General features: G+C 37.2%; 57 protein-coding genes (2 of these 57 cut by a window edge). 34 read left to right on the top strand and 23 right to left on the bottom strand.

Features of this window, described 5'->3' with window-relative positions; genetic code table 11:
- From C7B89_RS16155 to C7B89_RS16110, 10 genes are all read left to right on the top strand, one after another.
- On the top strand, positions 1-238 hold the final stretch of the coding sequence (locus tag C7B89_RS16155; protein WP_004227157.1) for a pyruvate, water dikinase regulatory protein. It extends 575 nt beyond the left edge of the window; the window shows 238 of its 813 coding nt (coding positions 576-813); its start codon lies beyond the left edge, outside the window; its stop codon occupies positions 236-238.
- 206 nt (positions 239-444) lie between these two features.
- The gene (gene dnaG, locus C7B89_RS16150) at positions 445-2,277 is read left to right on the top strand and encodes a DNA primase (RefSeq protein WP_081011013.1); all 1,833 of its coding nucleotides are present in this window, start codon (positions 445-447) and stop codon (positions 2,275-2,277) included.
- 32 nt (positions 2,278-2,309) lie between these two features.
- Positions 2,310-3,437: an RNA polymerase sigma factor RpoD gene (rpoD, locus tag C7B89_RS16145; RefSeq protein WP_004227165.1), complete on the top strand. Its 1,128-nt coding sequence runs from the start codon at positions 2,310-2,312 to the stop codon at positions 3,435-3,437.
- Positions 3,438-3,682: 245 nt separating this feature from the next.
- Complete coding sequence (locus tag C7B89_RS16140; protein ID WP_004227167.1) at positions 3,683-4,249, top strand: hypothetical protein; 567 nt, start codon at positions 3,683-3,685, stop codon at positions 4,247-4,249.
- Between the two features lie 462 nt (positions 4,250-4,711).
- Positions 4,712-5,074, top strand: coding sequence for a cytochrome c550 (gene cccA / locus C7B89_RS16135; protein ID WP_016993532.1), 363 nt, complete (start codon positions 4,712-4,714; stop codon positions 5,072-5,074).
- Positions 5,075-5,238: 164 nt separating this feature from the next.
- Positions 5,239-5,931: a tRNA (adenine(22)-N(1))-methyltransferase gene (locus C7B89_RS16130; RefSeq protein WP_048392198.1), complete on the top strand. Its 693-nt coding sequence runs from the start codon at positions 5,239-5,241 to the stop codon at positions 5,929-5,931.
- 1 nt (position 5,932) lies between these two features.
- Positions 5,933-7,054: a Nif3-like dinuclear metal center hexameric protein gene (locus C7B89_RS16125; RefSeq protein ID WP_048392199.1), complete on the top strand. Its 1,122-nt coding sequence runs from the start codon at positions 5,933-5,935 to the stop codon at positions 7,052-7,054.
- A 14-nt stretch (positions 7,055-7,068) separates the two neighbouring features.
- Positions 7,069-7,293 (top strand): hypothetical protein, encoded by a 225-nt coding sequence (locus tag C7B89_RS16120; RefSeq protein ID WP_048392200.1) that lies wholly within the window; start codon positions 7,069-7,071, stop codon positions 7,291-7,293.
- Positions 7,294-7,405: 112 nt separating this feature from the next.
- Positions 7,406-7,654 carry a DUF2164 domain-containing protein gene (locus tag C7B89_RS16115; RefSeq protein WP_048392201.1) on the top strand — a complete coding sequence of 83 codons (249 nt, stop codon included), beginning with the start codon at positions 7,406-7,408 and terminating at the stop codon, positions 7,652-7,654.
- A gap of 214 nt (positions 7,655-7,868) precedes the next feature.
- Positions 7,869-8,408: an NADPH-dependent FMN reductase gene (locus C7B89_RS16110; protein WP_048392202.1), complete on the top strand. Its 540-nt coding sequence runs from the start codon at positions 7,869-7,871 to the stop codon at positions 8,406-8,408.
- A 65-nt stretch (positions 8,409-8,473) separates the two neighbouring features.
- Here the strand turns inward: C7B89_RS16110 and C7B89_RS16105 are convergent, their stop codons facing one another.
- Complete coding sequence (locus C7B89_RS16105; RefSeq protein ID WP_054550103.1) at positions 8,474-8,653, bottom strand: hypothetical protein; 180 nt, start codon at positions 8,651-8,653, stop codon at positions 8,474-8,476.
- A gap of 261 nt (positions 8,654-8,914) precedes the next feature.
- Here C7B89_RS16105 and C7B89_RS16100 point away from each other — a divergent pair, with 261 nt between their 5' ends.
- Positions 8,915-9,541, top strand: coding sequence for a hypothetical protein (locus tag C7B89_RS16100; protein WP_048392204.1), 627 nt, complete (start codon positions 8,915-8,917; stop codon positions 9,539-9,541).
- Positions 9,542-9,614: 73 nt separating this feature from the next.
- Here C7B89_RS16100 and C7B89_RS16095 read toward each other — a convergent pair whose 3' ends face one another.
- The 3 genes from C7B89_RS16095 to C7B89_RS16085 all read right to left on the bottom strand — a co-directional run bounded on the left by C7B89_RS16095 (position 9,615) and on the right by C7B89_RS16085 (position 12,878).
- On the bottom strand, positions 9,615-10,151 hold the full coding sequence (locus C7B89_RS16095; RefSeq protein ID WP_048392205.1) for a tubby C-terminal domain-like protein: 537 nt from the start codon (positions 10,149-10,151) through the stop codon (positions 9,615-9,617).
- Positions 10,152-10,305: 154 nt separating this feature from the next.
- A complete protein-coding gene (locus tag C7B89_RS16090; protein WP_016993523.1) occupies positions 10,306-11,565 on the bottom strand; it encodes a dicarboxylate/amino acid:cation symporter in 1,260 nt (419 codons plus the stop codon).
- Positions 11,566-11,828: 263 nt separating this feature from the next.
- Positions 11,829-12,878 carry a TRAP transporter substrate-binding protein gene (locus C7B89_RS16085; protein WP_115674101.1) on the bottom strand — a complete coding sequence of 350 codons (1,050 nt, stop codon included), beginning with the start codon at positions 12,876-12,878 and terminating at the stop codon, positions 11,829-11,831.
- A 111-nt stretch (positions 12,879-12,989) separates the two neighbouring features.
- Between C7B89_RS16085 and C7B89_RS16080 the strand changes: the two genes are divergently transcribed.
- Entirely contained in the window at positions 12,990-14,570 is a 1,581-nt protein-coding gene (locus C7B89_RS16080; RefSeq protein WP_048392208.1) for an ATP-binding protein, read from the top strand.
- 18 nt (positions 14,571-14,588) lie between these two features.
- The gene (locus C7B89_RS16075; protein ID WP_016993520.1) at positions 14,589-15,290 is read left to right on the top strand and encodes a response regulator; all 702 of its coding nucleotides are present in this window, start codon (positions 14,589-14,591) and stop codon (positions 15,288-15,290) included.
- A gap of 47 nt (positions 15,291-15,337) precedes the next feature.
- On the opposite strand, the gene C7B89_RS16070 is transcribed toward C7B89_RS16075, so the two are convergent.
- The 4 genes from C7B89_RS16070 to C7B89_RS16055 form a co-directional block, all read right to left on the bottom strand.
- Positions 15,338-16,306: a 4-hydroxy-3-methylbut-2-enyl diphosphate reductase gene (locus tag C7B89_RS16070; RefSeq protein WP_048392210.1), complete on the bottom strand. Its 969-nt coding sequence runs from the start codon at positions 16,304-16,306 to the stop codon at positions 15,338-15,340.
- Positions 16,307-16,382: 76 nt separating this feature from the next.
- Positions 16,383-16,877, bottom strand: a complete 495-nt coding sequence (gene vrrA / locus C7B89_RS16065; protein WP_004227219.1) for a VrrA/YqfQ family protein — start codon at positions 16,875-16,877, stop codon at positions 16,383-16,385.
- Between the two features lie 161 nt (positions 16,878-17,038).
- Positions 17,039-17,746, bottom strand: coding sequence for a response regulator transcription factor (locus tag C7B89_RS16060; protein WP_004227221.1), 708 nt, complete (start codon positions 17,744-17,746; stop codon positions 17,039-17,041).
- Positions 17,739-20,444 (bottom strand): sensor histidine kinase, encoded by a 2,706-nt coding sequence (locus C7B89_RS16055; protein WP_115674100.1) that lies wholly within the window; start codon positions 20,442-20,444, stop codon positions 17,739-17,741. Before C7B89_RS16055 ends, C7B89_RS16060 begins: the two co-directional genes overlap by 8 nt.
- Before the next feature lie 373 nt (positions 20,445-20,817).
- Here C7B89_RS16055 and kdpA point away from each other — a divergent pair, with 373 nt between their 5' ends.
- The 3 genes from kdpA to kdpC are packed head-to-tail and all read left to right on the top strand — an operon-like array spanning position 20,818 to position 25,247.
- On the top strand, positions 20,818-22,512 hold the full coding sequence (gene kdpA / locus C7B89_RS16050) for a potassium-transporting ATPase subunit KdpA (RefSeq protein WP_115674099.1): 1,695 nt from the start codon (positions 20,818-20,820) through the stop codon (positions 22,510-22,512).
- A 15-nt stretch (positions 22,513-22,527) separates the two neighbouring features.
- Complete coding sequence (kdpB, locus tag C7B89_RS16045; protein ID WP_115674098.1) at positions 22,528-24,591, top strand: potassium-transporting ATPase subunit KdpB; 2,064 nt, start codon at positions 22,528-22,530, stop codon at positions 24,589-24,591.
- A gap of 11 nt (positions 24,592-24,602) precedes the next feature.
- Positions 24,603-25,247, top strand: a complete 645-nt coding sequence (gene kdpC, locus C7B89_RS16040) for a potassium-transporting ATPase subunit KdpC (RefSeq protein WP_115674097.1) — start codon at positions 24,603-24,605, stop codon at positions 25,245-25,247.
- A 50-nt stretch (positions 25,248-25,297) separates the two neighbouring features.
- Here the strand turns inward: kdpC and C7B89_RS16035 are convergent, their stop codons facing one another.
- On the bottom strand, positions 25,298-26,353 hold the full coding sequence (locus C7B89_RS16035) for a 2,3-butanediol dehydrogenase (protein ID WP_048392215.1): 1,056 nt from the start codon (positions 26,351-26,353) through the stop codon (positions 25,298-25,300).
- 293 nt (positions 26,354-26,646) lie between these two features.
- On the opposite strand from C7B89_RS16035, the gene C7B89_RS16030 reads away from it, so the two are divergent.
- Positions 26,647-27,948 (top strand): DEAD/DEAH box helicase, encoded by a 1,302-nt coding sequence (locus C7B89_RS16030; RefSeq protein ID WP_048392216.1) that lies wholly within the window; start codon positions 26,647-26,649, stop codon positions 27,946-27,948.
- 12 nt (positions 27,949-27,960) lie between these two features.
- Positions 27,961-28,854, top strand: coding sequence for a deoxyribonuclease IV (locus C7B89_RS16025; RefSeq protein ID WP_048392217.1), 894 nt, complete (start codon positions 27,961-27,963; stop codon positions 28,852-28,854).
- Between the two features lie 44 nt (positions 28,855-28,898).
- Here C7B89_RS16025 and C7B89_RS16020 read toward each other — a convergent pair whose 3' ends face one another.
- Positions 28,899-29,135: a Nif11 family protein gene (locus C7B89_RS16020; RefSeq protein ID WP_004227236.1), complete on the bottom strand. Its 237-nt coding sequence runs from the start codon at positions 29,133-29,135 to the stop codon at positions 28,899-28,901.
- Between the two features lie 165 nt (positions 29,136-29,300).
- On the opposite strand from C7B89_RS16020, the gene C7B89_RS16015 reads away from it, so the two are divergent.
- Genes C7B89_RS16015 through C7B89_RS16005 form a run of 3 tightly spaced genes read left to right on the top strand, consistent with a single transcriptional unit; the run spans position 29,301 to position 31,349 of the window.
- Entirely contained in the window at positions 29,301-30,047 is a 747-nt protein-coding gene (locus C7B89_RS16015; protein ID WP_048392218.1) for a metal ABC transporter ATP-binding protein, read from the top strand.
- Between the two features lie 13 nt (positions 30,048-30,060).
- Positions 30,061-30,924, top strand: coding sequence for a metal ABC transporter permease (locus C7B89_RS16010; protein ID WP_115674096.1), 864 nt, complete (start codon positions 30,061-30,063; stop codon positions 30,922-30,924).
- A complete protein-coding gene (locus C7B89_RS16005; protein WP_048392220.1) occupies positions 30,921-31,349 on the top strand; it encodes a Fur family transcriptional regulator in 429 nt (142 codons plus the stop codon). Before C7B89_RS16010 ends, C7B89_RS16005 begins: the two co-directional genes overlap by 4 nt.
- Positions 31,350-31,413: 64 nt before the next feature.
- Here the strand turns inward: C7B89_RS16005 and C7B89_RS16000 are convergent, their stop codons facing one another.
- Both C7B89_RS16000 and serC read right to left on the bottom strand, forming a co-directional pair.
- Positions 31,414-31,797, bottom strand: coding sequence for a hypothetical protein (locus C7B89_RS16000; protein ID WP_048392221.1), 384 nt, complete (start codon positions 31,795-31,797; stop codon positions 31,414-31,416).
- Positions 31,798-32,076: 279 nt separating this feature from the next.
- Positions 32,077-33,165: a 3-phosphoserine/phosphohydroxythreonine transaminase gene (gene serC / locus C7B89_RS15995; RefSeq protein ID WP_054548539.1), complete on the bottom strand. Its 1,089-nt coding sequence runs from the start codon at positions 33,163-33,165 to the stop codon at positions 32,077-32,079.
- Positions 33,166-33,560: 395 nt separating this feature from the next.
- On the opposite strand from serC, the gene C7B89_RS15990 reads away from it, so the two are divergent.
- From C7B89_RS15990 to C7B89_RS15965, 6 genes are all read left to right on the top strand, one after another.
- A complete protein-coding gene (locus tag C7B89_RS15990; protein WP_115674095.1) occupies positions 33,561-34,097 on the top strand; it encodes a hydrolase in 537 nt (178 codons plus the stop codon).
- Positions 34,098-34,372: 275 nt separating this feature from the next.
- The gene (locus C7B89_RS15985) at positions 34,373-35,431 is read left to right on the top strand and encodes a hypothetical protein (RefSeq protein WP_244205694.1); all 1,059 of its coding nucleotides are present in this window, start codon (positions 34,373-34,375) and stop codon (positions 35,429-35,431) included.
- On the top strand, positions 35,412-36,269 hold the full coding sequence (locus C7B89_RS15980) for a diguanylate cyclase domain-containing protein (protein ID WP_054548536.1): 858 nt from the start codon (positions 35,412-35,414) through the stop codon (positions 36,267-36,269). Before C7B89_RS15985 ends, C7B89_RS15980 begins: the two co-directional genes overlap by 20 nt.
- The gene (locus tag C7B89_RS15975; RefSeq protein WP_115674093.1) at positions 36,259-37,704 is read left to right on the top strand and encodes a DUF2334 domain-containing protein; all 1,446 of its coding nucleotides are present in this window, start codon (positions 36,259-36,261) and stop codon (positions 37,702-37,704) included. The genes C7B89_RS15980 and C7B89_RS15975 overlap by 11 nt, the downstream gene beginning before the upstream one ends.
- The gene (locus tag C7B89_RS15970; protein WP_048392227.1) at positions 37,697-38,968 is read left to right on the top strand and encodes a glycosyltransferase family 2 protein; all 1,272 of its coding nucleotides are present in this window, start codon (positions 37,697-37,699) and stop codon (positions 38,966-38,968) included. Before C7B89_RS15975 ends, C7B89_RS15970 begins: the two co-directional genes overlap by 8 nt.
- On the top strand, positions 38,968-41,010 hold the full coding sequence (locus C7B89_RS15965; protein ID WP_115674092.1) for a cellulose biosynthesis cyclic di-GMP-binding regulatory protein BcsB: 2,043 nt from the start codon (positions 38,968-38,970) through the stop codon (positions 41,008-41,010). Before C7B89_RS15970 ends, C7B89_RS15965 begins: the two co-directional genes overlap by 1 nt.
- 32 nt (positions 41,011-41,042) lie before the next feature.
- Here C7B89_RS15965 and C7B89_RS15960 read toward each other — a convergent pair whose 3' ends face one another.
- Positions 41,043-41,552 carry a PCYCGC motif-containing (lipo)protein gene (locus C7B89_RS15960; RefSeq protein ID WP_048392228.1) on the bottom strand — a complete coding sequence of 170 codons (510 nt, stop codon included), beginning with the start codon at positions 41,550-41,552 and terminating at the stop codon, positions 41,043-41,045.
- 79 nt (positions 41,553-41,631) lie between these two features.
- Complete coding sequence (locus tag C7B89_RS15955) at positions 41,632-43,926, bottom strand: YhgE/Pip domain-containing protein (RefSeq protein WP_115674091.1); 2,295 nt, start codon at positions 43,924-43,926, stop codon at positions 41,632-41,634.
- Positions 43,927-44,121: 195 nt separating this feature from the next.
- Here C7B89_RS15955 and C7B89_RS15950 point away from each other — a divergent pair, with 195 nt between their 5' ends.
- The 5 genes from C7B89_RS15950 to cyoE all read left to right on the top strand — a co-directional run bounded on the left by C7B89_RS15950 (position 44,122) and on the right by cyoE (position 48,054).
- Positions 44,122-44,601, top strand: a complete 480-nt coding sequence (locus tag C7B89_RS15950; RefSeq protein WP_048392230.1) for a thioredoxin family protein — start codon at positions 44,122-44,124, stop codon at positions 44,599-44,601.
- A 100-nt stretch (positions 44,602-44,701) separates the two neighbouring features.
- Positions 44,702-45,403: a tetratricopeptide repeat protein gene (locus tag C7B89_RS15945; protein ID WP_048392231.1), complete on the top strand. Its 702-nt coding sequence runs from the start codon at positions 44,702-44,704 to the stop codon at positions 45,401-45,403.
- Positions 45,404-45,540: 137 nt separating this feature from the next.
- The gene (locus C7B89_RS15940) at positions 45,541-46,098 is read left to right on the top strand and encodes a hypothetical protein (RefSeq protein ID WP_066036433.1); all 558 of its coding nucleotides are present in this window, start codon (positions 45,541-45,543) and stop codon (positions 46,096-46,098) included.
- 38 nt (positions 46,099-46,136) lie between these two features.
- A complete protein-coding gene (locus C7B89_RS15935; protein ID WP_066036432.1) occupies positions 46,137-46,790 on the top strand; it encodes an alpha/beta hydrolase in 654 nt (217 codons plus the stop codon).
- 313 nt (positions 46,791-47,103) lie between these two features.
- Positions 47,104-48,054: a heme o synthase gene (gene cyoE / locus C7B89_RS15930; RefSeq protein WP_115674090.1), complete on the top strand. Its 951-nt coding sequence runs from the start codon at positions 47,104-47,106 to the stop codon at positions 48,052-48,054.
- A gap of 69 nt (positions 48,055-48,123) precedes the next feature.
- Here cyoE and C7B89_RS15925 read toward each other — a convergent pair whose 3' ends face one another.
- The 6 genes from C7B89_RS15925 to C7B89_RS15900 all read right to left on the bottom strand — a co-directional run bounded on the left by C7B89_RS15925 (position 48,124) and on the right by C7B89_RS15900 (position 52,611).
- The gene (locus tag C7B89_RS15925) at positions 48,124-48,858 is read right to left on the bottom strand and encodes a metallophosphoesterase (protein WP_066036430.1); all 735 of its coding nucleotides are present in this window, start codon (positions 48,856-48,858) and stop codon (positions 48,124-48,126) included.
- Positions 48,859-49,118: 260 nt separating this feature from the next.
- Complete coding sequence (locus tag C7B89_RS15920) at positions 49,119-49,568, bottom strand: helix-turn-helix transcriptional regulator (protein WP_009370152.1); 450 nt, start codon at positions 49,566-49,568, stop codon at positions 49,119-49,121.
- Between the two features lie 138 nt (positions 49,569-49,706).
- Positions 49,707-50,111 (bottom strand): hypothetical protein, encoded by a 405-nt coding sequence (locus tag C7B89_RS15915; RefSeq protein WP_004227282.1) that lies wholly within the window; start codon positions 50,109-50,111, stop codon positions 49,707-49,709.
- 90 nt (positions 50,112-50,201) lie between these two features.
- Positions 50,202-51,536, bottom strand: a complete 1,335-nt coding sequence (locus C7B89_RS15910; RefSeq protein WP_103118437.1) for a hemolysin family protein — start codon at positions 51,534-51,536, stop codon at positions 50,202-50,204.
- A gap of 32 nt (positions 51,537-51,568) precedes the next feature.
- Positions 51,569-51,910, bottom strand: a complete 342-nt coding sequence (locus C7B89_RS15905) for a MerR family transcriptional regulator (protein WP_233732834.1) — start codon at positions 51,908-51,910, stop codon at positions 51,569-51,571.
- 215 nt (positions 51,911-52,125) lie between these two features.
- Positions 52,126-52,611 carry a hypothetical protein gene (locus C7B89_RS15900; RefSeq protein WP_244205700.1) on the bottom strand — a complete coding sequence of 162 codons (486 nt, stop codon included), beginning with the start codon at positions 52,609-52,611 and terminating at the stop codon, positions 52,126-52,128.
- Positions 52,612-52,809: 198 nt separating this feature from the next.
- Here C7B89_RS15900 and C7B89_RS23445 point away from each other — a divergent pair, with 198 nt between their 5' ends.
- Both C7B89_RS23445 and C7B89_RS15885 read left to right on the top strand, forming a co-directional pair.
- On the top strand, positions 52,810-52,938 hold the full coding sequence (locus C7B89_RS23445; protein WP_255349862.1) for a hypothetical protein: 129 nt from the start codon (positions 52,810-52,812) through the stop codon (positions 52,936-52,938).
- A 757-nt stretch (positions 52,939-53,695) separates the two neighbouring features.
- Positions 53,696-55,783 (top strand): methyl-accepting chemotaxis protein, encoded by a 2,088-nt coding sequence (locus C7B89_RS15885; protein ID WP_115674088.1) that lies wholly within the window; start codon positions 53,696-53,698, stop codon positions 55,781-55,783.
- Between the two features lie 60 nt (positions 55,784-55,843).
- On the opposite strand, the gene C7B89_RS15880 is transcribed toward C7B89_RS15885, so the two are convergent.
- The 3 genes from C7B89_RS15880 to C7B89_RS15870 form a co-directional block, all read right to left on the bottom strand.
- Positions 55,844-56,416, bottom strand: a complete 573-nt coding sequence (locus tag C7B89_RS15880; RefSeq protein ID WP_048392241.1) for a 5' nucleotidase, NT5C type — start codon at positions 56,414-56,416, stop codon at positions 55,844-55,846.
- A gap of 12 nt (positions 56,417-56,428) precedes the next feature.
- The gene (gene ispG / locus C7B89_RS15875) at positions 56,429-57,544 is read right to left on the bottom strand and encodes a flavodoxin-dependent (E)-4-hydroxy-3-methylbut-2-enyl-diphosphate synthase (RefSeq protein WP_004230987.1); all 1,116 of its coding nucleotides are present in this window, start codon (positions 57,542-57,544) and stop codon (positions 56,429-56,431) included.
- Positions 57,545-57,640: 96 nt separating this feature from the next.
- A protein-coding gene (locus C7B89_RS15870) for a hypothetical protein (RefSeq protein WP_004230996.1) crosses the window boundary here: on the bottom strand, positions 57,641-57,671 show its final stretch. Its footprint extends 314 nt past the window's final position; only the last 31 of its 345 coding nucleotides appear in the window; its start codon lies off the right edge, out of view; it ends in the stop codon at positions 57,641-57,643.

Genomic DNA, 57,671 nt, shown 5'->3' with positions numbered 1-57,671 from the left:
AAAATGCTTTGGATTGATTATTTCCCCTGAGAAGTTAAACTCAATTCGGAAAGAAAGATTAATGTCTCTCGGCTTGAATGATGATGCTATCTATGCACAGCATGAAAGAATTCTTGATGAGATTCAGCATTTTGAAAAAATTGTCGGTAGAATAGGTTGTCAAGTTATCGATGTGACAAATAAAGCTGTTGAAGAGACAGCAAATACGATTATCGAACATATTTTGACCTGTAAATAAGGATAGAATTTTAAACCACCTCGGTTAGCAGAGGCGGTTTTTTTGAGTGGATTTTGAAAATGGTATAGATAAAAACTAATTTTTGTTTTATAATAATAAAATTGTGGTAAAAATATTTATAAGAGAAAAATCCTAATTTTTTGTCGAGAAATAAAGGAATTTTAAAACGAATAGCGAATTGTGTTTCTAGAACGCAAATATTAAAGATGGTGATGGATTTGGCAGGGAAGATTCCAGAAGAAGTAATTGAGCAGATTCGCACACAATCAGATATCGTTGATGTTATTAGTGAATACATGCAGCTTACTAAGCGTGGGCGAAATTGGTTTGGTCTCTGTCCATTTCATGGAGAGCAAACACCGTCTTTTTCTGTATCTACAGACAAGCAAATTTTTCATTGCTTTGGTTGTGGTGCAGGGGGCAATGCCATTACTTTTGTAATGGATATTGAAGGCATTTCTTTTCCTGATGCAGTTGTGAAACTTGGGGAACGTGTTGGCATACACTTAGATGTTGAGCCAAGTTTCCCTGGAGGAACGAAAAAGATATCTAAAGCGGAAGAAAGGATGAAAGAAGCACACGCTTTTGCAGCAGATTTTTTTCATCATTTACTGTTGAATACAGAAGATGGTGAAGAACCTTTAAATTATTTGCTAGAAAGAGGATTTACAAGGGAACTTATCGAATCTAATAACATTGGTTGGTCTCTCCCAAGCTTTGATGCATTAACAATATTGCTTGAAAGAAAAGGTTATAACTTACAAGAAATTGCCGAAAGTGGCTTAATCATCAAAAGAGAGGGAGAAGAGCGTTATTTTGATCGTTTTAGAGGACGTATCATGTTTCCTATTCGAGATGAGAATGGTAAAATTATTGCCTTCTCAGGACGTATCCTTTCATCCAATGGTGAGGAAGCAAAATATTTAAATAGTCCAGAATCACCAATTTTCCAAAAAAGTGAAGTGCTGTATAACCTAGATAAAGCACGAACTTCTATCAGAAAAAATCGTCAAGTAGTATTGATGGAAGGATTTATGGACGTTTTAGCAGCCAACTCTGTAGGTGTCATGAATGTTGTTGCGACAATGGGTACTTCGTTAACAAATCAGCATATCACAAAGCTAAAGCGCTTAGTAGAGCAAATTACGATTTGCTATGATGGTGATAATGCTGGATTTGATGCAGCGAAACGAGCGGCGCAGCTACTGCATACAGAGCGAATGAAAGTTGATATTGCCGTGTTGCCAGAAAAATTAGATCCTGATGAATACATTCACACTTTAGGTGGACAAGCATTTAAGGAACAAATTTTGGAAAAACCTCATGCGTATATTGCTTTTATGATGATGCATGCTAGACGCAATAAGAACTTTCAATTTGAAAATGATACGCTTCAATATATTCAAGAAGTTCTTGAGCAGCTAGTGGGAAGATCTTCACCAGTTGAACGAGATTTGTATATACGACAGCTATCAAATGAAACAAACATCTCGGAAGAAGCCATTTATGCCCAATTCCGAAAACTGGAGGCTAATCAGGTACGTTCTGCTAAAGTAGAAATGCCTACACAGATACCTTCAATGCCAGTCACGCAACAACAAAAGCCTATGGACGCAGCCGAACGTGCCGAACGTTTATTACTGGCTCATATGCTTCATAATATAGATGTAGTGGACAGGGTATTACGTAGTGAGCAAAAAGAGCCATTTGTACGAGATGCCTATATGGCAGTTTTTGTTCGCTTAGTTGGATTTTATGAGGAGTATGGTCATCCTGATTATCAACGTTTTGTGGAAATTTTGGATGACGCTGAATTACGAAAAATTGTCATGGAAGCGGCTTTAGTTGAGCGAGATCCAGATCAAGCAGAGGCAGAGGTTATGGACTCTATCCGTCAGCTTCAAAAATATAGAATTGAGCAAGAAATTTATCAAAAGATGCATGAGTCAAAGGAAGCGGAGAAGATGCATGAGTATGCACGTGCACTTGAAATCGCCCAACAGATTATTCATTTAAGAAAATCGTTATCGGCGATTTAACCCGATTCGGTTGTTTAGAAGGAGGAAGGTTTATGGCGGACAAGTCAGAACGTTCAAAAGAGATAGAAGTAGAAATTACATTAGATGATGCAAAAAAATTCCTACAAGAAAAAGCAAAAACAGAGGGTGAAATTTCAATGAAAGAAATTTCAGAGAAACTAACACCTTATGAATTGGAAAACGAAGAAATTTTCCATTTTGCTGAGGATCTTGAAAAGCATAAAGATATTCAAATCATTGGAAAAGAAGAATTTGAAGAAGAAAGTCTAATGAAAGAAGAAGCGAACGAAGAAACTTTCGACTTAAATGATTTGAGTGTGCCACCAGGTGTTAAAATCAATGACCCTGTACGTATGTATTTAAAAGAAATCGGCCGAGTAGATTTATTATCTGCTGAGCAAGAAATTGCACTTGCTGAACGTATTGAGCAAGGGGACGAGGAAGCGCGTAAACGCCTTGCGGAAGCGAACTTACGTCTAGTTGTATCGATTGCAAAACGCTATGTTGGTCGTGGAATGCTATTCCTTGATTTAATTCAAGAAGGAAATATGGGTCTTATTAAGGCTGTTGAAAAATTCGATTATCGTAAAGGATTTAAGTTCTCGACTTACGCTACATGGTGGATTCGTCAGGCGATTACACGCGCAATCGCTGACCAAGCGCGTACGATTCGTATTCCTGTTCATATGGTCGAAACCATTAATAAATTAATACGTGTACAACGTCAACTTTTACAAGATTTAGGTCGTGAGCCTTCTCCAGAGGAAATTGGAGAAGAAATGGATTTAACACCTGAAAAAGTACGTGAAATTTTAAAAATTGCACAAGAACCAGTATCTCTTGAAACACCAATTGGAGAAGAAGATGATTCCCATTTAGGAGACTTTATCGAGGATTCAGAAGCACAATCTCCTTCCGACCATGCAGCCTATGAACTGTTAAAAGAACAATTAGAAGATGTACTAGATACGTTAACAGACCGTGAGGAAAACGTACTTCGTTTACGTTTTGGGTTAGACGATGGTCGCACACGTACATTAGAAGAGGTTGGGAAAGTCTTTGGCGTAACGCGTGAACGTATTCGTCAAATCGAGGCGAAAGCACTAAGAAAATTACGCCATCCTTCTCGTAGTAAACGTTTAAAAGACTTCTTAGAATAAAATTTAAAATAGCTGGAGCTATCCAAGTAGTGAGAAAATGACTAATTGGTATAGCTCCTTTTTTATAGAATTGAAAAGTCAACAAAAAGAAATTAGCCCTGCTATTCACCTATCGATGTTAGGCAATCATAGATAATTAGAATGAGGGAAATGCTAGATTTGCGACTTTATACAGATGTGTTTTCAAATAGTGTGAGATAAAATTGTAATACAACCATTATTAAGCAATGTTTGGAGCTAACACTATGACAAATCCTCGCAAAAAAATAATCCTTAATGAAATTTTGTTTTGGAAGCAAAATAAACTTTTACCTGAGCACTATTGTGACTTTTTAGCAGCTCTTTATACGGAGGGGGCTGACATAGAGGAGTTAGAACCAGTGCAACATCCTAAACAAGCGGTCTTGCCATCAGAAAAAAGAAAAATGATCCTATTGGTAGTGGGTCTATGTATCGCCATAATGGCTGTTTTGGCACTCTATTTTACAATGCAATCTTTAACATTGATTTTTACAGTAATCGTGGGAGTAGGTGCATGCATCTTATTTATTGCTGCGTGGCAAATGGCTCGAAAAAAACATCTACTAGCTCCCATTTTTCATGTACTAGCGGCCATCCTGTTATTTAGTATGTCGATCCGCATTTGTACTACATATTTTAGTGGAAATAATACGGTTTTATTTTGCTTGATTGCAGCAAATTGTGTCATTTGGCTTTTGTCAGGTATTAAAATGAAACTTCTATATTTCACAGTCTCAGGTGCTTTAGGATTAATAGCACTAGTTGGGTACTATATCATAAATTTATCCTGATTTAGCAAATGGTATTTCTATCGATGTACAAGGAACTCCATCTACTAAATCAGGTTAGAAACTTAATTGATCTTTAGTGTTTATATAAAACCATAATTTGTGACAATTTATCTATAATAGGGTCAGTATCATGTTAAAGTTTTTACCTCAGCAGATTCAAAATCTGTACGCTAATTAAAAACGTACAGATTTTTTAATTTTGGGTATATCAATGAGTGAAAAGGGTATGATAACAGCATAAATATAATGAAAAAGAAATTGTATAAAAGGATAAATTTGACCAATTTTGGATGTTGGCAAGACATATTTTATCCAATAGATACAGAAATGTCGAATTTGTTACAAACAAAGGAAAACTTAGCGAATAGGGCTTTTCGTTTCTTTGTTAATGAAGTACAATATTAGATGTTGACTGATTCTATATTATAATAGAAGTAGACTTAAAATGAGGAGGGGAAACTTATGAAAAACAATCCAGTCGTTCCTTACATCTTAATTCTGGCATTTGGTATTGGTCTTATTTTCTTCATGTCTTTACAAGGTGCAGATAACAAGAAAGAAATTGCTGCTGAACATGAGGGTGGTGGCGAAACTACTACAGAAACAACAGATGCAGAAGCTGATGGTTCAGCACTAGTACAATCTTGTATCGGTTGTCATGGTGGTGACTTAACTGGTAGTATGGGTCCAAATCTACATGGCTTAGATGAAGCACATATCGTAGAAGTTTTAACAAAGGGTATCGAAGGTACTCCAATGCAACCAAACATGAAAACTGAAGAGGAAGCAAAAGCAATCGCTGAATACATTTCTACTTTAGAATAGTAAAACTGACAAGTAGCTGTACTGAAATAGTACAGCTACTTTTTAGATTTAAGCATCATGAAGATGGGGTTGTCCACATAGAAATGTGAGACAACTCCATTTGTTTTTTTTCACGACATCATCCATACTATTAATGGACTCTATTGAAGATAGGCGGTATAAAAATGAACGCACAAAAACTTTCAAAGCGATTAGAAGCAGTAGCGAAATTTGTTCCTACAGGAGCAGTCATGGCGGATATTGGTAGTGACCATGCCTATCTACCATGCTATTTAATTCACAAAGGGACTGCCTCATATGCCATAGCAGGGGAAGTTGTAAAAGGACCCTATGAATCGGCGGTAGGACAAGTACAGAAGGAAAACTTAACTGAAAAAATTACAGTACGCCTTGCAGACGGTTTAGCAGCGATAGAAGAAGCTGACCATGTGGATACGGTGACAATAGCTGGCATGGGTGGACCATTAATTGTTTCCATTCTAGAGAAGCATCCAGAAAAGCTTCAAGGTGTCACACGTCTAATCCTACAGCCAAATATTCACGCCAAGGTTATCCGTGAGTGGGCTTTAGCACATCAATGGGCGATTCTTGATGAAGAGATTTTAGAGGAAGATGATAAAATCTATGAAATCCTTGTGTTACAAAGAGGGCAAATGGAGCTCTCTACAGCAGAGATTTTGTTTGGACCTAAGCTAAGCCTGCGTAAATCACCAGCATTTACGAAAAAATGGTTGCGTGAAAAAGACAATTGGCAACGTGTACTACAATCCATTGAAGGAGCAGAACAAACACCTGAAATTGAAGAAAAGCGTGCAGAGTTAACGGCTCTGATACATTTAGTAGAAGGAGTTTTGTAAGATGAAAACGGTAAATGGCCAAGAAGTTATTCAAGTGTTCGAAGCATGGTCGCCCAAAAAACTAGCTTGTATGGACAATGATCCAATTGGACTAGCGATAGGGACCCTCAACAAACCTGTAAGTAAAGTTTTGGTGACGTTAGATGTCAATGAAGCCGTGGCAAATGAGGCAATAGAAAAAGGCTGTGAGCTGATTATCGCACATCATCCACCAATCTTTAGACGCCTAGCGAATATCCGCACAGATCATCCAGCAGGGCGCTTATATGAAAAGCTCATTAAACACGATATTGCTGTATATGCCGCTCATACAAATTTAGATGTAGCCGAAGGTGGGGTAAATGATTTATTAGCAGATGCCCTACAGCTAAAAAACCGGTCAATATTAGAAGAAACGTATGCTGAGAATTTGTTGAAGCTGGCAGTCTTTATACCAACTGCTAATGCCCAAGCATTACGTGAGGCGCTTGCAAAAGCTGGGGCGGGTCGTATTGGCGACTATGAAGCATGTAGTTATACAACGACTGGAGAAGGTCGGTTCCGTGCATTAGCAGGAGCTAATCCGTTCGTTGGCTCTGTTGGTGAATTACATGTGGAGGAAGAAGTAAAGGTAGAAGTTGTTTTTCCTGAATCCATTAAAGGCCGCGTGTTAAAGGCCATGCTTACTAGTCATCCTTATGAGGAGCCTGCCTATGATGTGATACGTCTTGAGCAGCAAACAAATGTGATGGGATTAGGGCGTGTAGGTTACTTAACAAAGGACATGACGTTACAACAATTTGCTGAATTCGTTAAACAGCAACTAGATGTGCCAGCTGTGCGTGTAGTGGGTGATTTACAATCGAAGGTCAGCAAGGTTGCGCTTGTTGGTGGAGATGGTAATAAATATATCTATGCGGCAAAACGTGCAGGAGCTGATGTTTTCTTAACAGGCGATATGTACTTCCATACAGCTCAGGACGCACAAGCCATTGATCTGCAAATAGTAGATCCTGGTCATCATGTAGAAAAGGTAATGATTGCAGGAGTAGCAAAAAAAATGGCTGAACTATGTGAGGATAAAAAATATTTGGTTGAATTCATCCAATCAACGATCCATACAGAACCATTTTTATTTGTATAAGTGAGGGAACTAATATGGCTAATGAAAGACCAGCTGGTAATAAAGCAGGCAAGCTATGGATCATGATTGGTTTATTCATCGTTGTTTTTGGTATTGGTATGACGGTGATGACCAATATGGTCAATGATAAGAAAATCGATGCAATGACACAGCAATGTGAAGATGATGGTGGACAAGCAATTGTAGCAAAGGAGAAAAACTTTTTATCCACTAGCTACTCATTTGAATGTAAACAATGAGATGGGGCTGAACGCTAGCAGTACTAGTGTTTCAGCCTTTTTGAATGCAAGGAATCTATGAACAGTGATAAGATGTAGAGAAAATTGATTAACAGAAGTGGAGAGAGTTGTCTTGTTTATTCGTTTATCTAAAGATCAGCAGGAAATGATTCTTGCTGATATTCAACGTTTTTTTTATAATCAGCGTGATGAAGACATTAGTGAATTTGAAGCTGAACGTATGTTAGATTTTATCAAAGAGCATATTGCCCCCTATATTTATAATGCTGCCTTGTCAGATGCCAAGTATGTTGTGGAAAGACAATACGCCTCTATTGAAGAGGAATTAGAGGCATTGGAGCAGCCCATTAAAACAAAATAATCCTCTTTATCCCTCTAGATTAAATATTTGACAGGAAAGAATGGTTGATGATACCTTAATCTTGAATTAGAGATAATTCAATTCTAACTATTCAGAGCTAATTAACGGGTGATGAATAAAGGGATATTTTTCTGACCAAAATGGTTACGAGTGGCGAACACGTACGATAAACCGTGATGGAGTCACAAGAATGGATGATAAGAGGAGGCGTCATATGTTAAAAATCGGTATTATTTTAGGAAGTACGCGAGAAGGTCGTGTAAGCCCACAAGTTGGAGCTTGGGTAAAGGAAGTTGCGGAAAAACGTCGTGATGCGGAATATGAAATAATTGATATCGCTGAATTTAAATTACCATTTTTAGGGGAACCAGGTGGAGATACTTCTGGGGTAGCTGCATGGTCAGAAAAAGTAGCAGCTTGTGACGGCTTTGTATTTATTGTTGCGGAGTACAATCACTCCATTACAGGTGCATTAAAAAATGCATTAGATTATTTACGAGTTGAATGGAACAATAAAGCTGCTGGTATCGTCTCTTATGGTTCTGTTGGAGGTGCGCGTGCAGCAGAGCATCTACGAGGAATTCTTGGAGAATTGCTAGTTGCAGATGTTCGAGTACATCCAGCATTATCATTATTTACTGATTTTGAAAACGGCTCTGTCTTTAAACCAAAAGAGGTGCAAGCAGATTCAGTTCATCAAATGTTAGATCAGCTTGTGCCATGGTCAACTGCTTTGAAAACAATTCGATCCTAAACTTAAAGCTTTGATTCAGACGGCCGCTTTCAGAAAGCGGTCGTTTTTTGATGAGGTAAAATCCATTAATGTTTGATTTCTTCAAGGACTTTTTCCTTTAAATCATTCTCCATCGAAGATAGTTTTACTGTATTGGTGAGGCGCTCTTTTAGTTCTTTATCTGTCATAATGCCACGTTCCTCTAAGATTTGTACAAGCAGATTTAATGTCAGTATATTTTTAATATCCGCTGCTTTTGATGCCATTTAAAACCCTCCATAATGATAGAATTACTACTTCTTAAGTGTACTCCTTTTTGAGAAGCATGACACAGAAAGGACAAAACAAAGCAAATTTATTTCGCATCCCGGAATATATAGGGAAAAATAAGCGATACAAATTCCATTATGAAAAGTGGAGATACTGTATGGACACTGCATTTTAATATGAAAAGTATGTGCTGTTTCAAGCTAGAAAAGCGAATATTGTAGTAAAAGGGGACATACCTTCCTATCAGGAGGGATTCAATGGGTAAACGGTTTGGGCTTGTCATCGGACTGTTGGTAGTCATTATATCTATGTTGGTCCTATTTGATAGATTTGCAGGAGAAAAAAGGTCAGAAGCAAATAAAGAGGCTCAATCGCTTATAACAAATGAAGAGTTGAGTCTGGCTCGATTGAAGGATAAGCTACTTGAAAAGTATGTCGGCATTGACGTTAAAACGACGGAAGAAAAGGAATTAGTAATCCAAGTTGTAGGCGGAGAAGACTATTTCCAGTCAATTAAAAAAGATATGGAATCCATAGCAAAAAATGCTTTAAAAACGTCTCCCTTAAAGGACTATCCCATAGTTTTTGAAAGATGGGAGTTTACCTCCTTGCTTGATAACAACAAGATAATGGGGGATGATATGAACCTTTTGATGGAAGATTTAATTGCGGGCTTAGAAGCTTTTGACGTATATGAATATTTAGTTATTGAAAATCGAACAACCATTACCATACAAACAACGATAAAGGGCGCTACGCATGAGGCACTTGAGTTAGCTTTAAGGATGGAAGAAGCCATCAAGAAGATTGTACAAGCAAAAGCATCACAAAATGCTTCCTATGTTATTAACATATTAAATGCCCAACGAGAAAAAATAAATTAGCTGTGTAGAAAAATATCATAGGATTAAGGCATCGAGATTTTAATGCTCGATGCCTTTGACATGTTTAAAGCAGCTATGTAGTTGTTGCAAAGAGAGCTTGATAAAGAGTTGCTAGGAGTGCAACAAAGCGCATATCATCCGCATGGAAAAGCTTAAACTGTATACCTATCTGTACTAGCTCAGTCTCAATAGAGCTTGCACTCGCAATCTTTTCATCATTGCAATATAAATAAGCAGTAGAGGTAAAATCCTTTTCAAAACGAAATTCTAAATCGTCCATTGTAAATGAATAAGAGGATTCTAATAATTGCACTGTTTTCCGTTGAATGGGTATCAAGCTGCCATCAGGCATAACAATTTGATGGCTGACTCCTTTTGTTAACAGGGTAGATTGTACTTGAAAAAGTGGTGCACCTAAAGTAGTTCGTGTCTCATAACGGTACGGTAATGTTTGCTGTGCAGCTACCAGCAAGACAGCATTCAGTACTTTACCAGCAGAGGTACGCTCCATTTTTTGAAGTACACATACTGTTTCGTTCTGTTCATTCACGATTGGAATATCAGTGAAGCTTTTAAAGCCCTTCGGATAGGTAAGTGTAAAAGTTGTCATAAAGAAACCTCCAGTCATTATTTATACGAGTAGGTAGTCGATGAGGTTTCAAGAAACTAGCTCTACGGTGTTTTTTATCTACTTGCCTCTTTATAAATAAAAGAACAGGCTGCTGAAGTAGCAAATTATTTCCGCTTTCAGCAGCCTGTTCATTTTATGACATTTGGGTATGACCGGATAGAGCACGCTTTTCCTGCTCTGTATCAAATTCTTTTTCCATTTTTGACACGACCACTGTTGCTACACCATTACCAATTAGATTTGTAACTGCACGTGCTTCTGACATGAAACGATCTACGCCGATTAAAAGGGCAATCCCCTCTACTGGGATCATCGGGAATGCTGCTAATGTTGCTGCAAGTGTAATAAAGCCAGAGCCTGTTACACCAGCTGCCCCTTTAGAAGTAAGCATTAAGATGGCTAATAGCGTAATTTGATGCCAAACATCTAAATCCACACCATAGGCTTGCGCAATAAAGATAGCAGCCATTGATAAGTAAATGGATGTTCCATCTAAGTTAAATGAATAGCCTGTAGGAATCACCAGCCCAACCACTTGCTTTGAACAACCATAGTTTTCAAGCTTACGCATCATGGAAGGTAATGCAGATTCAGATGAAGATGTTCCGATAACGATAAAGATTTCATCTTTAATGTACTTGATAAATTTAAAAATACTAAAGCCAAAGTAATGGGTAATCAATCCAATGATCACAACAATAAAAATGAACATTGTAATGTAAACAGATAGCATTAAAAATCCTAAGTTTCCTAATGATTTAAGTCCAAAATTTCCGATTGTATAACTCATGGCACCAAACGCACCAATAGGAGAAATTTTCATCACCATGTTAACGATTTTAAAGAAAATATCTGCAACTTGCTCGAAAAATTTAATAACAGGTTTAGCTGGTTCTCCAATCGCCGCCGCAGCTAGTCCAAATAAAACAGCTGAGAACAAGACTGGTAATAATTCACCATTTGCTAAAGCACCAACTACATTTTCAGGAATAATTTGCATAATAAATGCACCTAAACCATGCTCTGCCGCCGCTGCTTCTGTATATTGTGAAACATCAGCACCGCTTGCTGCATCTGTATTAAAACCTTTACCTGGTTGAACAATATTGACAACGATTAAGCCAATTGCAAGGGCAAAAGTTGAAACAATTTCAAAATAAATTAAAGCTTTTCCACCAATTTTACCAACCTTTTTGACATCCCCCATGCTACCAATGCCGATTACGACTGTTAAGAAGATAATTGGTGCTATTAACATTTTAATAAGTTTAATAAATATATCCGCCAAGATTTTGAGCTTTGCTCCGAATTCTGGGAATGTTGCTCCGACGATAATCCCTAGTACAATGGCAATCAATACTTGTACTGTTAAGTTTTTAAAATTTATCCGCATATAGTTCTCCCCCTACAACATCTATGAATATTGTGTGAACGCTTTCATGTGGTTATCATAGCTGAAATTTTCCGACAATAGTGTTTATGACCGTAATGGTTGTATTGTTCATTTTGTTCATTCTGAGAGAAAGGGGTGTTAAGGCTAGTAATATCAAGGGTTTTAAGCTGTTTTATAGTAGTTGTGTGATTCGCGAATCTATTATAATACAATAGAAAAAATCCTTACGTTTTGTAAGGATTTTTCATTAATGAACAAAAGTATTAGGGATCAACGATTTTTTCAATCTCTGCTAAGATTTGATCGTTTTGAATATGGGCTCTATAAAAATCATAAACAGGTGCAAGTTGTTCCTTAAAGCGCTGTCTTTCTTGGGGACTCATTGTATACACATCAAAATCATCTAGCTGTTTCAGCTTGTCCATATCTTGTTCATTCATAAGTTCAGCCTGCTCAAATTGCCAATCGGTTGTTTCTTTCATAGCATCCAACAACTGATGCTGAATTTTGATAGGTAGAGAATTCCAAAAGGTTTCATTCATTAACACAGCATAGCCTAAAATCCCATGCTGAGTGATAGTCATATGCTTTTGTACTTTGTAAAAACCCTTTGAATAGATATTAGAAGCGGTATTTTCTTGTGCGTCTATTGCATGCTTCTCTAAATCCGAAAAGACCTCACTAAAAGAAATAGGTATAGGTGTTGCTTTGACCACTTCAAATTGCTTTTCTAATGTTTTACTTGGCATCGTACGCACTCGTAAGCCCTGTAAATCTTCAAAAGTATGAATAGGCTGCTCAACAGAGGTTAGATGCTTAAACCCATTGTACCAAAAGCCAAGCCCTTTAATATGGAACGGCTCTAGCTCATTAACCAATTGTTCACCAATAGAACCCGTTAGGACTTCCTTTACTTCCTCATTTGTATTAAATAGAAAGGGTAAATCAAGCACCTGCCAATTAGGAACATAAGCTGTCATTTTAGAAAAAGTAGGGATGATCATTTCCACTTCTCCCTTTTGCAATGCCTGAAATTCATTTTCATCATTAAATAAAGAGGAGTTGGAGTAAACATGTACTTTGACCTTCCCGTTTGTTTTTTCTTCTACTAGCTCAGCAAATTTGTTGGCAGCTTGGCCTTTAGGGGTATTTTCAGCGACGACATGACTTAAATGAATTGTTATCTGTGTGTCTAAACCCTTTTGCTCATCATCATAGGGAAGTGGCTTGGCGAATAGTAATCCTTGTTGATCACTGATAGTGAGGATTAACACAAGCACAGTTATAATCGTACCAATAATAAATTTTTTCATTGTATACACCCAATTAATTCGTATTTTCTGATGTTTTTGTTATTCTAACATATGGAGTAAGCTAAAATATAGTAGGAGGGAGGCGGTCAGTTGAAATTTCAGAAGTTATCCATGCAAAGAAAAATTATGTCTCTGACTTTTTTTATTCTCATGCTTTCCTTTAGCATTGGCGGTACTTTTTTATTAGGTTTTGTCATGAATGAGCAAAAGACCAAACTAAGTGATCAAGCACTCCTTGTAGCAAAAACCGTCTCTCAGCTTCCTGAAATAAAAACATATATTGCTAGTGAAAATTACTATGATGCCGTACAGCATATTAATCCTGTTGTAGAGGAAATCCGTGATATCAATGGGGCAAAATATATTGTTGTTCTTGATATGCAACGACGAAAATATTCCCATCCTAATAGCCAGGAACTTGGTCGAATATCTCAATCTGGAGATTTAAACGCCGCTTTTTCAGAGCATTACTATACGTCGATTGCACGTGGAGAACATGGTAATATGGTTCGTGCGTTTGTTCCGATTATGAACCATGAAGGACAACAAATAGGTGTTACAGTAGTAGGGTACAGTGTTCTTACGGTAGTGGAGTTACTGCAAACAATGCAAACCGAACTAATGGTTACTGTACTATTATCGTTACTATTTAGTGTATGGGGAGCACGAACATTGGGGCTTCATATGAAAAAGCAAATGTTTGGGTTAGAGCCGCATGAAATTGCCAAAATGTATGTAGAACGTACAGAAACGTTTAATGCCATGCACGAAGGCATCATTGCTATCGATAATGATTTGACCATTACGATTTTTAATGAAAAAGCCTGTGATATCTTAGGCGTTTATGAAAAACCCTCTACATTGATTGGACAGAAAATCTTTCATGTCTTGCCAGATACACGACTTCCTGAAATTTTAGAGCTGGATCAGCCGTTATTTAATCGTGAGCTGTATATTAATAATCATAGTATTATGAGTAATCGAATTCCGATACAGGTTAATGGCGAAACTGTTGGGGCAGTGGCCATGTTTAAAGACCGTACGGAAGTGAAAAAGCTTGCCGAAGAATTAACAGGCGTTAGAGCATTTGTCCAAGCCCTTCGTGTACAAACACATGAACATAAAAATAAACTGCATACGATAGCGGGTCTTTTACAGCTAGGTCATCATGAACAGGCACTTTCTTACTTAACACAAGTGAAGGAAGAGCATGATGAAATCACTAACTTTTTAAACGAACGAATAAAAAATGAAAATATTTCTGGGCTATTGCTCAGTAAAATTTCCTATGCGAAGGAACAAGGAATTCGATTGGAAATTGACCGTGAAAGCCGATTTACATCATTTCCAGCTAATTTGGATCATCATGATTTCGTCATTCTCTTTGGTAATTTGATAGAAAATGCGTTTGATGCATTAAAGGATGTACAGGTCGAGGAGAAGGTGATTCATGTTTCTGTGGATGAAGATGATGACGTATTAGCCATATTAGTAACCGATAATGGTGTTGGCATGACGGAAGAGGTCAAGCAGCACATTTTTGATAATGGTTATTCTACAAAAGAGAAAAACTACCGTGGAATAGGGTTATTTTTAATAAAGGAAATTGTCGAAAAAGGGCAGGGTGACATCGAAGTCATCAGTGAGCCTAACAAAGGAACAAGTTTTTTAATCACCTTTTATTATTCATAATGGGATGGAGGGCTAGCAGTGGCACAGATTAGAGTATTATTAATTGAGGATGATCCAATGGTACGAGAGGTAAATCGTCAATTTATTGAGAAGGTAGAGCATTTTCAAGTGGTTGGACAGGCACCTAATGGGTTAGAAGGCATTACGCAAATTTGCCAACTGAAGCCTGATTTAGTTTTTATGGATATTTTTATGCCAGAGCAAGATGGTATTACAAGCTTACGCAAAATACGTGAGCTCGATCTACCAGTAGATGTTATTACCGTGACAGCCGCAAATGATATGGAGACAGTGAAACAGATACTGCATCTAGGTGTTTTTGATTATATTATGAAGCCCTTTTCTTTTGAACGTGTTAAAGGGACACTTGACAATTATTTACGCTTTAACAAGCAAACTCAAACAGAACGAGAGCTCACACAGGGAGAATTAGATCAGTTATTTCATTATCGTGATGGACAAACTATGTTGGATCAATCTGTTACATTGAAATCCGAAAAAAATCTCCCAAAAGGTTTTAATCGTACAACACTTGAAAAAGTTGTGCACTTTTTACAATCGGTGGATGGTGCCTCAGCGGAAGAAGTAGCCAGTGGAATTGGCATTGCCCGCGTAACAGCTAGAAGATATTTAGATTACCTTGAAAAACAAGAGGAAATCACAATGGATGTCCATTATGGTGGCATTGGTCGTCCTATAAACTATTACTTTAGTAAATAAAGAAAATCCTGATTGTCATAATAACAATCAGGATTTTTTGTGATTAACTAATAGGGCATGATTTTATCAACAGGTGTTGGTGTCTTAATCTTTGGCAGAATTTTATCTAGTGTTACTGTACGCTTAATCTCGTGTGTAGATGGATCATTTTCATCAAATTGATCAAGGAAGTTAATAACCTCTTTTACAATTGGTGTTGGCGTAGAAGCACCTGCTGTTACAGCAACGATGTTGATACCTTTTAACCATTCTACTTTTAGCTCTGAAACATCTGCAATTCGATAGGATGGTGTTCCTGCAATTTCTACAGAAACTTGTGTTAAGCGGTTCGAGTTATTGGATTTAGGATCACCTACAACAATAAGTAAATCCGCTTCACCTGCTTGCTGTGCAACAGCCTCTTGACGTACTTGTGTAGCTAAACAGATCTCTTTGTGTACCTCTATATGTGGGAATTTTTCTTTTAAACTATCCATTAAATGGGCGACATCCCATTGGCTCATTGTCGTTTGATTTGTGACAAGTAATTTATCATTCGTTAATTGTAAAGCATCAATATCGTTAGAAGACTGTACTAAGTGGACATGATCCGGGGCAACGCCAATAGCACCCTCTGGTTCGGGATGTCCTTTTTTACCAATATAAATAATGTCATAGCCTTCTGCTGATTTTTCACGAATTAAATCGTGGGTAACTGTTACATCAGGACATGTAGCATCAATGGACACTAAGCCTTTTCGCTTCGCAATCTCACGAATTTCCGGTGAAACACCATGTGCTGTAAAAATGACAGTACCTGTTTCAACTTGTTCAATAATTTCTAGGCGGTTATCACCATCTAACGTGATGATACCATCCTCTTCAAACGCATCTGTGACGTGTTTATTATGCACAATCATCCCTAAGATGTAGATAGGTCTTGGTAATGTTTTATCAAGTGCGGCGTTACGAGCGATCACCATCGCATCCACAACACCGTAGCAATAGCCACGTGGATTAATTTTTAATACTTGCATGGTGGTTGTGACTCCTTTCAAGCTTACCTATCTACATTATAACGGACAGTGACAGTGAATACAAAGAAACGTTCATTTACATTGGTGGTTGGAAAATACGTGGTTTAGATGGAAGTGGCTCGGGAGGCGTAAATGATGCACTTTGCCTAGATGACCGTCTACTTCCAGCAGCCTTACTATCGCTTCCTGCTGCTTCTGTTGCTCCACCGCCAGCGGAAGGAAGTCCTTGGAATCCTTTATACAATTTTAAAAGTGATGGAATATTTTTCACCATCGGCATAGCTTGTTGGATATAAGGGGTATAGGTTTTGGCTGTATTAAATAAACTGTTGGCTTGCTGTAAAAATGAACCGACTTTCGAAGCTTCTTGCACAGGTGGCATCGGCATTTGCCCTCCAAATGAACCTATTCCATTAGCCATTGGAAAGCCGCCTGGAATTCGTGGTTGAACAGGGAAGCCTCCAGGCGGGAAAAAGGACTGTGGCGACATCTGTGGAGGTGTTTGCATGGGCATGGGCATTCTCATGCCACCCGGATACATTGGGTATGGATAAGGTGGTCGAAATACCATAATGATCTCCTTTCTACTTGTTTTTCATTGATGACATACCTGACTATAGCTATGATATGCAAAGGCTAATAGGAGGGTTCAATAAAGCTACATAAAAGCAAAATGTAATCTGGGATTTGTAAAGTAGAAGTCCAAATACAGCTAGACCTTAGGCTCCATATTCATTCATCCTCTTCATGATAGCGAAGCATTCGGTAGCCTACCCGTACATGTGTCTGAATAAGTTTGGGCTGTGCTGGATTAACTTCTATTTTTTTTCGAAGTGTAGCCATAAATACTCGTAAACTTGGAACATCTGATTGAAGAGCGTTTTGCCAGATTTCCTTTAAAATATAATTATGTGTTAGAACTTTCCCAACATTTTTGGATAAAACAATTAAAAGCTTATATTCAATCGGCGTCACATGTATTTCTTTTCCATTTACAAATACTGTATGATCAACATAATTAATTTGAAGATAACCATTTGTGAAAATGGGATTCTCTTTTTCAAGTGGTTGTTCATAGGCCATTCTTCTTAAGGCAACCCGAATTCTTGCTAATAATTCTTCCACACTAAATGGCTTTGTTACATAATCATCTGCACCTGCATCCAAAGCATTAATTTTATCATGTTCTTCACCACGAGCACTTACGACGATAATTGGTGTTTGATTCCAACTTCTAATTTTAGTGATTAGTTCTACGCCATCTATGTCTGGTAGACCTAAATCTAAAATAAAAACGTCAGGTTTTATGGTAAGAGCCTTTTGAAGAGCACTATTACCATCACGTGCAATGTCGAATTCATAATGGTTTGTCGCTAATGTCATTTTAATTAAATTGGCAATTGCTACATCGTCCTCAACTACTAGAATTCTTTTACTCATCAAATTTCATTACTCCTTTTTTCAGCGAAAAGTTAAAAATCGTTCCTTGCGGTTTATTATCTGAAACGTTTATGCTGCTACCATGTAATTTTAAAATTGTTTGACAGAGTGCTAAGCCTAAACCAAGACCACGTCTACTATCACTGCGTTGTACTTTTCCAGTTGTAAATGGCTCAAACAAGCTACTTTTTAAAGCGTCATCGATTCCAGGCCCATTGTCAGAAATACTAAAACTTACGAATCCATCTGATTCTTTCACTATGATCGTAATGGCACTACCTGGTGGGGTGTAAGTCAATGCATTATCGATGATATTAATGAAAACTTGTATGATGAGTCGAGCATCCATTAAAGCAAATAAAAACTCAGGTTTAATTTCATAAGATATTTTATGTGTATTGTTTTGACGAATAACATGGGACAGTGCCTCTTGAATAATATCTTCTACTAGTTCAATTTGCATTTCTAACGCAAATTGCCCATCCTCTAACTTAGATACAGCTAGTAAATTTTCAACCATTTGTACAAGCCATTTTGAATTTTTATAAATATCTTCATACAATTTATTTTTTTCAATCTCTGGTATTAGTGGTGCATTGTTGAGTAAGATATCTGCATTTCCAGAGATAGCAGTGAGTGGTGTCCTAAGGTCATGAGAGATTGCACGTAAAAGGTTAGCTCGCATCTGTTCCATTTCAGCTTCTCGCGCTACTTCCTCATTAAGTTTCTGTAAATACCATTTATCCAAAGCGAATGAAAAATCATTAATAATGGCGTGCAAAATATTGCGCTCAAATGCAGGCAATGGGGAGACTTTAGATAGGGCAATACCTATAACACCCTTCACATCTCCATTAGAAATAACAGGTATATAATAAGCGTTCACTTCAGGAAAGATGTCTGTAGATACACCTGCTACATGCCTATTATTTGTAACCCAACTAACAACACCACATTCATTTGGATTATCGAAAAGTACAGCTATTTTTTGATTTTCACTACTAGACATTGTTTCAGTACGAAAGAAAGATGATTTCTCAATTACCTGGTTACTTATTTCGAAAAATTGTACAGGCTTTTCTACTAATTTAACAATTTGAGACATGCCTTCAACTATTATTTTTTCAATAGACTTAGCATGTTGAAGCCTACGATTTGTTTCAAGGAGCACCTCCATTCGATAAGATTTACGAATGGCTATAATGGTTTGCTCCTTTATCTTTTTTGTTAAGCTACTCGTAATTACGCCAGAGATAAACATGATAAAAAATGTCATTGGATAGTCACGATGATAAGCATCAAATGAAAATCGAGGCTCTGTAAAAAAGTAATTAAAAAGTAAGACAGCAATAATGGAGTTAATAATACTCATCATCGATCCAGTTGACCAAATAGCAAGGATGAGGACCCCTAAAATGTAAATTGTAATGATGTTTGACTCGCTTATACCTATTGAATATAGATACAAGCCGACAATTGATATGAAGCAAAATACGATAAACATTTTGAACAAATCAAGCCATTCAAATGATAATTTATTACTTATACTAGGAAAATAAAATGGTTCATTTTCTTGATCTGGTACTATGTGTAGGGCTAAGTTCGGAACAAATTCATTCAGGCGGTCACTTATTTTTGTGCTTGGTCGCCACCATTTTTTCCTCATACTTGTTCGTCCGATAACAAGTTTCGTGACCCCACTAATTTGAGCATAATTAGCAAGGGCTGCTGCTACGTCGTCTTCTTGAACGATGACGACATGGCCGCCAAGCTGTTCCACAAGTTTAATGTGTTGTTGTAATCGTTCTGAATTTGCACTACTTCCTTCTTGCTCCTGCAGGTTTTGTACATAAAGAGCAGTAAATTTACCGTGTAATGCTTGTGCAAGTCTTGCAGTGGTTCTAATAACTTTTGCATTTGTAGGAGAGCTACTGATACCAACTAGTAGGTGTTCTTCAATTTGTACAGGGTGTTTGACAGATTCATGGTTGTTTATTTGTTTATAGTTGATTGTATCCGCTGCTCTACGTAATGCGATTTCTCGTAATGACACTAAATTTTGTTTACGGAAAAAAGAATGAAGTGCTTTTTCCGCTTGTTGTTTTGCATAAACTTTACCTTCTTGTAGGCGTTGTATTAGTTCATCTGGTTCAATATCTACAACTTTTATTTGAGATGCTTGATCAATTAAGTAATCAGGGATACGCTCTCGTACTTTAATGTCAGTAATTTCTTCTACTAAGTCATGAAGGCTTTCAATATGTTGAATATTTACAGTTGTATAAACATGAATTCCCTTTGACAGTAGTTCTTCAACATCTCCAAAACGCTTCTTGTGCCGCATTGTTGGAACATTGGAATGTGCCAATTCATCGATAAGAACAATTTCTGGCTTGCGCTGCAATACGGCATCAATATCTAATTCATAAAAAGCTTTTCCTCTATAGGTTATTTTTTTCGTCGGAATTTGCTCAAGCCCTTCTAGTAAAGCTAACGTATCTGGACGAGGATGCGGTTCTACATAGCCAACCACCACATCTTTACCTAATTTTTGAGCTTGATGTGCTGCATCTAACATTGCGTAAGTTTTACCTACTCCAGCAGCATAACCGAGAAAGATTTTTAAATTCCCTAAAATTTGTTGCTCCTGTTGAAGTCTTGCTAAAAACATCTCAGGAGTTGGACGTGTATTTTCCATCCTCGTTCACCTCATTTGTATTATAGCGTTAACTCCCATTAAGAAAGTATAAAGATTTTGCCTCTTTATGCTTTCTTAATAGAAAAGTAGATTTCCTAACACTACATTAATTTGAAAGTCAGTATGATGAGAACAACCTAAATGAAGGAGGGGTATTTTATTGATGGACTTTTATATGGTTGTATTGTTACTGATAAGCTTCGGAAGTCTTTTGTCATTAACTACATGGTGCTTCAAACTAGTGGATGAGCAATAAGGAGGAGATAGGAATGTGGATTTTTATCGGGATTGTACTTGTATTCTTGTTTGGTTATCTAGGGCATGCATTACTTTGTCCTGAAAATTATTAAAGGCTGTTAGGAGGTAATGCACTATGTGGCAAATAGCCATAGTATTAATTATTTATTTACCGCTCGTTATCTTAACTGGGCATTATCTATATCGGGTAACATTACATCAAAAAACATGGCTTGATCCTATTTTAGACAAAGTTGATGCAGTAATTTATAAATTGTGTGGCATTAAACAAGTAGATATGAATGGTAAAGAATATGTACTTTCATTAATACTTTCAAATGCAATTATGGTTTTTATTGGATATTTTTTGTTGCGCATTCAATCATTCCTGTTTTTAAATCCAAATAATATTAGCAATATGGAAGCTACACTTTCATTTAACACAATCATTTCTTTTATAACCAACACAAATCTTCAACATTATAGCGGTGAATCTGGACTCAGTTATTTATCACAGATGCTAGTCATTATCTTCATGATGTTTACATCTGCAGCTACTGGTTATGCAGCTTGTATGGCGTTCTGTCGTCGCCTTGTTGCGAAAACAGATACTATTGGGAATTTCTTTATTGATTTTGTTCGTGTTATTACGCGTATTTTAATGCCTATCTCCATCGTTGTTGCCATTATTTTAGTATCTCAAGGTACACCACAAACCTTAAGTGCAAATAAAACAGTACAAACGATCGAAGGAAAATTACAAGATATTGCACTTGGACCTGTCGCTTCTCTAGAATCGATTAAGCATATAGGTACGAATGGTGGGGGCTTTAACGGAGCCAATTCAACAACACCTTTTGAAAATCCAACCGTTCTCTCAAATATAGTGGAGATGTTATCGATGATGCTTTTGCCGGGCGCTTGTGTGGTTGCCTTTAGTTTGATGATTGCTTATAGAAAAAAGAAAACTATTTTTGGAAAACAAGGTTTAGCTATTTTTGCAGCAATGAGTATATTGTTTCTACTCGGATTAGTGACTGTGTACATAGCAGAGAAGGCTGGTAATCCAATTATAAGTGAACTCGGTATAACACAGGAGCTAGGGAGCATGGAAGGAAAAGAAATGCGTTTTGGAGTAGTACAATCAGCATTATTTACCACTGTCACTACTGCGTTTACAACAGGATCTGTTAACAATATGCACGATACATTGACGCCTCTTGGGGGTCTAGTACCGTTGTTTAATATGATGCTAAATGTTGTGTTTGGTGGTAAAGGGGTCGGCCTGATGAACATGATGATGTATGTTCTACTAACAATTTTTATTGCCTGTTTAATGATTGGGCGATCTCCTCAGTTTTTAGGTAAAAAGATTGAAGAAAAAGAAATGAAATTAATTGCTCTATGCATTTTAATTCATCCGGCTATTATTTTGCTATTTTCAGCACTAGCAGTTGTAACACCAACAGGAATAGCAGGCATAACGAATCCAGGTGCTCACGGATTATCACAGGTTTTATATGAATTTGCTTCAGCTTCTGCCAACAACGGCTCAGGGTTCGAAGGGTTAGCAGATAATTCCACATTTTGGAACGTGACAACAGGACTTGCAATGTTCTTTGGACGATATTTAACCATTATCATTCAACTTGCGATTGCGTCACTACTTGCCAAAAAATTTTGGCACAGTGATTCAATAGGAACATTAAAAACGGATAATACTACTTTTACTTTTTTACTAGTGGCTATCGTTTTAATGATTGGTGCCCTAACATTTTTACCAGCTTTAGCACTTGGTCCAATTACAGAGCATTTACAACTTTATTCTTAATGGGGGAGTGAGCATATGGAAACAGTAAGAAAGAGTTTTTTGACAAGTAAGATGCTGAAAAATGCAATGATAGACGCTTTAAAAAAGTTTAGTCCCACTTATATGCTAAAAAATCCTGTTATGTTTGTTGTAGAAGTAGGATTTTTGTTTGTGGTGCTATTAGTTCTTTTCCCAAATATGTTTGGGAGTGTAGTAGAAGAACATGCTCGATTATACAATGGAATAGTTGCTATCCTACTTTTTGTTACAATTCTATTTGCTAATTTTGCAGAGTCAATTGCAGAAGGAAGAGGTAAAGCACAAGTTCAAACTTTAAAAAAAACAAAGACAGTGACACAGGCTCGTGTGTTGCTTCATGATGGTACGGAAATCCTTAAACAGGCCAATGACCTAAAAAAAGGAGATATTGTATTAGTTCAAGCTGGAGAGGTAATTCCAAATGATGGGGAAGTCATTGATGGCATTGCTACTGTGGATGAATCGGCAATAACAGGTGAATCTGCCCCTGTTGTAAAAGAACGAGGTGGAGATTTTTCATCCGTTACGGGTGGTACGACGGTTACGAGTGATTGGTTGATGATTGAAATTACTTCATTGCCTGGCGAATCATTTCTGGATAAAATGATTACGCTAATTGAAGGGGCTAGCCGTAAAAAAACACCAAATGAAATAGCCCTTAATACACTTCTAGTAAGTTTAACAATTATCTTTCTGTTAGTGGTAGTGTCCCTCTATCCAATGACTATGTATTTGAATGTGCCAATTTCTATCGCAACATTAATAGCACTTACAGTTTGTTTAATTCCTACAACGATTGGTGGATTATTATCCGCAATTGGTATTGCAGGTATGGATAGGGTAACACAATTTAACGTCATTGCAATGTCTGGGAGAGCGGTGGAAGCCTGTGGAGATGTGGATACATTAATCTTAGATAAGACTGGCACGATAACATATGGCAATCGAATGGCAGCTGAGTTTCTACCAGTAAAAGGAGTTGCCAGGGAAGAGTTAATGCAAGCTGCATGGCTTAGTTCTCTAACAGATGATACACCTGAGGGAAAATCTATCTTATCGCTTGCTTGCGAATTAGGGGTGAATACGGACGGTGAAAAAAGCATTATCCAGACAAGTAAACATATTCCCTTCACTGCACAAACACGAATGAGTGGCTTGGATAGGGTGGATGGCACAAAAATTCGAAAAGGTGCCTATGATACGATAAAAAGAGAGAGTTTGAAGGCAGGGTACAGTATTCCTTCAAATCTAGAGTTGCTGGTTCAACAAGTATCTACAGTAGGGGGGACGCCTCTGGTCGTAGCACTGAATGATAAAATTTTAGGCGTTATTTATCTAAAGGATATTGTCAAGGCTGGACTAAAGGAACGTTTTGAACAGCTTCGTGAAATGGGGATTAAAACCATTATGTGTACAGGAGATAATCCACTTACAGCAGCAGCCATTGCAAAGGAAGCTGGAGTAGATAGCTTTATCGCAGAAAGCAAACCTGAGGACAAGATTCAAGTCATTAAGGATGAACAGGCACAAGGGAAGGTAGTAGCAATGACTGGTGATGGTACAAATGATGCACCAGCGTTAGCGCAGGCCAATGTTGGGCTTGCAATGAATTCAGGTACAAATGCAGCAAAAGAAGCAGCTAATATGGTTGATTTAGATTCAAATCCAACTAAAATTATTAAAATTGTAGAGATAGGGAAGCAGCTTCTGATGACACGTGGCGCTTTAACAACATTTAGTATCGCTAACGATATAGCAAAATATTTTGCCATCATACCTGCTATGTTGATGGTGGCTGTACCTGAGATGAGCGCATTAAACATAATGAAACTTAATTCTTCAACAAGTGCGATTATTTCTGCCTTAATTTTTAATGCAGTCATTATTCCCTTGTTAATTCCAATTGCAATAAAGGGAGTAACGTATAAACCAATGAGTGCTACAAAACTTTTGAATAAAAATTTATTAGTCTATGGTATAGGTGGTATTATAGCTCCTTTTATTGGGATTAAGTTAATTGACATACTAGTTGGTCCACTATGCCGTAGTTTTGGGCTATAGGAGGAAGGTACATGCGAAAACTATTTATGAACTTAAAGCAAGCAATTCTGATTACAATAACAATGTTTATACTGTGTGGGCTAATCTATCCTTTTGCGGTGACTGCTTTAGCTCAAGGATTACTCCATCATCAAGCAAATGGTAGTTTACTAGAAATCAATGGTAAAGCTGTTGGTTCAGAACTGATCGGTCAATCCTTTTCAGCACCATCATATTTCTGGGGACGTGTTTCAGCCATTCATTACAATGTTTATACTGAGGATGATACGGTACCAGACAAAAATGGTCAGTTAAATTATAGTGGTGTGACTTCTGGAACTTTTAACTATGCACCATCTAATCCAGAATTGAAGAAGCGAATTGAAGCAGATATCAAGAAGTTTCTACTTGCAAACCCAACAGTAAAACGCCAAGATATACCTGCAGATTTAATGACAGCTTCTGGCTCAGGGCTGGATCCACATATTAGTGTGAAGGCTGCAAACATTCAAGTGAAGCGCATTGCCCTAGCAAGCGGTCTTTCAGAAGAAGAGATTGAAAAAATCATTGAAGAAAATACGGAGAAACGAACACTAGGAATCTTTGGAGAAAATAAAGTGAACGTTCTAATGGCGAATTTAACTATCATGAAAAAAATGGATAATAGACAAGAATAATAACTATAAAATCAGGTAGAGAAATGCTTTATTCTCTACCTGATCGTATTTTATGCTTGAGAATTTACAAGAATTTTAATATGATTACGTTCCTTCATTAATGCCTCAAAGCCTTCTGTTACCACTTCATCAAGAGCAATTCGTTTCGTAACAAGCTTGTCTGCAGGGAAGTAACCTTGGGTCATCAGCTCCATTACGGCTGGAAAAATATCGCGGTAGGCAATAATTCCTTTGACTGTTCGCTCTGATAGAACGATATTGTTCGGTTGGATAGCAGCTGTAGACTCCCAAATCGACACGATGATTGTTTCACCTTCAAAAGTTGTTGAGTCAATAGCTTGTTGTAATACCACTGGAACGCCCGTTACTTCAAAGGCAACATCTACACCACCATTTGTTAATTCATGTAGACGCGCAACGGCATCTTCCTCTTTAGGATTAATGACGGCTGTTGCACCAAGTTCTAAAGCTTTTGCGGCACGCTCTGCTGAAAGCTCTACAGCATAGATTTCTGATGCGCCCGCTGCACGTAATGCTTCAATGACAAGTAGTCCGATTGGTCCTGTTCCAAAGACGGCAGCTTTGTCACCGGCTTTTAATTTACTTTGACGCACAGCATGTAAAGCGACTGCTGCTGGTTCAACAAGTGCTCCTTGCTCATAAGAAAGCCCTTCTGGCATTTTGTGAACCATTTTTTCATCTACCATTGTATATTCGGAGAATCCACCGCCACCGCCTGAAAGACCGTGAAAACCTAAATGTTTACAAATATTATATTTACCTTTTTTACAGGCAGCACATTCGCCACATGCAAGGATTGGTTCTACTACTACAGGATCACCGATTTTAACAGATGTAACACCATCGCCAATTTCAACTACTTCACCTGAAAATTCATGTCCCATTACAATAGGTGCGATGTCTTTACTTACATAGTGAGGTTGCTCCACTGGAATAAAGATTGGCCCAGCTGCGTATTCATGTAAATCACTGCCACAAATCCCTGTCCAATGTACTTTGATTTTTACTTTTCCAGGTGCGATGACTGGTTCTTCAATGTTTTCTACACGGATGTCTTTTGCTTTATACCATCTTGCTGCTTTCATAATCTACCAACCTCCCATAATATCTTACAGCTCTATCATAACATGTGGGGAATCTGCTAATCATTAGTTCCCTATAAATTGACATAAAAATTACATATTACAAGCGTTTTCGAACATTGTTACAGCGCTTTTATGATTGCATATTCTGCGTATTTCAAGTACCTTTGATAAGGGCTTTGTTACGGTGATAATAAAACATTAAAAATATGTTTATGCTAGTAAGAAATAGGACGTAAATATACCTTAAAGTTCGAATCATGGTACAATGAAAAAGATGTTAGGAGGAACGAATGATGTCAAAATATACTGATTATAATTTTCAGCCATTTTTGCAGGACGCCATTGCAAATCTTGGCTTTACAGAACCGACACCAATTCAAAAAGAAATTATTCCGCTTTTATTAAAAGGGAAAAGTGCTATTGGACAGGCACATACAGGAACAGGGAAAACACATAGTTTTTTAATTCCAATTGTTCAACGTATTGATGTAGAAAAACAGGAAGTACAGGCCGTTATTACTTCTCCTACACGAGAGTTAGCACAGCAAATTTTTGATGCATTAAATCAATTAATAGAAGGAACAGCTATTCAAGCAAAACTATTTATTGGGGGTACGGACAAACAACGCTCCATTGATAAATTAAAAACACAGCCACAAATTGTTGTTGGAACACCAGGACGTATTCGTGACCTTGTTTCAGCACAAGCGTTATTTGTGCATACAGCACCAATTTTAGTTGTCGATGAAGCGGATCTAGCTTTTGATATGGGCTTCATTGAAGAGATTGATGGATTTGCTTCACAGATGCCCGAAAAGCTTGAAATGTATGTTTTCTCTGCAACAATACCAGAAAAACTTCAGCCGTTTTTAAAGAAATACATGGAAGCACCAGTGCATGTCCATATGAATGATAAACGACCAGTGGCAGAAGGTATCGATTTTGTACTTGTACCAGTGCGCTCAAAATCTCGTAATAAACGTTTATTAGAAGTCATTGAGGGCATTAATCCCTTTTTAGCTGTTATCTTTACCAACACACGTAAGACAGCAGAACACGTTGCTGGCTATTTAAATGAGCATGGTATCCGTTGTGGCCAAATTCACGGTGATTTAAGTCCACGTGATCGTAAAAAAATGATGAAGCAAATCCGTGATCTTGACTACCAATACATTGTAGCAACTGACTTAGCTGCTCGTGGTATTGATATCCAAGGCATTTCTCATGTTATTAACTACGAGATTCCAGAAGACTTAGAATTCTTTATTCACCGCGTTGGTCGAACAGCGCGTGCAGGCAATAAAGGGACAGCCATTACTTTATTTGAGCCATCAGATGAGGATGCAGTAGTTCGCGTAGAAAAAATGGGCATTCCTTTTGTACAAAAAGATGTAAAAGATGGCGAATGGTCAGAGTTAAAAGAGCGTCATGCCCGTAAAAATCGTGTGAAGCAAGAGAATGAAATTGATGTGAAAGCAAAAGCGTTGGTACGTAAGCCTAAAAAGGTAAAACCTGGCTATAAACGTAATATGAAGTGGGAAATGGAAAAAATTAAAAAACGTGAACGTCGCTTAAAGGCACGCGGTAAAAAATAAGGGGGCTTTTACATGTTACTTGGCTCACATGTTTCGATGAGCGGGAAAGAAATGCTACTTGGCTCTAGTAAAGAGGCACTGTCATACGGAGCCAATACATTTATGATTTATACTGGAGCACCGCAAAATACACGTCGCAAAGCCATTGCTGACTTAAACATTATGAATGGACTCCTGCATATGAAAGAGCATGGGATGACCAATATTGTTGTACATGCACCTTACATTATTAATATTGGCAATACGGAAAAACCAGAAACATTCCGTCTCGGTGTAGATTTTCTACAATCGGAAATTGAACGTACTGCTGCACTGGAGGCAACGCAAATTGTTTTACACCCTGGTGCCCATGTAGGAGCTGGTGCTGATGCTGGTATTGCTAAAATTATTGAAGGTTTAAATGAGGTATTATCTCAGGACTATCCCGTTCAAATTGCATTAGAAACCATGGCAGGGAAGGGGACGGAATGTGGACGTTCCTTTGAAGAACTTGCTAAAATTATTGATGGTGTAACGAATAACGAGCGACTTTCTATATGCTTTGATACCTGTCATACACATGATGCTGGCTATAATATCGTGGAAGATTTTGATGGTGTATTAAACGAATTTGATAAAATTATAGGCGTGGAACGCATTAAAGTATTGCATATCAATGACTCCAAAAATGTGCGCGGTGCAGGTAAGGATCGTCACGAAAATATTGGCTTTGGTCATATTGGCTTTGATGCCCTTAACTATGTAGTACACCATCCACAATTAATGGATGTTCCTAAAATTTTAGAAACACCCTTTGTCCCTCTCAAGAGTGACGCTAAATCTAAGGTAGCTCCGTATAAAGTGGAAATCGATATGTTACGAAGTGGTACTTTTAAACCTGAGCATATTGAAGCTTTAAAAGGCTAACAGAAATAACCCGAAATCAGGCTAGTTCTGATTTCGGGCTTTTTTTATTTTGTAAACAAGGCGATGAGTTGACGAGAGCGCTTTCTTCCTAAAACGGCCTCCACTTCAACAAGAATATCTTTAGGAATCCCTAAAAATAGCCAAGAAAATGAGAATTGCTCCAAATAAGGTCGAAGTTTTTTTACTTCAGAAGTCGTAATGCTAAAGCCTTCTTCACGAGCAATCGCGACAATTTCCTTATCCGTGCTTTGTGCTAATTGCTGTAAAAATTGAATACTCAAAGTCAATCCTCCTTTATCTCATTAATTTTCACGAAATCATTTATACACTTGCAATCAGCTATTAGAAAAAGCATCCATCTTCTTTTCTTTACAAAAACTGCACTTTCCTTTATACTTACAATTTGTAAATCGTAATGATTTTGAATTAGAAAGAAGCGATCATGCATGAAAACAACACTTATTGACATTGAAAATGTGTCATTTCAATATGACTATACGCAAGTTTTAAAAAACATTTCTTTTCGTGTAGAAGAGGGAGATTTTTTAGCACTTCTCGGCCCAAATGGTTCGGGAAAATCAACATTATTAAAAATTATTTTAGGTTTGCTGAAACCTTTATCCGGAGAAATAAAATTATTTGGTGAACCAAGTGCAAATTTTAAGCACCGTGAATGGATTGGCTATGTCTCGCAAAAATCCAATGCCTTTAATTCTGGCTTCCCGGCAACCGTGCAAGAGGTCGTGAAAAGTGGATTAACGAAAAAATTAGGGCTTTTTAAAAGACCTGGCCGAGATGCCAAAGACAAAGTTCAAGAAGCTTTAAAGGCAGTTGGCATGGATGCTTATATGAATCGCAACATTGGAGAACTATCTGGTGGACAACAACAACGTGTTTTTATTGCAAGAGCTTTAGTCAGTAATCCCAAATTGCTCATTTTAGATGAGCCAACTGTCGGCATTGATCACGAGAATGTGCAGTCATTTTATGATATGCTGGCGAAATTAAATCGGGAACAAGGAATTACGATGATTCTTGTCACACACGATGTCGATACGGTATCGAATCGTATCAGCCATGTGGCATGTTTGAATCAAACTATTCACTTCCACGGCTATAAAAATGAATTTGATAATATTTCTCAGGATGCGCTAGACGCTTGGTATGGCCATTCCGTGAGAAAGATTCATTAGAAGGAGCAGGCATATGATTGAAGCAATTTTACATTATGAATTTTTACAAAATGCCTTTTTCTCTGGATTATTAATTGGCATACTTGCGCCCCTGCTGGGTGTGTTTATTGTTGTACGTAGGCTATCCTTGATTGCGGATGCTTTGTCGCATGTAACACTTGCAGGAATTGCTGGGAGCTTATACATTAGTCAATCAGTGACAGCCTTAGCAATGCTCAATCCTATTTATCTAGGAATACTAGCCTCTGTGAGTGGCTCTGTCTTGATTGAGCGTTTAAGACGTTTGTATAAGCACTATGAGGAGCTTGCCATTCCAATTATCATGTCAGGTGGTATTGGGATTAGCGCCATCTTTATTTCACTTGCCAGTGGTTTTAGCACAGATTTAATGAGTTATTTATTCGGCTCGGTTTCTGCTGTATCTCGTCAAGACTTATGGGTAGTGATTGGCATTGCTGCCATTGTGATTATCTTTTTGTTTTTATTTTTTAAAGAATTATTTGTTTTGTCTTTTGATGAGGAATATGCAAAAGCTAGTGGACTTCCGGCTCGTTGGGTTCATCTTTTATTTATGATTGTAACAGCACTTGTCATTGCGGCAAGTATGCGCATAGTTGGTATTTTACTTGTATCATCTCTGATGACATTGCCTGTTGCAGCAGCAATGCGCTTGGCAAAGGGCTTTAAACAAACCATCATTTTTGCCATTGTTTTTGGAGAAACAGCTGTACTAATTGGTCTAATTAGCGCATTTTATATGGATTTAGCGCCAGGAGGCACGATTGTTGTCACTTCTATTCTGATTTTGTTACTTGTAATCCTAGGGAAGAAAGTAGCACTTAAAGTGGCTGCAAAGCAGGGGGAGGTAGCGCAATGAATATTTCAAGAGCGTGGGAAATATTAAAGGAAAATGGCTATAAAAAAACAGATAAACGGGAGTTAATATTAGATATGTTTGCAGCAACAGATAAATATCTAACAGCCCGTGATTTATTGGATGTTTTAAAAAAAGATTTTCCGGGAATGAGTTTTGATACTATTTATCGTAACCTTGCTACTTTTGTGAAACTTGGGATATTAGAAGAAACAGAGCTATCCGGGGAACGTAATTTCCGTATGCACTGTGAATCTGCGCATCATCACCATCATTTTATCTGTATGGACTGTGGCAATGTCAAAGAGCTTAATCTTTGTCCAATGGAAATGTTAGGTGAAAAATTGCCTGATTATGAAATTGAAAATCATAAGTTTGAAATATATGGTAAATGTCCTGATTGTAAGCATGACACTCTGTCACATTAAATGTTGACAGAGTTTTTTTCTATGTAAGAAGAGGGTGCCAATAGAAGGCTACCCTCTAAAAGGATTAAGCTACTGCCACTCGACGAATCGCAACAATTTTATTGCAATCTACGATTAAAGGAGAAGCAGCTGCTGCACCTGGCTCAAGGAAGTATGCACAGCAATTTCTTGGATCGAAGGAAATGAAAGTCACACCTAAGAAGCTAATACCTCCAGATAAGAAGATATCTAGTGTAGTAGCTAGCTCTAATTTTCTTAATTGGTGACAAATACAGCCTCTACAGTTGCTGCTCATTCTTGGTGTACATTTTTCTTCTTTTTTACAATGACATTTTTCCTCTTTTTGGCAATGACATTTTTCAACTTTACGTTGACAGCATTTTTCCTCTTTTTTAGGACATTTACAGCCTTGCCAGTTCATATGTGACATATATCTTTTATCTTCCATTGTCTAGACCTCCCTTCCTCTAGTTTCGTAAGGGTAACCCTTACAGTAATAATCTATGTTTGGTGCATAGCTAGAGGCTGGCGATATGTCCGATAGGCTGCTTAAAAATCTATATTTTTCTCAAAAACTTTTGCAATGTGTAAAGCCCTAAGCTGAGATATTGCTATAAACATCTAATCAAGCTAATGGTATGGGGATAGATTTCTTATTTCCTTCTACAAGTGCGAAAAAAAGATGAATCTTTACATTTCTGTAAAGATTCATCTTTTAAATAGAAGTTTATTGATGTTTTTGTTGGAAATCTACCATGAAATCTCGTAAAGCTTCACATGCCTCAAGGGGCACTGCATTATAAGTGGAAGCACGACAACCACCTACAGAACGATGTCCATTTAGCCCAACAAAACCTGCTGCCTTTGCCTCTACAAGGAATAATTTTTCCAGCTCCTCATCTGCAACACGGAATGTAATGTTCATTAAAGAACGGCTTTCTGGTGTAGCATGGCCTTTGTAGAAACCATTACTATTGTCAATGGCATCATAAATGACTTTGGCCTTTAATTCATTATGTTTCTCAATTTCTGCTACGCCGCCTTTAGCTTCAACCCATTTTAACACCTCGCCTAGCATATAGATCCCAAATGTTGGAGGTGTATTATAAAGTGAATTACTATCAGCATGTGTTGTATACTTTAGCATCGTCGGAATATTTTTATTGGCTTTTTCAAGTAAATCTTTGCGAATAATTACGACCGTTACACCTGAAGGACCAAGGTTTTTTTGAGCACCAGCATAGATGATTCCGAACTTTTCAATATCAACTGGTTTTGATAGGATGTCACTTGACATATCTGCCACTAATGGAACATTTCCTGTATCAGGGTAGTTTTTCCATTGCGTACCATATATCGTATTATTGGATGTGATGTGAACATATGCATCATCTTCATTGAATTGAATATCTTCTAAAGCAGGAATATTGCGGTATTGGTTTTCTTTTGTGCTTGCAGCTTCAACAGGTGTCCCAAATAATTTAGCTTCCTTAAAAGCTTTCTCAGACCATGAGCCTGATAATACATAGCTAGCTTTTTGCTCAGTTGTTAAGAAGTTCATAGGCACCATTGTAAACTGAAGGCTTGCTCCACCCTGTAAGAATAGTACCTCATAGTTTTCAGGAATAGCATAAAGTTTTTTTAATAAAGTAATGGCTTCGTTATGTACTTCATCAAAAATGGCACTACGGTGACTCATTTCCATAATGGACATACCTGAATCACGGAAGTTTACTAATTGCTGTTGAGCATTTTCTAATACTTCTTGTGGTAGAGCAGATGGACCTGCGTTGAAATTGTATGCACGTTGTGTCAAAGTGGTACACTCCTTGTTTGGTTAATAACAGAACTTTACTGGATTATAACCTAATTTTCAAGAGAAAAAATAAAATTCTTAATATTTGAGCAGAATGGAGACAGACTCGCAACAAAATGTACACATTTAAGCAGGTATTTTTCATTAAAAACGAACAAATAGAAAGTTTTTTTTGAAATTAAGTGATATTTTCCGTATATTAAATATTTTTTATTGCCATAAAAACGATAATGTTCGTGTTTTTATTTACAGGTATTTCCTTCTTGGGAGTGTGAAACCTACAGGCTAAAGCAAAACCATTAAAATCGATTGTTAGAGAAAACTCCTTATTACTTTACGAGAGATAAGCAGGTTTTTGTATAGTATTATAAAGAAAAGAAAAAGAGGTGTTCAGGATGTTTACAGTAGAGAAAGCTTGTTTAGTAGTTGTAGATGTGCAAGGAAAGTTAGCAACAATTGTTGATGACAGTGAAATGGTAATTGAAAATGTGGCAAAGCTCGTACAAGCAATGCAGGCACTGGAAGTACCTATTTTATGGCTAGAACAAAATCCAAGTCGTTTAGGCGGAACGGCTCTTGAGATTGCTCAGCATTTAGAAGGGCAACCGATTCCTAAAATGGCCTTTAGTGCGTGCCAAGAAGAGGCATTTGTAGAGGCGATGAAGGAAAATGGACGTACTCAATTCATTGTGACAGGTATTGAAACACATATTTGTGTGTACCAATCGGCTAGACACCTGAAAGAACAAGGATTTGAAGTAGAGGTTGTTGTAGATGCAGTATCTTCTCGAACAAAGGCAAATAAAGATATTGGGCTTACAAAGATGCATGCGCTTGGTATTTACCCAACTAGCACCGAAATGATCTTGTATGAACTACTACAACGTGCAGATCATGAACATTTTAAAACCATTTTGAAGCTTGTTAAATAACGCAAATTAAAATTGAAACAATTGGTATGTTTATTCCATTCATTGTAATAACAATTTTGCTTTCAAGAGAAATATATACAAAGAAATTGGGTTAGATTGAATAAATGTAGATGTCTAATGGGTCTATAGACCTTTATTGGGCATCTTTTTTATTTTAGGGCTAGATTATGTGTGACATTACTCATATAAAAACTTAGCCATTCCATTTGTTGTATACTATAATTAAAAATCGGGAATTCGTTATGGGTAAATAACTTTTAATTAGGATGATGACTATGAAAAAAAATGTGAGATGGTTACTGTTAATAGTTAGTGTCGTTCTTATTTCAATAAGTTGTACAGGTAAAGAAGTAGCTCTACAAAAAGAACCCCTTTCACCAACAGAACAATTTGTTATTCAAAATTTACTGAATGATGAAGGGTTAATAAGCACGGATTTAACAAGCCAGAAAGATTTATTTTTAGCGGAATCAGTAGGACTATGGCTAGCTTACTTATTAGAAAAAGGCGATCGTGCTCGTTTCGATGCCCAGGTCAATGTTCTGAAATCCTACTTTTTAAAAAGCGACTTTATTGTCTGGCGACTAGAAGGCACAAAAAAAGCCACAGTTAATGCACTAATTGATGATTTGCGAATCATCCGTGTTTTACTAGAAGCAGGTGAAAAGTGGCATGAATCAACGTATGTCCAATTAGGAAAAAAAATTGGCGAAAATTTGATCCTACATGGAATGAACGAAGGGTTATTTGTGGATTATGTGGATGTTTCAAGCCATGCACAAGCCAACACATTGACAATGAGTTATCTAATGCCTTCCGCTTTTTATACAATGGAAAAACATGGATTATTGTCTCAACAGCAAGTCCAAGATCAGTTAGCTATTTTACAAAATGCCCCTCTCGCTGAAGAAGGATTCTATCCAAAGTATTATGATATTCCCTCTAAAAGTTATAGATTTGATGAAGAACTGCACATGATTGATCAATTATATGTAGCCTATCATATGGCTTCTATTGATGGAGATACTGAACCTTTTAAACGTTGGCTGTTAAATCTGTTGAAAAGAGACGGGAAATTATATGGGCGTTATAATGCACAAACAAATCAACCAACCGTGAGCTATGAGTCTCCTGCTGTGTATGCAATGGCAGCTCGATATATGCTCGTTTTAGAAGAGCAGCAAAAAGCACAGATGTTCATTGAGAAAATGTTATCGCTAAAAGATCCTACTACAGGTTATGTTGAAAAAAATACACAATCAACGCATAGTTTTGATAATTTACTACCACTATTAGCAGAAAGGGAGGTAGAAAATGCGATTAACAATGAATAGAAATAGAGCAATTTTGATATATGGGTCAATTTTAATCTTACTATTACAAATACCTGCCTATTTTTTATTGCGTCAGGATGCAGAAGGTTATTTACTTTACTTGTTTTTAATGCTTTTAATAGTGCTTACTCTTTGGAGAGGCATGGTATTTGGGCTTATTAGCAGTCTCATCTTTATTTTTATTACAGGTTCAACATTGCTCTATACGGGAATAACGGGAACAATGACATTTCTAAACCCTTCATTTTCCATGCAGTTTTTTTTCCTTTATGGCATCGTACTATTACTCCTCATACTTTGTGCAGGAAAAGTGCATGAATTAATGACTGAACAGGCAAGCTACATAAAAAAATTACAAGAAGATGTTAGAAACTATGTAGCAATTGATGTGGAAACTGGGTTTGATAATGAAACACGTATGCGAATAACTGTAAATGAAGAGATGCGTAGAGCAGATAGGCATAAGCATACTTTTGTCTTTATCATTTTAAAACTTGAGAATTATGATCAATTTCAAAGGCTTTACGGGGCTAAAGAAGTACAACACTTATGGCAACAACTTTCTCAAAGGATACATCAAACGGTTAGACAAACAGATAAAAAATTTCGGTTTCGCGAAAATCATATTGGGTTATTATTAATTGATACAACAGACCAGTATATGGAAGTTATTTATAATAAACTAGACCAAGCCTTAAAAAACCATCAATTGTTAAACGGAAAATGGGTAACACTAAATTATAAAACTAGTTTCTATACGTATCTTCCACTAACGGAGTCGACGTTCGATGAAATTTTATCGGATCTGGAAAGAGAGATGAAAACAAATGCGCTCTAATTATAGCTTTTGGATCGCCATTGGATTCCTTTGTTTTTATACGTTCACTATATGTGACTCTGTACTAGCAGCCGAAAAAAATAGGGACACTGCATTGATTTATGTCACAAGTTCCAACCAGCCTACTATCGATGTATTGGCATTACAAGACATGCTTGAAAATTTTACGTCAGTAGATGTTTTATCCATAGAAGATGTAAACGAACAGATGCTTCAATCTTATAAACGCCTTGTTGTTATGAATAACTATCCAACTAGAATTCCTCCAAATGCCTTGTCTGCAATAAATCAATTCTCAGGATCAGCCATTTTGATTGGTGAAAATGCATTTCAGTTTGCTCCTTTTTCAAAATGGAAGAAGGGCCCCATAGTGGAACTTCGAGCTATTGGGGGAGAAGTATTAAATAATCCTATAAAATGGAAAAGTGTAATACCATCAGGGGATTTTGACATAGTAGAGAGAGCTACCTCTTTAAATAAGACATACCCTTTTATCGTCAAAAAAAATAATTGGTCTTTTATAGGTGATTTTATTAATAAAGATACAATGCAATATCAGTGGCCAGCGATCATGGGGGAGCTTTTGCAAATAGCAAAGCCTCAGACACATCCCGCTTTTATTGTTTTATCAGATATTAATATGAAGACAGATATGCAAAAGTTAAAAAAGCTCGTGCTGGAGTTTTCAGCAAAAAAATTACCGATTGCACTTGAAGTGACACCTATTGTAGTAGATGAAAGCGATAAAAGATCCTACTATTTGCACGAAAATAAAAAACTATTAAGTTATCTACAAAAATTACAAAAGGAAGGTTATGTATTTATCCTTTCTTCTTCTAATTCAACTGAAAAAAACCTTGAGTATTTAGTACTACGTAAAATCTATCCTACTATCAGTCAGGGGGATAGCTCCCTTTTTACCAGTAGTATTCAGCAGGACAGTCAGCAATTATTTATGACACAAAGCGAAGATAACCATACAATTTATCCGATTACAGCGGGATCTATGGCAGATATAGAAACATATTCTTTCTATCCAGTAAAACAAAAGATAAACCTTTTATTAAAAGTTCCTAGTTCTATCATCGGTATTCAATATCCTGCCTATTTTAATGCTTCCTATGTGCAGGAGCTTGCCGCTTATTTAAGCGAACATCCACAAATTGAACTACTTAATCTCAGACAGACGAAGCAACAAGTAATATCCAAAAATGTTTCGATTAAGCAACATGAAAATGGTGAACAAACAATACAATTAGCATTTACAAAAATCGAACGTTTAAAAATATTATTTGATGAGCGACCATTTGAAATAATTTTATGGGCGCTTGTCTTGATTGTTTCGCTGTTTGTCACATTATTTTTTATTAGTACCTTGCGTTTACGTTTTACCTTACGTAAGAGATTATTTGAGGAGAGGAAAACAAATGGCTAATACCTTATTTTTTATATCACTTTTCCTCATTTGGATCATGCTGCTATATCATATGTTTTTAATGGAGGGTGGTTACTTACACTTTCGAACTTTTGAAAAGCCAATTGATGACTGGGCTAAAAAAATGGACAAGGTTCCCTCAGTCAGTGTCTTTATACCAGCGCACAATGAAGCACTTGTGATTGAACAAACACTACGAGCCATGTCACGACTATATTATCCAAAAGATCAACTAGAGGTAATTGTCATTAATGATAATTCTTCAGATGAAACTGGTGCTATTGCAGCGCGGTACGCAGAAAAATTCCCATTTATTCGTGTCATTGAAACAGTAGAGCCAAACAAAGGGAAGGGTAAATCCTCTGCCCTCAATTCGGCACTAGCTGATTCCACAGGGGATATCGTTGTTGTTTATGATGCTGATAATACACCTGAACGGATGGCCGTTTGGTATTTAGTGATGGGTCTCATGAATGATTCAAAAGCGGCTGCCACTGTGGGGAAATTTCGCGTTATTAATGCGGCAGAAACATGGTTAACTCGTTTTATTAATATCGAAACGATTTGTTTCCAGTGGATGGCCCAAGGCGGGCGTTGGAAATGGTTTAAGGTGGCAACTATACCTGGTACCAATTTTGCAATCCGACGGACAGTTTTGGAGCAATTAGGCGGTTGGGATGTAAAAGCATTGGCTGAGGATACAGAGCTAACCATCCGTGTTTACAATTTAGGCTACCATATTCGTTTTTTCCCAAAAGCCATTACGTGGGAGCAAGAACCAGAAACCTTAAAAGTATGGTGGAAACAGCGCACTAGATGGGCAAGAGGTAATCAATATGTAGTGCTGAAATTTTTAAGTCAATTCTTCACACTAAAAAGAAAAAGTATCATGTTTGATTTATTTTATTTCTTTTTTACGTATTTTTTATTTTTCTTTGGTGTCATTTTATCCAATGCCCTATTTATTATTAATTTATTTTATGATATTGGATTGACCGTTGGCGACATTGCCCTTGTTTTATGGGTTTTAGCCTTCTTACTGTTTCTAGGTGAAGTGATGATAACCTTAAGTATTGAAAAAACAGAAATGAATCGGAAAAATTTCTTTTATGTCATACTTATGTATTTTACCTATTCTCAAATGTGGATTGTGCTAGTCGTTTGGTCATTACTATTAGAAATAAAGCGCATGTTTACTGGTCAAGAAGTTCAATGGTATAAAACAGAGCGTTTTTCCAAGCAATCAGATAAAGGAGCAGAATAATGAGAACCAAATTCTTCTATTTGTGCTTATTTTGTATTGGTTTTTTTAGTTTTGCTAACAATGCAGTTGCAGCTACCATTACCGTAGATGACAACACAATTGTAATAGAAGGCAATCAACAGCAGAAAAAGCCCTTACTAGCACAGCCAATCGAATTACTGGGACCTTCTTCGTCAAGAGATTTTTATTACAATCTAAACGAGGATGTCCCATCCAATAACCAGCAAGTGACATTTCAAATCCAGCATTCTGAGCTACTTATAGCACCATCCTCCTTCACAGTGAAAGTGGATGATGTAGCAATTAAAACAGTTCCATTGAAAGCAGATTCATTAAAACAGACTGTTACCGTTAACCTTCCAAAAGAAGCACTACTAAAGGGTTCTCATAAAATCACAGCTAGTTTTTATGGAATTCTTAAGGAAGGAATTTGTGTGCCTCCTGGCAACGCAGGTAATTGGCTACGTATTGAAATACTATCGTCTATATCAGCATTTAGTGAGGAAAGTGATGCTTGGTCATTAAATAGCTATCCTGCTGCGTTTTTAGGCTATGAGGGATATGCTACGACGGTTATTGTACCAAAGCAGACCTCTGAGGCCACTTTAAACAGTGCATATCAGCTCGCTGCCTTTTTATCCGAACATGGTGACACAGATGTACAGATTGAGCGTGAAGATGCTATTAATAAGATAAGAGGTCCTATTATCATTGTAGGGGCAAAAAAGGAATTTAGTACAAGCCTATTAAAAAAGATGTTAGCAAACATAAGCGTTGAGCAAGATACTATGACACTTACGATGCAGGAGCTACTGAATACAAATTCGAATCGAAAAGTACCTCTTTTAGCTGTAACCTCTTCAAATGGCCAAGCTATTGAGGAGCGACTATCTTTTTTAACCGAAGCAAGCTTATTCGAGCAATTAATTGGTGATACATTAGCGATTAACGATGTTCCTAAAATAGAAGAGTCATCTGATACGACGATTTCATTTAAGCAATTTGGCTTTGAGGATCGACTTTTATCCAGCCAAGCGACAATGACACCTCATTATTATGTGTCGTTGCCAAAGTTAGAGGCAAACAAGGAAGCTTTTATGCGCTTGATCGTTAAAAAATCAGCAACAATACCTGACAGTAAAGAGGATGAGGATCGAAAATTAGAATTGATCGCGTATATCAATAATGTTCCACATGCAGTAGATTTACGAAAATTAGAACAGACTACAACAGATATGTATGAGGCCATTATACCGATCCAAACAAATGTGCTCAACAAACTTTCAATGACCGATATTCAGTTTGAAGTGACAGGCTTTCAACTAGAGGATCCTTGCGAAACAACCAATGAACGCTATTGGATTTACATTGATAGTGATAGCACATTATCGATTACAAAAGATGATGCTGAACCAACGTTTACCTTACGTGATTTTCCTAATGCTTTTCATGAAAATACGTTAATCGTTATACCTGATAATGGAGGAATTGACGATACAACTATGGTATCACTTTATAAATCGTTAATGACGAATGGTAACATGGCAAAAACCTCGCTGATGAAGGATAAAAATGTGACAGAGGAAGCTTTACAAGGGCATGCAGTCATTTTTATGGGAGAAATGGAACAGCTAACATGGCTTGCCAAGCAATCCTCAAAAATCCCTCACACATCTGAGCAGCTTATCTCACAAGGGTTTTTACCTGAGGCAATTGGCCAATATGTGTTCATAACGAAAAATTTCTGGCAGCTTAAAGAGCCTTTATTATGGATTCATTCATTAGAAAATGCCTCTGTAAAAGATAACTTTTATGCTCACTTGAAAGAGACGAATTCACAGACAGACGCTGCGATTGAAACAAAAGAAGGGCAATTTGTTGTAGCCATAAATCAAAATGCTGATAAGGAAGACGGTAAAGTAGCTAAAAAAGGTGAAATATCCTATGTTTTAATTGCAGAATTTGTTGGGCTCATCCTTGTCATTGCAGTTATCCTGTATATCATCCTTCGTAAACGAAAGAAAAATCAACTGAAACAATAAAAGCAAAGTCGCGAATGTGCGACTTTGCTTTTTTATGCAGGCATGTCCGTTGGTGTTGGTTTTGCATAGCCCTCTTTATACGTGTCATCAATGAACTGACGAATTTCTTTTAAGCTCTTGCCTTCCTTGTGCAGTTGTGCTGATTGGACAGCAATCTCTAAGCACACTAAACAACGCGTCCCATGATCATCCCAAACAATCGAACCATCCTCACGTTTTTCCTGAATAAAGCAATTTAAATTACTTTTATGGCCAGCAGATTCCCCACAGCCGCAATAGCATGGCATCCATTCGAGAATCTCTGTTGATTGTCCAGCGATTTGATAGACTAAGCGTATATTTTCTTGTTTGCCCTCTAAAAAGGTTGGTAGGACGTCAGCAGAAGCCGTTTCTTCTTGGATATCACCAGATGCCTCTGCATGGTCATGACCTTCATGTGAAGCGTCATTTGCTTTAGGAGAGGTTTCAGCACTGTTTTTATCTCCACAAGCACTTAATAACAGTAACGCCAATACAACAAAAATAGTAATCGATTTCTTCAAAAATAGCGCCTCCTACATGTTTACAATACTTCCATTATAACATCGTTTTCATAAACATTTACAGACGCCTAGTTGAAAATCAGTGAAATATATCTAATCCACGTGTTTTGTTCATGAAATGTTCCATTTTCTCGCTCAATAATTTTTTTAAGAAGAATCCGAACAGGATAAAAATGAACCAGAAACCTAATAGGAAGATGAGGTCCATCCAGACTGTTGACCAAATAATTCCGCCGACAGCTTCGCGCATCATTTCAATCGCATACGTAAATGGTAAAAAAGGGTTGATTATTTGGAAGAACCTCGGCAATAACTCGACTGGATAGGTTCCACCAGAGCCTGCAATTTGTAACACAAGCATCACAATCGCTAATGCTTTTCCTACATTACCGAAGACGGATACGAGTGTATAGACAACCGTTACAAATACGAGACTAATAAAAAGTCCAAATAAGATAAAGTAGGCAGGTGCTTGAATGGAGCCGTCTACTAAGAAAATATCTCCAATGGTAATAATGAGAGTTTGAATAAACGAGAAAGTTGCAAATGTTAAGAGTCGACCAAAGTAAATTTCTCGAATACTATAAGATGTATCTCCATGGAGATTCACAGACAATAATGAAATTAACAGTAAACAGCCTACCCAAATAGATAGTACTGTGTAAAACGGTGTCATGGCTGTTCCATAGTTCGCAATAGGGAATACGCGATGTTCCTTTAATTTAATAGGCTCCTCAAAGAAATCACGTTCGGCGTTGACATCATTTTTTAGTAATTGCACAATCTCTGCTAGATCCGCTTCTTCTTCTAAAGTTCGTAGCTTATTCGCTAATTCTTTGATTTTAGCACTTAAAGTTGGAAATTCAGTTTGTATTTTTTGAATAGCTTGATTTGCTGTTCCTAGCGTGTTTTTGGCCTGTGTCAATTTATCTGTTGCCTGAGGTATGAATTGTTTTACATTTGTCAGCATGGTAGAAGCGTTAGTTAAAGTTTGCTTCGCACTGGTAAGGGTAGAACGAATTTGTGGCTCTAGACTTTCGTTATAATAGGATAAGAATTTTTGTAAATTAGCTGTAGCATTTTGTGCGATTTGCTGAATAGCTGTAATGTCTTGCTTGATAACATCTTTATCAATTGGCTTTAATTGATCCACTTTATTTAGTAAATCGTCATGTAGAGTCTGTAATTGTTGTAATGAGTTAAGCGCATTTGACGTAGAATCAATGAAGTTTGGAGGATGTTTCAAAGCTTCGCGAATGGCTGTAAGCTGTTCGATGATTGGTTGATTCGCTTCTGCATTACTTTCCTGTAAAGAACCAATAATGGTTGTTAAAGAGTCTTCTAATTGCTTACGAGTCGAAGCATCTGCCTGAATTAATTTTTGCAGTGCCTCAAGCGTTTGAATACTCTTGTTTATGTTGTCTTTAGAAGTTGACAATTGATTTTTAAGTGCCTCTTTCGTTTGCGTAATGGAGGCAGGGTCAAAATTTATACGATTGAGCTTATTGATGATCTCTGTAAAATGTTGGGCAATATTTTGAACAGTTGTGACATCCTTTTTGATGATAGGGGATAGTTCATTAAATAAAGCATCTGCTTCATTCACTAAATGTAAACCCCTTTGAATGGTAGTTAAACCATCTGTTGTTAGTTGTTCCACCTGTGGAACTTGTGTCAGTGCCTGATTAAGTAATTGATTTGCCTCTTTTCCTTGAGTAGAGGCTTGCGTTAAAAATGAATTAATATCAGGTAAATGCTGTTCGATAGTAAAAACATAATTTTCGAATTTGCGGAAATCAGGAATGTCACGTTCCATTTCAATTCCAATTGTATTAAAAATAGAAAAAAGTGTCCCATTGACGGTGGATACAAATTCATTCGAAACCTGCTGTGTAAGTACACTCGCTCCTTTACTTGTAATTTTAGGGGCAATAGGATTCTTTTTTTCATTTACATAATAATCAATATGGGCCTTCGTTGGTTGGTCGGTTAAAATAGAGGTTAGTTTTTGCGAAAAATCATTTGGAATGATTATGACTGCAAAGTAATCACCATTTTTTAATTGTTCCTTAGCTTTTTTCTCTGTTTCGAGCTTCCAAGTAAAGCTTTTATTCGTACGTAAAGTCTCAATTACTTCATTCCCGACATTAATTGCTTCATCTCTTACCGTGGTTCCCGTATCTTCATTGACAATCGCGATTTTCATATTAGAGGTGTGAGCGTAAGGGTCCATGGAGGCATAAATATTTAGCCAGGCATAAAGAGATGGAAGAAAAATTAGTCCACCTATAATGACAGCTACGACCCAGTTTGTGACAATATTACGGATATCTTTTGTATAAATTTGAAAAACATGCTGGAACGAGTTTTTCATCATAATCACCCCACATTCAAATTTGCATGAACTCTCACTATGTATGTTCCCAAATATACTTGAAATTATGTTATAAATGTGAAATATCTTCATTTAAAGGCGAATTAGTTTACTAGGTTTTCAAAACAATTTATAATCAATCGCGAATGCACTAAAACTAGGGCTTTTAGTGTAAAAAAGGAGGTCACTACTTTAGTGAAAAAATTATTAATTATTGGTTCAGTGATTGTTGTTTTATTTGCAGCAATTATTGTGCTTACCAACGTCTCAAACAAAAGTAAATTAGAAAGTGCAAATAACCCTTATGGCGATAAAAAGCTAAAACAAGAAACAATTGATCAATTGGATGATGAAAACTATCAAAACATTATGTTACCAGACGAACTAGAAGCTAAAATTAAAGCGGGTGAACCGGTCAATGCTTACTTCTTCAGTCCAATCTGTGTACACTGTCAAGCATTTACACCAGTATTAATGCCAATTGCCGATGAGCTTGGTGTTGATATTGCTCAATTGAATGTCTATGAATACGATGATCTATGGGAAAAATATAATATTGAAGCAACACCAACATTCATTCGTTTCGAAGATGGTAAAGAAGTAAATCGCTTTGTAGGAGCTCTTAAAGAAGAAGATTTACGAACGTTCTTAAATACGGTTGTGTTAAATAAATAGAAAAGGAAGAGACTGTATCATAATTATTTAGATACGGTCTCTTTTGTTTTTGTAGTGTATACTAAAAATACTGAATAGTTGTACACTGGAGGAATTCTGAATGTCAATGGATGATTATTTTTATAATGGTGAACTGATGAAATGCTATGAATTAGCGAAGCAGGTGACAAACGAAGAGGACAAAGTATTGGCACAAAAATATATTCGATTATTAGAAGAATATGAATATGATCGTTATCCAAAGCCAACTGCTCATATCGAAGTACAGCATGTGGAACGAGCTGATGAAAGCTATCCAGAATCAGATCTAGTTGTAGAAATACGAGCAATAAAAGATGAAGAGGCATTTGCGAAGCGTATTCAGCAATTGGAGGAAGTCGCAAAAACTGGAACATCAGCTGACAAAGCGCAATCCTTTTTTACACAAGGAGAGCTGTTCTTATTCGCACATCATTACAATGAAAGTGTTCACTGTTTTCAGCAAGCAGTAAAGGAAAACCCAAATAAGGCTGTCTACTGGGGGATCACAGGGCAGACGATGCACCGCTTTGGCTGGATGCCATTTGATGCCCTCGGTTATTTGGAGCAAGCGATTCAGCTAGATCCAACAAATCCTCGTTGGAAATGGAATAGAGCCCTCGTACTTATTCAATTGGCAAAAGATTTGCAAATGGCTCCATTTATAGCGAATGCTGCACTGACATTGGAGAATGCGCTAGCTTCTTGTGGTGAAGAGCAAAAATCGTTGAAAGCTGCTATTCAAAATACAATCGACAATATGGATAGCTATGTTTTCTCATAAGATAATTGGATGTCTCCAAAGTATATGGAGTCATCCTTTTTACTTAAAAATCAAGTGAGCGGGGTTCGTTGCCATATTTCACAATCATGGTATGATAAGAAAGAAAATGATTTGTAGATATAAAGGACTGATTTTTTATGGCACAAGAAGCGGCAAATAAGTTTATAGAAAACGTATGTAATCATTTAGTTCGCAATATGAATATTACAAAAGTGGAAGAGCATTTTAAAGAAACAATTACTATGCAGCGACAATCAGCCGCAACATCTATGGACTTTTGGGACATGTTGATGATTAATATGCTTTATTTTACTGAGAATGAACAGGCTTGGGAGCAGGAATTTCTAAATATGCTTCAAGCTAAGGAGTGGCTAAAGCCATCAGCTCTTGAAGAGGAATTATTAATGCATCAGATGCGAATTCGTCAACAAGTGGCAGAGCAATTGGATGCTGCAAAGAATTTATTCCATAAGCAATATGAGACAGAAGGCATGACAGAGGAAGCGATTATTTATGACTATGCCTATAGCTCTGCTGGGCATTCCATGCGTATGGATTTATTAACCGTGCTTGTATCCACGCCAGAGCAATCAAAAATACTCTTTGATGCAGATCCACAAGAAACGATACGAATTGTCAATGGCTATATTGCCTACCATACAGATGGATTAATTAATAAAACAAAATTACACTAATTTTGTTACAAAGCTTCACGCGAAAGGAATTTGATTAAATGAATACACCATTTACTTTTAACCATACACAACCAACAAATATGGACCCTACGAAGAAGTACCCTGCTATTTTTTTGCTTCATGGCATGGGCAGCCATGAAGATGATTTACCACAATTAGTGCAGGATTTTCAAGAGCAATGTCATATATTTAGCTTACGAGGGCCAATTACGCAACATCCCGGCTATGCTTTTTTTACCATTCAAGAGGTGGGGCAACCAGATCGTGCAATCTTCGATAAAGTGTTGATTGCATTGCAACGATTTATATTAGAGGCTATCGAAGAATATCAAATCGATCCTCATAAAGTATTTGTTTTAGGCTTTAGCCAAGGTGCGGTTTTAGCACAATCACTTGCCTTTGTGATGGGGAATTTAGTGACGGGTATTGTTGCATTAAGTGGCTATACGCCAAAGTTTGTGACGGAGGAGTATGCTATTCGTTCTGTAGAACATTTACATGCTTTTATTTCGCACGGTGATTATGATTATGTAATACCTTCTCAATGGGGAATGGAAAGCAAGGAGATCTTTGAACAATTTGGTGCCACGGTGACATTTAAACAATACCCAGATGGACATGGTGTAACACCTGATAATCTACGTGATCTAGTAGCATTTTTAGCGCAGCAACTACAGGAAGAAATTCAATAAAAGGAAATCCGAGGCAAAAATTTGTCTCGGTTTTTTTGGCTATCGTAATATGACCTATTCTCAAATTATTTTTCTCCAATAGTGTTTGGAAGAATCGAGGCAAGAAGGTTCAAATTCACGTCAGTCGGTGGTATCATAGTAGATGTTGTGAATGAACGTGCTTTGTTAGATGAAAAACATGTACTTTATGTGAAAAGAGAGACAGAACAGAACTAAAAGGGGTAAAATAATAATTTGATGTGCTAGATGCAAATTTTGTCGCTTTCTATCGATGAAAGCGTGTAGAAATTATGGAGAAAAGGAATTAAGCTGAATGGAACAAAATCTGAAAACGGAGCATAAACCACTATCCTCCGAAAAAACAAGAGGGAAGTCATCACGTTCTTCTATTTTAGCGCAAACCGTCAAGACAGGGATTATCAAATCCAATTTAATACCTATGTGGGCTGGTTTAACGCTAGGCATGTACAAAAATAAAATGACATTTGTAGACAATATACCAGAAATTATTTTTTCAACAATCGGTTCCGCCCTTGTCATTGGAGCTGCGGGGGCCTTTAATAATGTCTATGATCGTGATATTGATGCAATTATGCCTCGTACACAAAGCAGACCAACTGTAACAGGTGAAATGTCAGCAAAATCTACTTTATCATTAGCTGTTGTAATGTTAATTATTGGCGTAGCTGTGCTGGCACTTGCTTCACCTTTAGCAGCGGCATTTGGATTATTAGGTGTATTCCTATATGTAGTCCCTTATACAATGTGGACAAAGCGTCGTACGATATATAATACAGAAATCGGTAGTATTAGTGGTGCGGTGCCACCATTAATAGGTTGGTCTGCTGTATCTACAGATATTACACACCCAGCGATACTTGGTTTATTTTTTGTTATGGTCATTTGGCAAATGCCTCACTTTTATGCTATTGCCATTCGCAAACGTATAGACTATGAAGCAGCCAGTGTACCCATGCTACCAGTTATCAAAGGGATGCGTCGAACGTATTATCAAACCAATTTCTATTTAATACTATTGATTCTATCAAGCTTTTTATTTGGCTCGCTAAGTGTAGGCATCATGCTTGTGGCATTGATCTTAAGTGTTGCTTGGCTAGTGATGAGTATTTACGGTTATCATAGTAATACAGATCAAGTGAAATGGGCTACCAAAATGTTTGTTTTTTCCCTATTCCATATGACTATACTATTCACAACTGTTATTGTGTACTCGCTAGTAGGAGTTATTTTTAAGTTATATTAATTTTTCAAAAATTGCCCTGAAAAAAATAAAGTTGTGCGAAAACAATTACGAAAATAAAAACCAACAAGTTTACTCGTCACTTGTTGGTTTTTTATTGTCGACAGAAATGATTTGGCGGCTAGGCCACTCGAATGCATGTAACTGTCCGCCAAACACAGCTCCACCATCAATGCCAATAATATTATTTTCTCCGAAATAAACACGATAATCAGTTGGATCATGATGCAGGTTATACGTAGGGGTATGGCCGAAGATTACTGTTTTTTCCCCTTGATAGCCTGCGTGGAATTCCTCACGAATCCAAAGTAAGCGCATGGGGTCAGTTTCGGCTATTGCAGCACCTGGCACAACGCCACCGTGGACGAAAATAGCATCTTCTAACTCAATATATATTTCAAATGTCTCGATTAACTGTAAATGTTCTTCAAGCTTAGGGAGCGTTTTAATAAAGCTAGGCAGAGTATTACTTTGGATGGCTTCCTCAAAGTCTGCCAACTGATAGCCATAGCTTGCTAATGTTGCCTCACCACCACAAAGCCCTACCCAATGGTTCCATGGCTTAGCAAGACCTGAACGGCATGCATTGAGCATGATCGCCTCATGATTGCCTAGTAAAACTCGTGCACCTTTTGTCTGTAATTCACTCACTAAATTTAACACACCACTAGAAGAGGGCCCTCTATCAATATAATCACCAAGAAGAAAAAGCTGGTCGTTCATTGGGTCATAGTTTGCTTTTAATAATAATTCTTCCAGTAGCCCTAATTCTCCATGTATGTCACTAATTGCTAGTATACGGTTCATTTACGAGCATCCTTTCTAATAGTACAGCTTTACCCTTAAGTATAGAGAATTATTCTACAAGTTTCGACTTTTCTAGCTTCTCCTAGCTTTTTTCATAGAATTTTTAAAGAAACAATTCTCTTACTACTATGTTTATCATATGAAGGATGTTTTTATAGCTTTATTCATTTGTCTAGAGAAGATGGGTGATGAGAGGAGGGAAATGCTTGAAACGTAACAGCAGAAGCAAATTGCTATGCTCCTACTGTTTGACTTAAAAATTATATCTGTAGTTTTTCCCATGCTTGCTTAGCTATTTGTTCATCAAATGTTGAAATGAGGCGAAAATTATTGCTGTCTAAAATGCGATAATGCTGACTGATGACGTTTTGCTGTAGTCGAAAACCACCATACTCCTGAATGTTTTTCCACCATATGTATCCACCCATTGTTTTCTCTTTTGGCTGCAATGTTCCATTATTTGCGATTAAATCTACAACCTCTAATGGATCACCACCAAGCTCATGCTGTAAAATCGTACTGTCTCTACACAATGTGCAAACTGTAACAGTGGTTGTCCAGCCAGCTAGTATACGGCCCTTTTCAATTTGGACAAGTGTTTTTTTTGATAATCCTAGTAAATCACTCATTTGATCCTGTGTGAAAGCTTTTTCTGTACGGATTAATTTCAGTTTTTCTGAAACGAGTGTGATTAATTGTTCACGATTCATCCTAACACCCCTTATTTTCAGATTGTTAAGTTCCATTATACATGAAAGTAAAGAAGCGTGTTTTTCTTTCACCTTGGGAAGTGGCAGAGGTCGCGTAAAATTAAAACAGACTGCCCCTAATGGACAGTCTGTTGGATGTTAGATTTCATATTTTTTCGTATCCGAGATCACCCTGAAGTGGATGCCTTTAATCTGTGCGCTGACTTTATGGCGGAGTGTATCAATATCCACAAGCTCCTCTTTATTTTTGACACACACAGCAATCTCTTGTAAAAGCTTTGTAAAAGATTCTTTAAATAGAGAGCGCATATTATCGAAATCTAAACTACGAAAACTCCCATCAATATCGAAAGCTTCAACTGAATTTAATTGCTTGGAAGCTCCTGCAAACCGATCATCGTAGACTGTGTAATTTTCATCTGTTACCACGATAATAAATAGAACTTCTCCTGTGATTGTTTTTAACTCAATATTTGTTTTGTGTTTTTTTACATCAGTAATAATGTGAATACCATCTGAATGATATAGCTTAAATAATGTCATGTGTATGGCCCCCTGCAACTAAAATCATTTTCTCTATTCATTATATAGTGAAATGGCTAATAATGGAATAAGGAATACTGTTTCCTACTGTTACGATTGAACCTCTGTTTTAAGAGGTGGACTTTTTCGAAGAGGACGAACCTCTATATAATGAATTTGATGACCTTGTTGCTCATAGATGCTAAAAATATAGGAGCCTAGCTCAATATTTTTTGAAGCTTTAATGCCGTTATTCACAGTTAAGAACCAACCACCTAATGTTTCCACTTCTTCAGCATCCAGGGTAATGTTTAATAGATTTTCTACATCTTCCACAAGCATTTTTGCATTTAATAAATAGTGATGATCTGTAATTTTTCGAATATCCGCAATTTCATCATCATCAAACTCATCTCGAATTTCACCAACAATTTCTTCTAAAATATCTTCAACCGTTACAAGACCAGATGTACCACCATATTCATCCATTAGGATAGCCATATGGATTCGTTCCTTTTGCATACGTACAAGTAATTCTTGAATGGGCATTGTTTCAATTACGCGAATGACAGGATTTATGAAATCTTCTAGAACTAAGGAGTCGTCTGTAAGTTGTTCAAGTAGACCCTGCGTTAATAGTTCTTTCGCATTGATGAAACCTAATATATTATCTCGGTCCCCATCATAGATCGGGTAACGCGTATATTTTTCAGAAGCGATGTAATGAATAATGTTTGTAAAAGATTCATTTTGTTCAATTCCAATAATTTCTGTTCGGGGAACCATGATTTCACGAGCAATACGTTCATCAAATTCAAAGACGTTATTGACATATTTGAGCTCAGATTTATTGATTTCACCACTCTTAAAGCTTTCAGACAGTAATAATCGCAATTCTTCCTCTGTATGAGATAGCTCATGTTCGCTAGCAGGTTTCATTCCGAATAAGCCAACTAACACGCGTGCAGAACCGTTCAAGAACCAAATAAATGGATACATGATCTTATAGAAAAACATAATGGGTTTTGCAAAAAGAAGTGTAATGGATTCAGCTTTTTGAATGGCAGCTGTTTTTGGGGCTAATTCGCCGACCACTACATGTAAAAATGTAGCAATGGCAAAGGCTGTTCCAATTGTAAAGATCGTCATATATTTATCAGAAATGCCGATTATTTCGAATAGCGGGTGAAGCATAAATTCAAAAGTTTTTTCACCAACCATCCCGATACCAAGAGCGGTTACAGTAATCCCTAATTGACACGCTGATAAGTATTCATCTAAGTGTTGAACAACATGTTTAGCAGCAACTGCTTTTTTATTGCCTTCTGCAACCAGCTGATCGAGTCTTGAGGAACGTACTTTTACAATGGCAAATTCTGTTGCCACGAAAAAGCCTGTTAAAGCTAATAGAATGGTAAAAATCGATAGGTTTATTATGGTCTCCAAATAGTCGTTCTGTAAAAACAGAACGTCACCTCCTAATTATGAATGAGTAATAATAAAGATTGCATTAATGCAATACTTTCGGGTGAAACATTTTTCTTAATCGTTTCAATTTTTTTATCATCTTGCTTGTTCATTTGTGCGAGCAGAGATGTAACATCATGCTCTAAATCTTGCATTTTTAAACGAAGCACCTGTACATCGATTTCTTCATAGGGTGTGATGTTTAACTCATGTTGGATTTGTACAAGTGAAAGCCCCTGTTGTTTGCGCTGTTCAATAAATTGAAGCCGTTTAATCATGGCTTGGTCATAGTAGCGATAATTTGCTGCAGAACGTTCTGCATCTAGCAAACCAATATTTGTATAGTAATCAATTGTTCGTTTAGTAATGCCTGTTTTTTCTGCAAGCTCGCCAATCTTTAATTTTTCTGTCCCAATGCAAACACCTCCAAACCATCACGTGATACTTTGATTATAACGTGATGGTTTTAGTTTATTCAAATGATAGCCTTTGATATTTCGAAATTATAAGATTTTTTACAAAAAAAGAACGTTTCTACCATGATTAAATGGTAGAGACGTTCCTAGGTTTAAGGAAGTAAATAAATATCGTATAGGTGATGGAGTGCTTCCTCACCATTTTTTTGTAAGAGAATTTCATCATTATATGTAAGTGTTATGCTCGTTTGTTGGCTATCAATTTTGTCGTCAATTATTTGACAGGTAACAGTCACAAAGCCTGATTCAGTAAGCTTTTCTTTCATATCGTCACTCCACGCCTGATCAGAAAATAGTGGAGGCTGCCAAGTACCTCTCACATGTAGCTCATTTTTTTCAAGGTCATAATCCCAGCGTATGTCACGTAAAATAGTTTTAAATAGGTCATTAACCGTAAACGATGTATCTTTATAGTTAATGTCTAGAGCACGTATTGCATGGACATCTCGGCTAACTGCACTAGCTGCGGAATTAGCAGCTGAATTGATGCCTGAGGCAGCATCTTTAATTTCTGAAAATCGACCACCACAGCCAGAAAGTAGTGCGCAGATGCATGTGATACAAGCAACTTTTGTCATCCATTTCACAAGTAGTCCCTCCAGTCTAGTAAGTTGTTATAACTATCTTAACGAAAAGAAAAATATGAAGAAAGGGCATGAAGGCGGTAGTTTGTGACGGTTTTGCAACGATGCGACCTCCACTTGATTGTTCGGCATTTGAGAATTATATAAGTCTGAATATTTAGTAAAAAAACAAAAGAATGGGAGCGGTTTGTGATGAAAATTAATGATGAAATGCTTGATCGATTAGGAACATATTTTGTTTATCATGCTGTTTATGATACTTATGGGATTACGTTTGAAAACTTTGTGGAGCGTTGGCTACGAGGCATACTTGACATATAATGAGCTGTACTTTAAAAAACTCCTGGAAACAGGAGTTTTTATCTATAAAAAATACATATTTACTCTTAAACGAGATACTTTACTCATGTCTAATGATGCTATAATTAGCTTAATTGGTTACGTATCTATTACTTTCTATCTAAAGGGGATGATGCATATGAATTTATTGGGGAAAATTCTCACAACTGTCATTGGAACAGTAGGTATTCGTAATTCTAACAGCTGTGAATATTTATCAAACAAAAAATTTAACGATAGAAACAGCTCAAAAAATGGCACAAGCAGAAACATCTAATATCGCGTACCAGATTCAAAATTTAATAAACAAGCACTTGATGTCTTCTTACAACATATCGTTGTTACTGTGGCGCAAATTGAGGAAGTGACAACTGCCTCTCTTTTAATTTAAAAGGAAATGGTAGAGGTAGTGCGGGCAGTGGAAAAATATGACGGCTGTCAACCAGCAATCCTCAGCAGAAACAAGGGAGCTATTAGCAACGATGGAGCAGCAAAATCCCGCGGTTCAAAAAATATGGCATAAAGCTTATAAGGTATGACGAACTCCTTACAACAAACACTAGCAAAATTCCATTTTTTAGTAGAGAACTAAGACTGCATGTCATCTTCTGTACAACGGGATGACATACGGCTATTTGTAAGTTAATTACCACCAAAAATATTTTTCTGAATATTTAGTTATTTATTGACGCATAAATGCTATTATTTATTTAGTTGCTATAGGCAGGAGCTGGTACATATGAAATTACTACATAAAATATCACTGACAACGTTATCTACAATGATGATTGTGTTCATCATTATTTTAAGTGTCAATATTGTAAAAACTAATTCATTAGCAGTGGAGGATGCACGACAGCTTGCTCAATCGCGGGCGTCCGAAAGTGCATATAAAATGCAAATGGAACTTGATTATGCGATGGATACAGCAAGGACAGTAGCCTCTAATCTCCAAGCAATGGTAGCCAATCATAAGGGAGATCGTGATTTAGCAAACGAGATGCTCAAACAATTACTCGAACACAATGACACCTTTCTAGGGGTTTGGACGATTTGGGAGCCAAATGCCTTTGATGGACAAGATGCTCATTTTGCCAATTTGAAAGGGCATGATGCATCAGGTCGTTTCCTTCCATATTGGGCACGCAGCAACAATGGTGTGACGCTTGCTCCTCTAGAAGACTATGAAACTAGTGATTATTATGTATTACCTAAAACGTTGAAACAAGAGGTTATTTTAGAGCCGTTAACTTACCCAGTTGACGGTCAGGATGTATTGATGACTTCCACAGCTATACCTATTCAAATAGATGGAAAAGTCGTTGGTCTTGTTGGAATTGATATAAGCTTAGAGACATTGGTAGCCATTAATAATGAAATTGTACTCTATGATACAGGGTATAGTGCCATTGTGTCTCATAAGGGGACATTTGTTTCCCACCCATCTCCTGATTATGTCAATAGACCAGTGACTGAAATGGAAAAATATAAAAATACGGATAAAATTTTGTCTGCTGTTGAACAGGGCAAACCCTATCTAGTAGAGGATTATTCATCCTATTTACAGGAAGCTTCCTTTATTGCTGTCTCACCTATCCAAATTGGTCAAACGTCGACACCGTGGGCATTGCAGGTAATTATTCCATCTGATGAGGTAATGGCAGCCGCAAGTGAGGCAATGTGGTTATCAATACTACTAGCTATTATTGGTATTATTGTATTAGTTGGTGCCATTACTTGGATAGCTCAACGGATCGTCAAACCAGTAGTTCAGACAGTGGAACAGGTCAAAACCATTGCTGGTGGAAATTTAGCAGTGGAGCCGTTACAGGTTCGTTCGAAGGATGAAATTGGCGAGCTTGCACATGCAATGAATCATATGACAGACAATATGCGTGAGCTGTTACAAGCGGCTACACATATTTCCAATCAGGTGAATGTATACAGCGGAGAATTACGTGCTTCTACCAATGATATGAGCATCAGTATCGAACAGGTGCTAACAACAACAAGTGAGTTGGCGACAGGTGCTACCGTACAAGCCGAACAGGCCTCTACTACTTTAGGCGTTACACAAGAGGTTGAGCAGAAATTGCAAGCAATTCAAATGGCAATTGAAGAAATGCTTCAGGATTCTCAGCTTACAACAGCGTCTTCTAAACAAGGATTAATTCATGCAGAGCAGTCTATTCAAGGGATGGAAGTGATGTCTGAAAAAGTGTCACTGACAGCTATGGTCGTCCAACAGCTCAGCGACCAATCAACAGAAATTAATCGTATTTTACAAGTCATTAATGCTATTGCAGGTCAAACAAATTTATTAGCATTAAATGCGGCGATAGAAGCTGCTCGTGCAGGTGAGCATGGCAAGGGCTTTTCGATTGTGGCAGAGGAAGTACGAAAGCTTGCAGAAGAATCAGCCAAATCAACAAGCCAAATCGCCTCCATTATTGATATGGTTGTTAGGGAAGCAGCAAAGGCTAGTGATGCTATGCAAAGTGTTGTCTTAGCTGTGGAAAACAATACGCAATATATTGATGCCAATAAGCAGGCACTTGATGCGATTTTACGCCATATTGTCGATACAGTAGCGCAAATCGATAATGTGACAGCTGCCTCCAGTGTCATTCAAAGGGAGACGCAGGAGGTTGTACGTGCAGTGGAAAATATGACAGCTGTTAGCCAGCAATCCTCAGCAGGAACAGAGGAGTTATTGGCAACGATGGAACAGCAGAATTTAGCGGTTCATGACATCAATAGCAAAGCCCAACAATTAACAGCTATGACGGACTCTTTACAGGCAGCACTAGCTAAATTTCAATATTAAATTAAAAGAGCTGTAGGCAAGGTGAAATTTTCATCCAACCTTGCCTACAGCTCTTAATACTTATTTGAAAAATTGTGTAATAAATTGATTCGCTTCCTGCCAGTTATAAACCCTCACAACATTATTAGGAACGGCAAGACGATTATAAGGTGTATCAAATAACACAACAGGTATTTTTAATTCCTCTGCCAGCATCACAGCATTATCATGCTTATCCTCAAAGAAAGCTTCTACACGATGTTTTTTTGCAGCGGCTAGTTTATCATGGCTGCCGAGAAGCTCGATATGGTCGTAAGGTATAGCTTGCGATTTAAACCAATTGACAGTGATGTCTGCTACATTTTCACCACGTGCAGAAATATAATACAGCTCAAAATTATTTTTCCAAGCGCTTAGAATATTTTTTGCATCTTTTGCCACCTCAGAGACTTCGTACATATAAGGTTCATTTTCCTTAAACCAAGTATTAAAGGCACTTCGGTCAATAGGGTGTGGGAAGGCAGATAAAAAATCATATTCACAAACATCATCTAGCGTAATATTTACATTGTACTGTTTATTAATATGTGGAATGAGTGTACTTGGACATGTCACAGTCCCATCAATATCAATACCAAAGCGGGGCTTTTTCATGCTAGCACCTCCTTAGGCATTCGCTTTTTGAGCTTCTTCCGCTGCACGTTTTTCTTCCATTTCTGCTGCTAATTTATCAATTTCTTTCTTCAGTTCTTCCACCATTGTTTCTTCTGGCACTTTACGGACTGTTTTCCCCTTCATGAATAACAAGCCTTCACCACGGGCACCAGCAATACCGATATCTGCCTCACGCGCTTCTCCAGGACCGTTTACTGCACAGCCTAGAACAGCCACTTTTAACGGTACATTTAATTTTGAAATATATTCTTCTACTTCATTTGCAATAGAAATTAAATCAATTTCAATGCGTCCACATGTTGGGCAAGAAATCAAAGTTGCCATATTAGAAGCGAGGCCAAAGGATTTTAATAGTTCCCGTGCTACTTTAACCTCTTCTACAGGGTCAGCGGAAAGGGAGATACGTAATGTGTTTCCTATACCTTTTGATAGGATGGCTCCAAGACCTGCTGCTGATTTTACAGTACCAGCAAATAATGTTCCTGATTCTGTAATCCCTAAATGTAGCGGATAATTAAAGGCTTTAGACGCCTTTTCATAGGCTTCAATGGCAAGGTTAACGTCAGATGCCTTCATTGATACGATAATATCGTGGAAGTCCAAGTCTTCCAAAATTTTAATATGGTGTAGAGCAGATTCTACCATACCATCAGCCGTAGGATAACCGTATTTTTCTAAAATATGACGCTCTAATGAACCGGCGTTTACACCAATACGAATTGGTATACCTTTTGCTTTGGCTGCATTAACAACAGCTTCCACTTTTTCTTTACGACCAATATTACCTGGATTAATACGTACTTTATCAATACCATTTTCAATGGCTTTTAATGCTAATCTATAATCAAAATGAATATCAGCTACTAATGGAATATGAATACGTTTTTTGATTTCGGCAATCGCGTCCGCTGCACGTTCATCTGGTACAGCAACACGAACAACTTGACAGCCTGCTTCCTCAAGACGAAGAATTTCTGCAACTGTTGCTTCTACATCATGTGTTTTGGTTGTACACATACTTTGAATGAATAATTCATTACTACCACCAATTGTTAAGTTACCGACACGCACAGGACGTGTATTTGAACGGTGACAAATTTCACTCATTAACTTTCTCTCCTTTTCGGGCCACTATTTTCAGCCGTCACTGTCATTTATTTTAGCAGTGTAAGAAAATAAGGACAAGGAAGAAACGCTAACTTTTCATTTTCCGCATTTGTTTTCAAGCTCAAAT

This window comes from Lysinibacillus capsici (genome assembly GCF_003367505.1).
GTDB lineage: Bacteria > Bacillota > Bacilli > Bacillales_A > Planococcaceae > Lysinibacillus > Lysinibacillus capsici.
The sequence above is the reverse complement of the archived record's forward strand: the minus strand, read 5'-3'. Positions and strand labels throughout refer to the sequence as shown.

Excerpts from the sequence above, each read along its gene's own strand:
- dnaG (WP_081011013.1), top strand. The coding sequence starts at position 445 with ATGGTGATGGATTTGGCAGGGAAGATTCCAGAAGAAGTAATTGAGCAG.
- rpoD (WP_004227165.1), top strand. The coding sequence starts at position 2,310 with ATGGCGGACAAGTCAGAACGTTCAAAAGAGATAGAAGTAGAAATTACA.
- C7B89_RS16140 (WP_004227167.1), top strand. The coding sequence starts at position 3,683 with ATGACAAATCCTCGCAAAAAAATAATCCTTAATGAAATTTTGTTTTGG.
- cccA (WP_016993532.1), top strand. The coding sequence starts at position 4,712 with ATGAAAAACAATCCAGTCGTTCCTTACATCTTAATTCTGGCATTTGGT.
- C7B89_RS16130 (WP_048392198.1), top strand. The coding sequence starts at position 5,239 with ATGAACGCACAAAAACTTTCAAAGCGATTAGAAGCAGTAGCGAAATTT.
- C7B89_RS16125 (WP_048392199.1), top strand. The coding sequence starts at position 5,933 with ATGAAAACGGTAAATGGCCAAGAAGTTATTCAAGTGTTCGAAGCATGG.
- C7B89_RS16120 (WP_048392200.1), top strand. The coding sequence starts at position 7,069 with ATGGCTAATGAAAGACCAGCTGGTAATAAAGCAGGCAAGCTATGGATC.
- C7B89_RS16110 (WP_048392202.1), top strand. The coding sequence starts at position 7,869 with ATGTTAAAAATCGGTATTATTTTAGGAAGTACGCGAGAAGGTCGTGTA.
- C7B89_RS16105 (WP_054550103.1), bottom strand. The coding sequence starts at position 8,653 with ATGGCATCAAAAGCAGCGGATATTAAAAATATACTGACATTAAATCTG.
- C7B89_RS16100 (WP_048392204.1), top strand. The coding sequence starts at position 8,915 with ATGGGTAAACGGTTTGGGCTTGTCATCGGACTGTTGGTAGTCATTATA.
- C7B89_RS16095 (WP_048392205.1), bottom strand. The coding sequence starts at position 10,151 with ATGACAACTTTTACACTTACCTATCCGAAGGGCTTTAAAAGCTTCACT.
- C7B89_RS16090 (WP_016993523.1), bottom strand. The coding sequence starts at position 11,565 with ATGCGGATAAATTTTAAAAACTTAACAGTACAAGTATTGATTGCCATT.
- C7B89_RS16085 (WP_115674101.1), bottom strand. The coding sequence starts at position 12,878 with ATGAAAAAATTTATTATTGGTACGATTATAACTGTGCTTGTGTTAATC.
- C7B89_RS16080 (WP_048392208.1), top strand. The coding sequence starts at position 12,990 with ATGCAAAGAAAAATTATGTCTCTGACTTTTTTTATTCTCATGCTTTCC.
- C7B89_RS16070 (WP_048392210.1), bottom strand. The coding sequence starts at position 16,306 with ATGCAAGTATTAAAAATTAATCCACGTGGCTATTGCTACGGTGTTGTG.
- vrrA (WP_004227219.1), bottom strand. The coding sequence starts at position 16,877 with ATGGTATTTCGACCACCTTATCCATACCCAATGTATCCGGGTGGCATG.
- C7B89_RS16060 (WP_004227221.1), bottom strand. The coding sequence starts at position 17,746 with ATGAGTAAAAGAATTCTAGTAGTTGAGGACGATGTAGCAATTGCCAAT.
- C7B89_RS16055 (WP_115674100.1), bottom strand. The coding sequence starts at position 20,444 with ATGGAAAATACACGTCCAACTCCTGAGATGTTTTTAGCAAGACTTCAA.
- kdpA (WP_115674099.1), top strand. The coding sequence starts at position 20,818 with ATGTGGCAAATAGCCATAGTATTAATTATTTATTTACCGCTCGTTATC.
- kdpB (WP_115674098.1), top strand. The coding sequence starts at position 22,528 with ATGGAAACAGTAAGAAAGAGTTTTTTGACAAGTAAGATGCTGAAAAAT.
- kdpC (WP_115674097.1), top strand. The coding sequence starts at position 24,603 with ATGCGAAAACTATTTATGAACTTAAAGCAAGCAATTCTGATTACAATA.
- C7B89_RS16035 (WP_048392215.1), bottom strand. The coding sequence starts at position 26,353 with ATGAAAGCAGCAAGATGGTATAAAGCAAAAGACATCCGTGTAGAAAAC.
- C7B89_RS16030 (WP_048392216.1), top strand. The coding sequence starts at position 26,647 with ATGTCAAAATATACTGATTATAATTTTCAGCCATTTTTGCAGGACGCC.
- C7B89_RS16025 (WP_048392217.1), top strand. The coding sequence starts at position 27,961 with ATGTTACTTGGCTCACATGTTTCGATGAGCGGGAAAGAAATGCTACTT.
- C7B89_RS16015 (WP_048392218.1), top strand. The coding sequence starts at position 29,301 with ATGAAAACAACACTTATTGACATTGAAAATGTGTCATTTCAATATGAC.
- C7B89_RS16010 (WP_115674096.1), top strand. The coding sequence starts at position 30,061 with ATGATTGAAGCAATTTTACATTATGAATTTTTACAAAATGCCTTTTTC.
- C7B89_RS16005 (WP_048392220.1), top strand. The coding sequence starts at position 30,921 with ATGAATATTTCAAGAGCGTGGGAAATATTAAAGGAAAATGGCTATAAA.
- C7B89_RS16000 (WP_048392221.1), bottom strand. The coding sequence starts at position 31,797 with ATGGAAGATAAAAGATATATGTCACATATGAACTGGCAAGGCTGTAAA.
- C7B89_RS15990 (WP_115674095.1), top strand. The coding sequence starts at position 33,561 with ATGTTTACAGTAGAGAAAGCTTGTTTAGTAGTTGTAGATGTGCAAGGA.
- C7B89_RS15985 (WP_244205694.1), top strand. The coding sequence starts at position 34,373 with ATGAAAAAAAATGTGAGATGGTTACTGTTAATAGTTAGTGTCGTTCTT.
- C7B89_RS15980 (WP_054548536.1), top strand. The coding sequence starts at position 35,412 with ATGCGATTAACAATGAATAGAAATAGAGCAATTTTGATATATGGGTCA.
- C7B89_RS15975 (WP_115674093.1), top strand. The coding sequence starts at position 36,259 with ATGCGCTCTAATTATAGCTTTTGGATCGCCATTGGATTCCTTTGTTTT.
- C7B89_RS15970 (WP_048392227.1), top strand. The coding sequence starts at position 37,697 with ATGGCTAATACCTTATTTTTTATATCACTTTTCCTCATTTGGATCATG.
- C7B89_RS15965 (WP_115674092.1), top strand. The coding sequence starts at position 38,968 with ATGAGAACCAAATTCTTCTATTTGTGCTTATTTTGTATTGGTTTTTTT.
- C7B89_RS15955 (WP_115674091.1), bottom strand. The coding sequence starts at position 43,926 with ATGAAAAACTCGTTCCAGCATGTTTTTCAAATTTATACAAAAGATATC.
- C7B89_RS15945 (WP_048392231.1), top strand. The coding sequence starts at position 44,702 with ATGTCAATGGATGATTATTTTTATAATGGTGAACTGATGAAATGCTAT.
- C7B89_RS15940 (WP_066036433.1), top strand. The coding sequence starts at position 45,541 with ATGGCACAAGAAGCGGCAAATAAGTTTATAGAAAACGTATGTAATCAT.
- C7B89_RS15935 (WP_066036432.1), top strand. The coding sequence starts at position 46,137 with ATGAATACACCATTTACTTTTAACCATACACAACCAACAAATATGGAC.
- cyoE (WP_115674090.1), top strand. The coding sequence starts at position 47,104 with ATGGAACAAAATCTGAAAACGGAGCATAAACCACTATCCTCCGAAAAA.
- C7B89_RS15925 (WP_066036430.1), bottom strand. The coding sequence starts at position 48,858 with ATGAACCGTATACTAGCAATTAGTGACATACATGGAGAATTAGGGCTA.
- C7B89_RS15920 (WP_009370152.1), bottom strand. The coding sequence starts at position 49,568 with ATGAATCGTGAACAATTAATCACACTCGTTTCAGAAAAACTGAAATTA.
- C7B89_RS15915 (WP_004227282.1), bottom strand. The coding sequence starts at position 50,111 with ATGACATTATTTAAGCTATATCATTCAGATGGTATTCACATTATTACT.
- C7B89_RS15900 (WP_244205700.1), bottom strand. The coding sequence starts at position 52,611 with ATGACAAAAGTTGCTTGTATCACATGCATCTGCGCACTACTTTCTGGC.
- C7B89_RS23445 (WP_255349862.1), top strand. The coding sequence starts at position 52,810 with ATGAAAATTAATGATGAAATGCTTGATCGATTAGGAACATATTTTGTT.
- C7B89_RS15885 (WP_115674088.1), top strand. The coding sequence starts at position 53,696 with ATGAAATTACTACATAAAATATCACTGACAACGTTATCTACAATGATG.
- C7B89_RS15880 (WP_048392241.1), bottom strand. The coding sequence starts at position 56,416 with ATGAAAAAGCCCCGCTTTGGTATTGATATTGATGGGACTGTGACATGT.
- ispG (WP_004230987.1), bottom strand. The coding sequence starts at position 57,544 with ATGAGTGAAATTTGTCACCGTTCAAATACACGTCCTGTGCGTGTCGGT.